Consider the following 56336-nt stretch of genomic DNA (forward strand, 5'->3'; position numbering starts at 1 on the left):
CGCGCAGTTTTGCGAAGCACGTCCCTGTGCTTCGCCCTGCGGGTCAGCTAAAGCTGACCAAAAGCGCTCCCGGCGCTTTTGTGCGACCGGCCAAGGATGGCCGGGCCGGCCTGCGCCCCATGGAAGGCTGCTTGCGAGTACCGCGCGTGTGACCACAGCTCGCCGCGCAGTTTTGCGAAGCACGTCCCTGTGCTTCGCCCTGCGGGTCAGCTAAAGCTGACCAAAAGCGCTCCCGGCGCTTTTGTGCGACCGGCCAAGGCAGATTTTTGCTCCTGCAAAATCTGCATTCCCGTTGGGCGGCACCCCGCCGTCCCTGGCGGTCAGATAGCCGGACCGGCCTGCGCCCCGGGGAAGGCTGCTTGCGAGTACCTTGCGCGTGGCCACTACTCGCCGCGCGGTTTCGCGAAGCACGTCCCTGTGCTTCGCCCTGCGGGCCGGCCTGCGCCCCAGGGACGGTTGCTTGCGAGTATCTTGCGCGTGGCCACAGCTCGTTACAGCTGGTGCCGAAAGCTGATCAGCGCTGCGGTAACCGCGACGTTGAGGCTTTCGACACCGTTGCGCATGGGGATGCGCAGACTGTGGGTGCAGGTTTTGGCGGCGGCGTCGCTGACACCGCGGGTTTCGTTGCCGAGTACGAAAATCGTGGCTTCGCCGCCGTTCAGTTCCCCCAGGGTATCTTTGGCATGGGAACTGAGGGCGCAGATGCGGGCGCCGGTGTTGGCGAACTCCGCCAGGGTGGGAGCGAGATCGTCACAGCGCAGCAGGCGCATTTTGAACAGAGTGCCGACGCTGGCTTTGATGACCAGTGGATCTATCTGCGCGCAGCCCTTGCTCGGCAGGATGATGCCGTCGATGCCGCCGGCACAGGCGGAGCGGATAATCATGCCGAGATTTTGCGGGTTGGTAATGCCGTCCAGGGCGAGCAGTTCATAGGGTTTATCGGCGGTGCGCAAAAATTCCTCTGCCTTGCCGTAGTGCGGCAGGGCCAGGTCCAGGGCCACGCCCTGGTCCTGACGCGCGTTCTTGGAAATCCGGGAGAGCCCCTTGCGGTCCCAGTAGGCGATTTCGATGCGCCGCTCATGCGCCAGTTGTTCGATACGAGTGATCAACTGGTCGCGGCGGTTGCTTTCCGCCAGGTGCAGCTTGTGTGCAGCCAGGGTTGGGTCTTCCAGAGCCTCCAGCACTGGCTTGCGTCCGTAGATGGTGAGCAGGCTGTCGTAGAAAGCGCGCTTTTTGAGGTACTGTCTTCTTCGCTCTTGGGGAGAATCTTTCACCGGGGTGGCTCACTCAGTAAATCGATCAATTGTTCGGCCAGGGGCCCGGGCAGTTGATTGTGCCGGGCCAATTCCACACAGGTGAGGCCCAGTTGGCGGTAGCACTGGGCCAGTTGTGTATCGGTTTGCGCCAGCGCAGCCAGCTGTCTGCGCACCGTATCCACGTCGCCTCGCGCAATGGGGCCGGTGAGGGATTGCTCCGGGCCCATTGCCATATTGTTCCCGGCGGTCTGCAGTACTATGGGCTTGAGCAGTTCCAGTGCCCGTTCCCGCTCGATACCGGCGGCGGAGAATGTGCGCAGACTCAGATCCATCAGCGCAGTGAGGTAATTGCAGGCGAATACCGAGCCGGCGTGATAAAGAGCTTTTTTGCTGCTGTCGATGGTGAGCAGTTCGCAGTCGAGGGCGGTGAAGGCGCGCTGCAACAATTCGATTGCGGACCGGTCCCCCTCCAACGCCACGGTACTGCCGGCGAGGTTGCACAGGGATTTTTCCGGATCGGCAAAGCTGTGCACCGGATGGGCGCTGGCGGTTGCCGCTGGCCGGCAGGGGGACAGGATTTCCGAGCCGAGGGCGCCGCTGCAGTGAAAAACCACGGCGTTGTCCCTGTCGTTCAATCGGGGACCCAGCTGCTCGGCAATCCCGGCGATCTGCCGGTCGCCGGTGGCGATCAGCCAGCAGTCTGCATTTTCCATCGTTCCGATGGAATCGCAAACGCTGCCGGCGCCGATAAAATTCCGCGCCGTTTCGGCGCTCTGTGGCGAGTGATTGCAGATGGACTGAATCCGGAAAAATCCCCGCTGCTGCCACAGGCGGCCGAGAGTCCGGCCCAGTCTGCCGGCGCCGATAATATTGAGAGTCAAGGACATCAGCTAACGCGCACCTGAAAAATGGTTTGATATTGGCAATGGGTCGTTGTGGGATGGGCAAGGAGCGAAACGACGCGCTCACCACAAAGTGCCGTAAAAAACGATGGGCACACTCGCTTTGCCCATGCTACAGCCACGCTTATAAAAATTAATTAATTGCCGCTCAGGCAATTGAGATAGGCGGTTACCGCATTGTCCAGCCCCATACTGATGGCGTCCACGGTCAGCGCATGACCGATGGAAACTTCCTGCAGGCCGGGCAGGGTGCGGTAACGCGGCAGGTTGATCAGGTTGAGGTCGTGGCCGGCGTTGACTCCCAGCCCCAGCTGGCGTGCGTGTTCCGCGGCGGCACTGTGGGCGGTGAAAATAGCGTCGATATCGCCGGACTGGCGGGCCACTGCTTCAGCGTAGGGGCCGGTATAGAGTTCGATCCGGTCGGCGCCCACGTCCCCTGCCAGTGTTATCTGCTCCAGATCCGAGTCCATAAACAGACTTACGCGGACCTTGGCCGCCTTCAGTTCGGCGATTATCGGCTTCAGGCGGGCGCCGTCGCGTTTGAGGTCGAAACCGTGGTCCGACGTGAGTTGATCGTTGCTGTCCGGCACCAGGGTGCACTGGTCCGGCCGGGTTTCCAGCACCAGCGGGATCAGCCCCGGGTAGTCTTTCAAGGGCTCGGCAAAGGGGTTGCCCTCGACATTGAATTCGATTCCCTCGCGGCTCCGGCACAGTTCGGCCAGCTCGCGCACGTCGCCGGGGCGGATATGGCGCTGGTCCGGGCGCGGGTGCACGGTCAGGCCCTGGGCACCGGCGTCGAGGCACAGCCGGCCGTGGGCGACCACATCTGGGTAGCTACCCTCGCGGGAATTGCGGATCAGCGCGATTTTATTGAGATTGACACTGAGGGCTATCACCGTTATTCCCCTTTGTTGCCGTCCGCTTCCGGGCTTTGTTTCAGGCGTTTTGCCTTCAGTATGCGCACGGGGGTGTTGGGCGCGGCGGGGAAGGCCCGGTAGAGGCCGCGGGGTTCGGCGGCTATCTTGTCCACCACATCCATCCCCTTGACGACTTTGCCGAACACGGTGTAGCCGGGTTTGTCCTTTTGCGCATCCAGGTGGCCGTTGTTCACCAGGTTGATAAAGAACTGTGCGGTGGCGCTGTCCGGGTCGTTCAGGCGGGCCATGGCGACAGTGCCGCGCAGGTTCTGGAGGCCGTTGGCGGACTCGTTGGCCACCGGCTCGCGGGTTTCCTTTTTCTGGAAATCGAAAGTCAGTCCGCCGGTCTGGACCATAAAGCCCGGGATCACCCGGTGGAAAATCACTCCGTTGTAGAAGCCGCTGTCCACATAAGTGAGGAAGTTTTCCACGGTGGCCGGCGCCTTGTCTTTATAGAGTTCCAGCTGAATGCCGCCGAGGTCGGTTTGCAGTTCCACCTGAGGGTTTTCGGCAAGCACCGGCAGGGCGAGAAAGCCGGTTAAAAGTGCCGCGAAGAATACACGCATCGTCCATGCTCCCTGTTTTACGCTATTAACGGATGGCGGGTTTGAAGCCCGCTTGCGGAGCTGGAACTCCGCGGTGCCGGGATCAATTGGCCCATTCGGAGCGCCGCCGGCGCGGGCGCAGGTGCGGTGCTATCATGGCCAGGATAGCACCCAGGCCGACGGACAGGGCGCCGTACATATACCACTTCTGGGTATCGCTGCCGGAGAGGCGCTGGATTTCCGCCTCTGCCATCATCTGTTCCTGCTTCAGCAGTTCGTGTTGATGCAACAGTTTCTGGTGACGCTGGTTGAGCGCCACTGCGTCTGCAGAGAGGGCTTTCAGCTCCTTCAATTCTTTTTCCAGTTGCTGGGACTTTTCCTGCGCGGTCTGTAGCGCGCTGCCCAGCTTGTGGTTTTCCCCTTCCAGGCGGCGGACTTCCCCGCCCAGGTTGCCTTCCATTTTCTCGAAGCGCGCCAGGTTGGCCTCCGCTCGCTGCAGCTTGATTTCTGCCACCGGTTCCGCCACCAGGTACTGGCGGGGCACCCAGCCCTCTTCGCCGCCGGGGATGCGCACCCGCGACCAGCCGTCGTCCGGGGCGTCTTCCAGCAGGGTCAATTTGGTACCGCTGGGCAGGCCGCGGTGCAGGATACGAAATTCGTTGCCTTTGCCCGAGCGCATGGGAACGTGCAGTTCGTCGGTGATATAGCGAGTGCTGCCAGTCTGTGCGACGGTGAAAGTGCTGGCGGCGAGCAGTGCAGCCGCGGCCATGCCGGTCAGTTTGTTCATCATTTCTGATACAGCTTTTTTATCGGTTAAAAGTGTTTTCGGTTTATGGGAGTACGGCTTTGAATGGCTTGACCACCACGGAGGCGTAGACACCGGCGCTGACATAGGGGTCTGCATCGGCCCAGGCCCTGGCGTCTTCCAGCGAGGGAAATTCCGCTACCACCAGGCTGCCGCTAAAGCCGGCTTCGCCGGGGTCTTCGCTGTCCACCGCAGGGTGGGGGCCGGCGAGGAGCAGGCGCCCCTCGTCTTTCAGGCGGTTGAGGCGGGCCAGGTGGTCGGGCCGCGCGCCTTTGCGCAGCGGCAGACTGTTGTCGACGTCTTCACTGATAATGGCGTACCACATATTTATATCTTTCGCTTTTATTTTGTCGGTTTTTCGGTTTATTGCTGGGCCATGATCTCTTCGAGCTTCAGGCCGGTCAGCTTGACGATGCGATAAAGCAGGAAGAACAGTGCCAGGAGCAGGATGATCGCCGTGGGCACGAAGATCACTCCATAGCTCACCATGGTCATTTTGCCCAGCTCAATATTAAAGGCCTCTGTGCCGGGCGGGCTCTGCAGCATCAGTTTGGCCAGGATGTAGTTCAGCGTCGAGGACAGGAAGAAGGAGCCGGCGATCATCCAGGAGGCGTGCTGCAGGGTGCGCTCGAAGGCGCCCTGGTTGCCGTTGCCGGCCAGCACTCTGGCGATCTTGGCGGTATCCAGAACCATGTCGTTGTAGAGGAAGGTCTTCACCAGAGGCCAGCGGGTATAAAGGGATGCCACAGTGGCTATGCCCAGTAGGCCGGGAATGGCCGCCTCCTTGATAGCTATGTATTCAGCATCCAGTTTCAGCAGGCTGATGCCGCCGGTGAGCAGGACACTGATAGTGCCCAGGGCGGAAAAGAAGTTGACCTTGCCGGACCGGTACAGGTCGTGCAGGCCGTAGAGCAGCGGAAACGCCAGCGCCACCACGATGGCCCACTTGGTGCCCAGCCAGTTGTCGCCGGACAGTTTGGTGAGAATCAGCGTGGGGATGACGATATTGATCAGCAGATTGGCCAGAAGGCTCTCTTTTTTTGGCTGAGAACTCTCTTTCTTCGGCTGAAGGCTCTCTTTCTTCGGCTTCTGCTCAGTCGCTGCGGTGGTCGGGTTGGTTTCGGTCATGCTCTGTTCCGGTGATAATGCCCCGCTATCCCTTACGATAGACTTCGGCTGACGATACCGCTGCCAGCGGTGAATGGGTCTCCCCGGTCGCTGTTCGACAGCGCTGCCGGGTAAACGTTCAAAGCGGGTGTAACCACCCGGAGGTAGTTATCCTGACTGTGACCACGTATTCAGGTCTGGTGGACCTGCACTGCCACAGCACGGCATCCGACGGTATTTTAAGTCCTGCACAGCTGGTGTCGAGGGCGAAATCCTGCGGTGTGACACTGTTGGCGCTCACCGACCACGATACGGTCGCGGGAGTGGCCGAGGCCCGCGAAGCCGGTGACCGGCTGGGTGTATTGGTTTTGCCGGGCATCGAGTTTTCCTCCCGTTGGGGGCGGCGCCAGGTACACATTATCGGGCTCGATATCGATCCGGCGTCCACTGCGCTGCGGGACGCTATTGAGCTGCGCGACCGGCTGCGGGACGAGCGTGCGCGGAATATCGCCGCCAAGCTGGAAAAGCGGGGCTTCCCAGACGCTTTGGAAGGCGCCCGGGCACTGGCCAGCGGAGTGCTGGGCAGGCCCCACTTCGCCCGCTGGCTGGTGGCGGAGGGCCATGTGGCGGATATGGCGCAAGCCTTCAAACGCTATCTGGGGGCGGGAAAAGTGGGGGACGTGGCGGTGGACTGGCCAGAGCTCGCGGACACCATTGCCACTATCAAGGCAGCCGGTGGTGTCGCGGTGTTGGCCCATCCGCTCAAATACGGCCTGACGCGCACCCAGTTGCGGCGACTCCTTTCGGAGTTTCGGGACGCGGGGGGCGGCGCCGTGGAGCTGCTCTGTGGCCGCCAGAATCCGGTGCAGACCCGCGAACTCCGCCAGTTACTGGATTCGGTGGCAGGGGAGGGCGGTGAACCCCTGCGCTGCTCCCTCGGCAGCGACTTCCACCAGCCGGACCAGCCCTGGCGCGAACTGGGCTGTGTGAGACTGCCGGAGGGCGTCGAGCCGGTATGGGCCATGCTGCGCGTTTAACGAGCGCCGCTCGTTGCGCAGCATGGCGCCCGGCCAAGGACGGCCGGGCTGGTGGATTCTCCATGGATGGCTGCTTGGCACGGTGCATTTGTGGCAGACTAGCGCCTAGTTTCTTGAACAATATATTGGGGGCAATAGTGGCGCAGTTTTTCCAGATTCATCCGGACAATCCCCAGGGGCGGCTGATCAGTCAGGCGGCGGATATTGTCGCCAGTGGTGGGGTGATCGTCTTCCCCACGGACTCTGCCTACGCCATCGGCTGCCGGTTGGGGGAGAAGTTGGCTGTGGAGCGCATTCGCGCCATCCGCCAGTTGGACAAGCAGCATAATTTCACCCTGATGTGCCGCGATCTCTCGGAACTGGCCAGCTACGCCAAGGTGGACAACCAGATGTTCCGCCTGCTCAAGAACCACACCCCCGGCCCCTACACCTTTATCATGCCCGCCACGGCCGAGGTGCCGCGCCGGCTGTTGAACCCCAAGCGCAGGACCATCGGCCTGCGGGTGCCGGGCAACGCCATCGTGCAGGCGCTGATCGAAGCCCTGGGCGAGCCGCTGATGAGCTGCAGCCTGATCATGCCCGGCGACAGCCAGCCGCTCACCGATCCCTACGATATCCGCGACACCCTGGAGCACCAGGTGGAGCTGGTAATCGACGGCGGTTTCTGCGGCCTGGAGGCCACCACCGTAGTGGACCTCACCGGTGACGAACCGGAACTGGTGCGCGAGGGCTGCGGTGCCATCGATGAAATTATCGGTTGAAGCAGCGCACCTATGTATAATCGCGCGTTTGCATTTTTGAAGGTGGGGCAGCGTGTCCAGTGAAGAGTTACTAGCCGAGGCGGAAGCGCAGGTGCTCGCGGAAGTGGCCGCCGCCGGGGACGCCGGGCCGGAGACCGCCGAAAAGAGTGCGTCCGCCGAGCCTCCGCGCCAGGGGGAGATGCCCTTCGCTGTGGTGCAGGGCCAGGCGTTTACCGAACTGCCCGCCGATCTCTACATTCCGCCGGATGCGCTGGAGGTGATCCTGGAGGCCTTCGAGGGGCCGCTGGACCTGCTGCTCTACTTGATCCGCCGGCAGAACCTGGACATCCTCGAAATCAACGTGGCTGACATCACCCGCCAGTACATGGTCTATGTGGAGATGATGACCGCCATGCGCTTCGAACTGGCGGCGGAATACCTGGTGATGGCCGCCATGCTGGCGGAGATCAAGTCGCGTATGCTGCTGCCACGCCCGCCCCAGGAAGAGGAAGAGGAGGGTGAGGACCCGCGCGCCGCGTTGATTCGCCGCCTGCAGGAGTACGAGCGTTTCAAGACCGCGGCGGAGGACCTGGACGAGATACCGCGCATGGGTCGGGATATCCACCAGGCCGCAGCCCAGGGTCCGGACCGCAAATTCACCCGTCCCGACCCGGACGTCGACTTGAAAGAGGTGCTGGTGGCGTTGGCGGACGTGCTCCGCCGCGCGGACATGTTCGAGAGCCACCAGGTGGAGCGGGAAAAGCTCTCCACCCGCGAGCGTATGACCCAGGTACTGGACAGAATCCGCCACCGCCAGTTTGTACCCTTTGTGAGCCTGTTTACTGTGCAGGAGGGGCGTCTGGGTGTGGTGGTCACCTTCCTCGCGGTGATGGAACTGGTGAAAGAATCCCTGGTGGAGCTGGTACAGAACGAGGCCTTTGGCCCCATCCACGTGCGCGCCGCGGGCCAGGAGCCCGAAGCCGTGGAAGCGGAAGAAGAAACAGACGCCGAAATGGTTCCCTTGTAGGAGCGGCGGGGCGGCCATCCGCCGTTGGCCGCGATCGATCTCGCTTCGTAGCACCTATCGATCGCGGCCAACGGCCGCTCCTACAGAGACAATTGAGCCGAAAGAATTCCAAGGTTAGAAGTTAGAAGATGACAATCGCTCCGGAACTACTGCGCCGCATAGTGGAAGGCGCACTGCTGGCCGCAGGGCAACCGCTCTCCGAGGAGAAGCTGCTGTCCCTGATCGACGAGGGCGAGCGCCCGGAAAAGACGGTACTCCGCCAAGTGCTGGAGGAAATCGCCGGCAGTTGCGCCGAGCGGGGCTTCGAGCTGCGCCAGGTGGCCAGCGGCTGGCGTTATCAGGTGCCGGAAGACCTGGCCCCCTGGGTCAACCGCCTGTGGGAGGAGAAGCCGCAGAAATATTCCCGCGCGATTCTCGAGACCCTGGCGATCATCGCCTATCGCCAGCCCATTACCCGCGGTGATATCGAGGAGATCCGCGGCGTTGCGGTGAGTTCTCACATCGTCAGAAGTCTGTCCGAACGCGGCTGGATCAAGGTGGTGGGGCAGCGGGATGTGCCCGGCAAGCCGTCGCTCTACGCCACCACCCGGGAGTTTCTCGACTACTTCAATCTGAGCACCCTGGACGACCTGCCCACGCTGGCGGAGATCCGCGATATCGACAGCCTGAACCAGGTGCTGGATCTGGGCCAGTTGGACGGTGGCGAAGCGCAGCAGGCCAACAGTGACGCGGATTCCGAAGAGCCGGCGGCGGAATCGATAGAAGCCGAATCCGCCGGGTCGGGCGAAGACACAGGCGAAGATGCTCCCGTCGAAGTGGGCTCTCCGGAAGAAGTCGAAGGAGAACAGCTTGAGAGTGAGCTTTTGCAGGGCTCTGGTAGCGATTTGGAAACAGCCGCCGAGGCCGGGTTCACCGACAGCGAAAGCGAGGAGGTCGTCGAAGACGAATTCCCCGAAGCCGCCGACAGCAGTCAAGTGAGCGAAGGCTCTCTAACCGCGGAGCTCCCGCCGAGCAGCCTGTTTGTCGAAAGTGCCGAATCTGAAGAGCCCGCCGAAGCCGAAGACGAAGCCGGGAAAGAACCGCAATCGGAAAATGCCACCCTATGAGTGATAGCACTTCGCCTGCGGGCGAAAAACTGCAGAAAGTACTGGCCCGAACCGGCCTGGGCTCGCGGCGCGAGATGGAGCGCGCGATTGAGGCGGGCCGGGTGACCGTGAACGGTGTGGTGGCGGAGTTGGGCGAGCGGGTGACCGGTACAGATCATATCGAGTTCGACGGCCGCCGCCTGCCGGTGCAGGAGGAGAACCGCTGCCGGGTGATCCTGTACAACAAGCCGGTGGGGGAGATCTGTTCCCGCCACGATCCGGAGGGGCGGCCCACGGTCTACGACAGCCTGCCGCGCCTGCGCTCCGGGCGCTGGATTTCCGTGGGCCGGTTGGATTTCAACACCAGCGGCTTGCTGCTGTTTACCAACAGTGGCGAGTTGGCCAACAAGCTGATGCACCCCTCGTCGGTGATCGACCGCGAGTACCTGGTGCGCATCCAGGGCCAGGTGGACGACGAAATGAAAAAACGCCTGCTCACCGGTGTGTTGCTGGAAGATGGCGTGGCGCGGTTTACCGATATTGTCCCGAGCGGTGGCGAGGGAAACAACCGCTGGTTCTACTGCGTGGTGATGGAGGGGCGCAACCGCGAAGTCCGGCGCCTGTGGGAGTCCCAGGGAGTGCGTGTCAGCCGCCTGAAACGGGTGCGCTACGGCAGTGTATTTATTCCCTCCCATGTGCGCGTGGGTCAGTGGATTGAGATGGAGCCCAAGGAGATCGACGATCTGTGCATCACCGCCGGCCTGCCGAAACTGGGCCAGCGTCCGCTGACCCAGGCGGAACAACAGAACTTGCAGCGCCAGCGGCGCAAGCTGCGCAAATCACCGGGATCGGCACTGCGCCGCGGTAAGTCGCAGAAATGATAGGGGAGTAGATCGGGGGCGACGAGTAGGATGGGCACGCTGCGCTTTGCTCATCCTACCTACTGAAGTCCCGAGTCCGACTGATTTTCCTCGATCGGCTCCTCACCTTCCTCCTCAAGGGTTTCGCCCTCCATCCCGTCGCTATCCATATCGTCCGGGTCCGCGCCCATTACATCGTCGTCTGAGGGAAGTTCGGAATCGCTGCCGTTGTCCATCTGCGGTTCCGCCGGCGGCGCTTCGGCGGATTCCACCACCTCCTTGAGTTTGTTCAGTCCCCTCTCGTAGGACTTGCCCACCATCTGTTTCACGGCCAGCCCCGTCCAGCGGGCTATGGGACCCGCGCCCATGTCGGTATTGAACCACCAGGTGACGTTGCTACCACTGCCTTGGGGCCGCAGGCGAAATTCGGCGCTGGCTTTGCCCTGATCGCCGAAATCCAGCTCGGTGTGCACCAGTGAGTAAGGCTCGCTGGCGGTAATGGTCTGGCTGCCGCTACCTACACTGGGATTTTCACTGCGCCAGGACATCATTGCGCCCACCCCTTCCTCGGGGCCGCTGTAGCTGTATTTGGTGTCCGGGTCGATCTGGTACCAGGGTGACCAGCTGTTGAAGTTGCGGAAGTTGTTGACGTAGGGAAAGACTGCCTCGGGCGATTTGGATATGTACACACTGCGCTCGAGTGTGACCTCGCGGGGAAACAGGAAGCCGGCGAGTACCAGTAGTACCAGGAAAATCAGAATATAGAGTATCCAGCGCATAGCGGGGCCCTTTCATTATCCATTGTGGGCGGCTTAACCGCAGCCGGAGCTCGATTATCAATGATCAATTACCAATGAACAATTACCAATGAACGATGACCGGCCATCGATCACCGGCAATTGATCATTGTTCGTTGATCACCACCAGTGGCAAATTTATTTCCACACAGAGGCCGGCGCCGGGAACATTGCGGGCGGAGATGGTACCGCCATGGTGCAATACGGTGCGCTGGGCGATGGCCAGGCCCAGACCGAAACCTCCGCTCTCCCGGGTGCGTGCAGTGTCGGTGCGGTAGAAGGGGCGAAAGATGGCTTTGAGTTCGTCTTCTGAGACACCGTTGCCGGAGTCGATCACACGGATATGGCATCGCTCGTCGCGGCTCACTATTCCGACCGTTACCGTGCATCCGCTGGGGCTGTAGTTGATGGCGTTGTGCAGGATATTTTCCAGCGCGGCGGTCAGTGAACTGCCGCGGGTGGCCACCAGGGCTTCTTCACGGTCACTTTCGAGATTGAATTGCAGTTGTTTTTCATCCGCCTCGGCTTTCAGGTCTTCGGTCAGGGCGCCGACCAGGCTGTTGATTTCCACAACGTCGTCCAGCGGTCGCTGGTCGGTACCCGCCACCGGTAGGGAGAGCACGTCGGCGATAATATCCTCCAGGTAGTCCGCGGCCTTGCCGATCTTGTCCAGCTCCGCGTCCAGTCCGACGGTATCCTTTTGCCGCGCTATGCCGAGGGCCACCTGCAGGCGCGCGAGGGGCGAGCGCAGTTCGTGGGAGACATCCTTGATCAGCCGCCGCTGTTCGGCCATGGATTCCTGCAGTTGGGCGGTCATGGAGTCGAAATCCCGCGCCAGGTCGGCCAACTCGTCATTGCGGCTGGGCATCCCGGGGGAGACCCGATAGTCCAGTTCGCCCGCGGCCACGCGCCGGGTGGCGGTGCGCAGTTGGTCCAGGGGGCGGCTGAGGTAGCGGGCCAGCCAGTAGCAGGCGGCGCCGGAGGCGAGCATGGACAGCAGCAATATCGGCCAGAAATTGCGCCACAGGAAGCGCAACAGCAGCGTTTCCTTGCTCTGCCCGGCGATCAGCACCACGCGCAGGCTGTCCGGGCCGCGCAGGGCCACAAAAAAACCCACCGCAGGTTTTTTTTGCACCAGCATATGAGTTTCGCGGTTGCGGAAATTGAGGCGTTCGAACATGGGAGCCATGTCTTCGGGCAGCGGCCGGCCCAGCAGCTCGCGACCGTGTTGGTCGACGGCGAACACTTGGCGCTGCACTTTGGGTGGCTGGCGTTGCAGCCAGTGGCGAAAACTTTCCGGGCCGTGGCGTCGCGCCATGCGCATATTGCGTACCGTCTCGTGAAACAGCGCCGGCCCCTCCCAGCGTTCTTCCTGCCTGGGATCGCCGAATTCGCGGAAATGGGTGATGTAAACGGTCGCCACCACCATCCCCACCGCGGTGATCCAGGCGCCGAAAAACATCTTCCAGAAAAGGCTATGCATAGGACCTGGTCAGCATATAGCCGGCGCCGCGGATATTGATGATCAGCTCGCGGCTGGCGCCCTGCTCGACGAGTTTCTTGCGGATATTGCTCACGTGCACGTCGATGGAGCGGTCGTAGGGCATCAGTTTGCGGCCCAGTGCGGTCTCGGTCAGCATCTCCTTGCTCACCACGTCGCCCGCGTGCTGTACCAGTACCTTGAGCACGGCGAACTCCGCGCCGGTGAGGGAGAGCAACCGGCCGTTCCAGTAGCCCTGGTGCTCCGCCGGCAGCAGGCGCAGCGGTCCGCTCGCCACGGTGCCGGGCTCATCGGATTCGATGCGGCCGCGGCGCAGCACGGCGCGCAGGCGCGCGGCCAGTTCACGGGGATTACAGGGTTTGGGCAGGTAGTCGTCCGCGCCCATCTCCAGGCCGACGATGCGGTCGACGGTGTCTCCCTTGGCGGTCAGCATCAGTACCGGCAGCGAGCGGCTCGCCGGCGAAGTCTCTTCCCGCAGCTTGCGCAGCAGGTCGAAGCCATTGTGCACCGGCAGCATTACATCCAGTACCAGGGCATCGAAGGTGTGGCTTTTGGCCAGCTCCAGGCCGCGGCCGCCATCGTTGGCCACGGTGACCTCGAAGCCCTCGCCAATAAGAAATTCCTGTAACAGATCGGTCAGTTCGCTGTCGTCGTCGACCAGCAGAATACGGCTCATGGTGTTCTCTCTGTGTGTTCAGGCTCCATTATATGCAAAGCTCCGGCGCCGGATACGACACCGGGCGAGGCCTTTTACCGTTCTTAACAAATGTTTACCGGCGTTTGCCCCTATTTACATAGCGCTCTCCTAGTATGCGTATACACCTACTGAGACCAAACTAGAGGATGCGTCAATGAATAAATGGAAAGCGATGATGGGCAGCCTGGCGCTGGCGGGTGCCCTGGTGGTACCGGCAGTCACTCTGGCCCAGGACGATTTTGTCCATACTTCCATGTCCCGTCACCACGGTTCTCATTTCCTTGAGCACATGGAGGAAGAGCTGGGTCTGACCGAGGGCCAGGTGGCGCAACTGAAGGCCAACCGCGAAGCCAATCGCGACGTCCGTAAGGCGCAGCGCGATCAGATGCGTGAGTTGCGCAAGCAGCTGCACGAGGCCATCGACTCCGGCGCAGACCAGGGCACGCTGGACGAACTGGGTGCGCAGTTGGGCAAGCTGCACGTGGCCAAGATGCAGGAGATGCAGCAGATGCGCCAGCAGTTTGAAGTAATCCTGACCGAAGAACAGAAGGCCAGGCTCAAGCAGTTGAAAGAGGAGCGCGGAGGGCGCCGTCATTTCCGACGCTGGAAGGAGCGCGACGAAGAATAGTCTGAACATCTCCTGTGCGATCGATTGGGCAGTTTCTACCCCGGCCCGATAGACTCGTAACCCCCTTGCCCCCACGCGGGGGCTTTTTTATGCGCGGAAGCTGAGCTGAGTGTTTTTATGTTCAGAATTCCTGCTCTCATCTTTGTCGAGACGACCCGTAAGATAAGGTCGACATCAGCATGCGATGGGCCGGATGCCCGTGCTTGCTGTTGCCCACCATAGCTGGGAAAATAGCGCGCCGCCAAGCAGGTGGTGGCAGAGAAGGGGAGTGAATGTGAGCAGAATCGGCTTGTTTTACGGCAGCGACGAGGGCAACACCGAGGCGGTTGCCTTCCGGATCCGCGCCCGCCTGGGTGAGGAGCGGGTGGATATCCACGATATCGCCGACGTCACCCAGATGGAAATTGCCGATTACGATCAACTGATCTTCGGTATCCCCACCTGGGACTTCGGCCAGATCCAGTCGGACTGGGAGGATTTCTGGGAGGATGTGGAGCAGATCGACTTCACCGGCAAGACCGTGGCCCTGTTCGGCCTCGGCGACCAGTTCGGCTATGGCGACTATTTCCTGGATGCGATGGGCATGCTGCACGACGTGATCGTCGCCGGCGGCGGGTCCATTGTCGGTCACTGGCCCACCGAGGGCTACGAGTTCGAGGCCTCCAAGGCGGAGATCGAGGGGGAGGACTGTTTCGTCGGTCTCGCTATCGATGAGGATCAGCAGGAGGAGCTCACCGCCGAGCGACTCAATCGCTGGTGCCGCCAGATCGCGGAGGAGTTCGGCCTCGAGGGTGGCGCCGACGGCGTCTCGCAACTGGACGATTGAGTGCACCAATGAAAACTACCCTCGAATTCAGGCAGTTCTGGCCCTGGCTGGCGGAACATCCCAATTGTATCCTGCGCGCCGGCACCGCCGATTCGGTGTTCTACGATGACGACGACTACTACTGGCGCTTCGCCGAAGAGGATGCCCGTACCCTGCTGGTGCAGGTGCTGCGGGGCAAGCGGCCGGTGGCAGAGCTGTTTATCGAGCCGGAGTACGTGAGCTATGTGGAGATCAGCCCCGGGGAGAAGGGCGAATATAATTTCGACCTGATCTCGGAATTCGAAGGCCAGCGTCAGGTGCTCTATTACTTTGTACTGGCGCATCCGTTCGAAGAGGCAGAAGAGACAAACGAAGCGGAGAAAACCGGGCGTGGGCGGAGATTGCACTGACTTGCGTGTAGGAGCCTGCCCCGCAGACGAACAGGAACGGAACGCCGTAGTTGGTTTGCATGCAGGAACGGCCGCTGGCCGCGATCCGACGCCGATCGCGGCCAGCGGCCGCTTCTACAGGGTGCTACGCCAGTAACTGTGCCAGAATCTCCCGGTACATATCCTTGAGCTTGTCCAGGTCTTCCGCTTTCACGCATTCGTCCACCTTGTGAATGGTCGCATTGACCGGCCCCAATTCCACTACCTGTGCGCCGGTCGGAGCGATAAAGCGACCGTCTGAAGTGCCTCCGGCGGTGGAGAGCTGAGTGGCTTCGCCGGTTACCGACAGGATCGCGGACTGTGCGGCTTCCACCAGCGGGCCTTCGGCGGTGAGAAACGGCTGGCCGGAGAGATTGAAGTTTGCTTCGTATTTCAGCCCGTGCTTGTCGAGGGTGGCCCGCGCGCGCTGCTCCAGTTTCTCTGCAGTGGTCTCGGTGGAGAAGCGCCAGTTGCACACGAGTTTCACTTCGCCGGGAATAACGTTGGTGGCGCCGGTGCCGCCATTGATATTGGAAACCTGGAAGCTGGTTGCCGGGAAAAAGTCGTTGCCCTTGTCCCACTCTTCAGCGGCGAGTTCCGCCAGCGCCGGGGCGAGGGTGTGAATGGGATTTTCCGCCAGATGTGGATAAGCCACATGGCCCTGCACGCCGAGTACCCTGAGTTCCAGGCCCAGTGAGCCGCGGCGGCCGTTCTTGATTACGTCGCCGACCCGCTCGGTGCTGGAGGGCTCACCCACCAGGCACCAGTCGATTTTTTCCCGCCGCTCTTCCAGCCACTGGACCACTTTTACCGTGCCGTCGGTGGCCGGGCCTTCTTCGTCGCTGGTGATCAGGAAGGCGATACGGCCACTGTGATCCGGATGCGCGGCGACAAACTCCTCGCAGGCCACCACCATCGCCGCCAGTGAGCCCTTCATATCTGCCGCGCCGCGGCCGTAGAGATAACCGTTGTCGACAGTGGGTTCAAAAGGCGGGCGCTGCCAGTTTTCCTCCGGCCCCGTGGGTACCACATCGGTATGGCCGGCAAAGGTGAACAGCGGGCCGGCTTCGCCGCGCACCGCCCAGAAGTTGTCGGTATCGCCCCAGCGCAGGCGGGTGGTTTTGAAGCCGATTTTTTCCAGGCGCTGGATCATCAGGTCCATACAGCCGGCGTCTTCGGGGGTGACGGATCTGAGGCGGATCAGGTCGCTGGCGAGTTTTACTGTGGGGGTCATTTATTTTTCCGTAGTCGGTTCACATTTTGCTCCAGAGTTCTTCCAACCTTTCAGTCGGAGGCGGTAGGAGCACGAACGCCTGATGCGAAGGCCCTGCTACCGGGAGCTTGTTACGAGGTTCCTGTTTCGGATCGATGAGCGGGCCTGCGGCCCGCAAGCGGAGCTGGAGCTCCGCGGTCCCGGGTCTCGGAATCAATTGCTGTGCAACGCCGCGTTCAATTCAATAGCACTCTTGTTGGTCAGGCACTCCACCGCGCCGTTGGTGGAATTGCGCCGGAACAGCAGGTCGGATTTGCCGGCCAGGTCGCGGGCTTTCACGTGTTCCACCAGCTTGCCGCTGTCGTCCAGCAACGCCACTTTGGTTCCGGAGGTGATATACAGGCCGGCCTCCACGGTGCAGCGGTCGCCCAGGGGGATGCCGATACCGGAGTTGGCGCCGAGCAGGCAGTTTTCGCCGACTGAAATGACCATGTTGCCACCGCCGGAGAGGGTGCCCATGGTGGAGCTACCCCCGCCCAGGTCGGAGCCTGCGCCAACGAAGACGCCGGCGGAGATGCGCCCCTCGATCATACCCGGCCCCTCTGTACCGGCGTTAAAGTTGACGAAGCCCTCGTGCATGATGGTGGTGCCTTCACCCAGGTAGGCGCCCAGGCGCACCCGTGCGGTGTGGGCAATGCGCACGCCCTTGGGTACCACGTAGTTAGTCATTTTGGGAAATTTGTCGACGCAGGACACTTCCAGCAGTTCGCCTTTCAGGCGGGCTTCGAGCTGGCGCTGGGGCAGTTCTTCCAGGTCGATGGCACCGCGGTTGGTCCAGGCCACGTTGACCAGCTTGCCGAAGATGCCGTCCAGGCTGGTCTGGTGGGGCTTGACCAGGCGGTGGGATAACAGATGCAGTTTCAGGTAGGCTTCCGGCACCGTTTGTGGGGGCTCGTCGCTGTACAGGACCACTGCCACCAGAGGGCTCTGGCTGCCGGCAAACTGCTCCAGAATCTCCGCCTGTTCTGTGGCGCCGGCAGCGTTCAGTTTTTCCGCCAGTGGCTGCAGCTGCGACGGGTCCAGGGCGATGGTGTGGTTGCCATCGTCCACCTTCAGTACTTCCGCCACCGCCGCTGCGGTTTCCGCCTCCGGTTTGAACAGCGGCTGCGGGTAGTAGACTTCCAGCCAGTCACCTTTGCTGTTGCAGGTGCCGACACCGAATCCGATGCTGTAACTTTCACTCATCAGGCCATCTCCTTCCCGCTCAGGGCTGTTACTTTTTCAATCATTGCTGCTAATGTCTCCTCTTTGAAGCCGAACAGGATTTCGCTGCCGGCGACGGTGACCGGGCGCTTTATCAGGGTGGGGATTTCCAGGGTGATGGCCAGGGCCGAGTCGTTGTCCATCGCGCTTTTTTGCTCTTCGCCGAGCGCGCGCCAGCTGGTGGAGCGGCGGTTGAGCACTTCCTGCCAGCCGAATTCCTTCAACCACTCCCGCAGCGGTACGCTCTGCATACCGTCTTCCCGGAAGTCGTGGAAGCGGTATTCCACATCGTTCTTTTCCAGCCACTTGCGGGCCTTTTTTACCGTGTCGCAGTTCTTGATGCCGTATAGAGTAATCATGCCTTCTTCGTCTTCTTGGGGTTTTTGCGCGCGGGGTAGCAGGTGGTGCATATCTCGCACACGGTGCCGTCGCAGCCGCGGGCGGAGCAGTATTCACGCCCGTAAAAAATAATCTGCAAGTGCAGTTTGTTCCAGTTTTCACGGGGAAACAGGCGTTTCAAATCTTTTTCTGTCTGCACCACGTTCTTGCCGCTGGTGAGACCCCAGCGCTGGGCAAGGCGGTGGATATGGGTGTCCACCGGAAAGGCCGGGTGGCCGAAGGCCTGGGACATCACCACGCTGGCGGTCTTGTGGCCCACGCCGGGGAGGGTTTCCAGCGCGGCCATGTTCTCGGGCACTTTGCCGTGGTACTCGTTGACCAGTATCTTCGAGAGTTTGCTGATCGCCTTGGATTTCTGCGGCGACAGGCCGCAGGGGCGGATCACTTCCTGGATCTTTTCCACCGGGACCTGTGCCATATCCTCCGGGTTGTCCGCCAGTTTCCACAGGGCCGGTGTGACCTGGTTGACGCGCTCATCGGTGCACTGGGCGGAAAGCAGTACCGCCACCAGCAGGGTGTAAGGGTCGCGGTGGTGCAGGGGAACCGGGGTCTCCGGGTAGAGTTCGTCCAGGCGCTTCTGGATAAATTCCACCCGTTCCTTTTTTAACAAGTTTTTTACTGCCATTTACTGTGTGTGTAGTAGCGGCCGTTGGCCGCGATAGCCTTTTCTATTGGCAAAATGCTTTGATGCGTTTCGCCGCCTCGATGCACTCCTCAAGGGTGGCCACCAGGGCCATGCGTACATACTCGGCGCCCGGGTTGATTCCTTCTGCCTTCCGGGCGAGGAACCCCCCGGGCAGCACGGTGATGTTCTGTTGCCGGAAGAGTTCGCGGGCGAAGTTTTCGCCATCTCCCACCCGTGGCCAGAGATAAAAGCCCGCCTGCGGTGGTGCCACTTCCAGGCAGCCGTCGAGTATGTCCAGCACCGCGGAAAATTTTTCCCGATAGAGCGCGCGATTATGCCGCACATGTTGTTCGTCCTGCCAGGCGGCGATGGAGGCGAACTGGGTGTACAGCGGCATGGCGCATCCGTGATATGTGCGGTAGAGCAGGAATTTTTCCAGTATCCGCGCATCGCCGGCGACGAAGCCGGAGCGCAGCCCCGGCAGGTTGGAGCGTTTGGAAAGGCTGTGGAATACCAGGCAGCGGTGAAAGTCCGAGCGGCCGATTTCCTCGCAGACCTGCAGCAGGCCGAGCGGCGGCTGTGCTTCGTCGAAGTAGAGTTCGGAGTAGCACTCGTCGGAGGCGATGATGAAATCGTAGCGATCGGCGAGGTCGATCAGTTGTTTCAGGTCTTCCGCATCCAGCAGGGCGCCGGTGGGGTTGCCGGGGGTGCAGATGTACAGCAGTTCGCACGCTTTCCAGGCACTCTCCGGCACCGAGGCGAAGTCCGGCTTGAAGTCGGTTGAAGCCGTACAGTTGATAAAGTGCGGACTGGCGCCGGCGAGCAGGGCGGCCCCTTCGTAGATCTGGTAGAAGGGGTTGGGCATCAGTACTTTCGAGCCGGGGGACACCGCGGCCTGGGCGAAGGCGAACAGTGCCTCGCGGGTGCCGTTGACGGGCAATACCTGGGTGTCTGCACAGACCTCATTTAATTGAAAGCGCTGGCACAGCCAACTGGCGATGGCCTGGCGCAGTGGGTCTATACCCTTGGTGGCGGGGTAGGCGGCCAGTTTGTCCAGGTTGTCGATCAGTTCGTCGCGCACGAACTCCGGCGGTTCATGTTTGGGCTCGCCAATGGAGAGCGCAATATGGGGCAGGTGCGCCGGTGTCTGCAGGTCTTTTTTCAGCGCCGCCAGCTTTGTGAAAGGGTAGGGCTGTAGTTTTTCGATATTTGAATTCATTTTGTGTTTCCAGTCCCCAGTTCTTAACTGGCGCCGTGGCGGCCCTGCTGCCGGTGGCCTTTTGCGGGACAGGGGCTGGGCGCCCCCCTTAATACTTCCATGTAGGCTCTAATCGGCATCCCTGCCTCATACAAAACGGCAGGATTGCCGTTTTGAACGCCGAAGGTGCCCGAAGGGCGAGGGCCATGGACGGCCCGAGTTAACGTCCCGCAAAAGGCCACCGGTATCAGGGCCTTCGCGGTGAAGGCCGTTGTTCTTTCGCAGCCTATTTATAGGATGGCGCTGTGCTCAATCTGTTTTCTGATCTCTGTTCCCCGACTTCTGAATCGCATCCAGTTCCCGGCAGATATCCTCTTCCAGTTTCCGGGTGGCGGCCTCGTCCAGCAGTGGGTGGCCGGCGGCATCGGTGAAATGGAAGGTGTCCTCCACCCGCTCCCCCAGGGTGGAAATCCTGGCGTTGTGCAGGCGCAGATCGTGGGTGATAAAGATTCGCGCGATGCGCGCCAGAAGCCCGGGCCGGTCGGCGCTGGTGATTTCCAGGGTGCTGTACTGGTCACCGGGCTCGGTGGTAATACTGGCGCGGGTGGCCAGTTCGAACATCTTCAGGCGCCGGGGTGTGCGCCGCTGGATCACTTTGGAGTAGTCCTCCACCAGGGCCAGCTCTTCCTGCAGGGTTTTGCGGATCTGTTCCAGTTGGTGGGGCTCGTCCAGCAGCGGCTGGCCGGATTCGTCGAGCACGTAGAAGGTGTCGACGGTGTAGCCGGAAGCGGAGCTGTACAGGCGCGCGTCGTGGATGTCCAGGTTGAGCATGTCCAGGCCGGTAACCACCGCGGCGAAGACGTTGGCTCGGTCCGGGGTGTAGACAAATACCTCCGTCGCACCGTCGTGTTCGCCGGGACCGGAATTGCGCGTGAGCACCAGGGTGTCCCTGCGCTCGCCTTTCTTGCTGGCGCTGTGCAGTTGATGGATGGCGGCGGTGTGCCAGGCAATATTATCGGCACTTTCGCGCACGAAATAGTCTTCGCCCATCTGTGCCCAGATATTTTCCACCGAGGTCATGGGCAGCCCCATGGCGCGCAGCATGCTGCGCGCCTGGCCCCGGGTTTCCTCGATGATTTCCTCCCGGTCGATGGGATTCTCCAGGCCGCGGCGCAGAGCGCGCCGGGTGGCCTGGTAGAGCTGGCGCATCAGGCTGGCGCGCCAACTGTTCCAGAGTTCCGGGTTGGTGGCATTGATGTCCGCCACGGTGAGGGCGTAGAGGTAGTCGAGGTGTTCGCGGTCGCCCACGGTGCGGGCGAAATCGTGCACCACTTCCGGGTCGGTGATGTCCTGCTTCTGGGATACGGCGCTCATCAGCAGGTGTTTTTCCACCAGCCAGCACACCAGGCGGCTATCGCGGCCGGACAGCTGGTGGCGGCGGCAGAAGGCGTCGGCGTCCGCCACACCCAGTTTGGAGTGGTCGCCGCCGCGGCCCTTGGCGATATCGTGGTAGAGGCCGGCGATGTACAGCAGTTCGGGCTTGCGCATACGCGCGAGAATTTCCGCGGCGATGGGGAATTTCTGCCAGGCCTCGGGGCTGCGGAAGCTGCGCATATTGCGCACCACCTGCAGGGTGTGGGCATCCACCGTATAAATATGGAAGAGGTCGTGCTGCATCTGCCCGGTGACGCGGCCGAATTCCGGCAGGTAGCGGCCCAGCACGCCGTAGCGGGTCATGCGTGAGAGTTGGGTGGACAGACCGCGGGGGGAACGCAGCAGCTGCATGAACAGCTCGGCGTTGGCCGAATCCGAACGGAATTTTTCGTCGATCAGGTGGCGGTGTTCGCGGATCAGGCGGATGGTGGAGGCGCGCACGCCCTGGATATCGGGGTTTTCCGCCATCAGCACGAATATTTCCAGCAGCGCCGAGGGCTGTTCCTCGAATACCCGGGTCTGGGTCACTTCGATGGTGCTGTCGCGCAGTTGGAAGCGCTCATTGATCGGGGTCACGCTCTGCCGCTGGCCGCGCTGCAGTATGGCCTCGTCGAGAAACTGCAGCAGCACGTCGTTCAGTTCGCGCAGCGCCATTACGACGCGGTAGTAGTTGTGCATGAACTGCTCCACCGCCAACTGGGTACCGCTGTCCACATAGCCGAACTGTTTCGCCAGCTCCCGTTGGTAGTCGAACAGCAGCCGCTCCTCGGCGCGCCCGGCGAGCAGGTGCAGGCCATAGCGCACCCGCCAGAGAAAGTCCTCGCCGGATTGGAGGATGGCGAACTCTTCCTCGGTAAAGAAGCCTTTGCCCTGTAGTTGCTTGAGGGTGCGCACGCGGAAGTAGCGCTTGGCCACCCAGCCGATGGTCTGGATGTCCCGCAGGCCGCCGGGGGCGTTTTTGATATTGGGCTCCAGGTTGTACTCGGAGGCCTGCTGCCGATTGTGGCGCTCGCGCTGTTCCGTGTATTTGGCGCTGAAGAATTTCTCCGCCGGCCAGAGCTTGTCCGGGGTCATGTGATTCGCCAGGCGTTCGCGCATGGCGTCGTTGCCGACCACGGTGCGGCACTCCATCAGGTTGGTGGCCACGGTGATGTCTTCCGCGGCCAGTTCCAGGCAGTGCTCCACGGAGCGCACCGAGTGGCCGATATCCAGGCCCAGGTCCCAGAGGAAGGCAACCAGCCGCTCGATATTGTCCACGGTGACGCGATCCGGCTTACCATGGGTGAGGATCAGCAGGTCGATGTCCGAGTGGGGGTGCAGGTCGCCGCGGCCGTAGCCGCCCACCGCCAGCAGGCTGATGTTGTCCGGCCACTGGTACTGGTGCCAGGCGTAGTGCAGCAGGCAATCCACGAACAGCGCTCGCTCGTGCACCAGAGTGCGCACGTCCTCGCCCTCGCGGAAGCGCTCGGCCATCTGGGTGTCGGCGGCGCCGGCGGCGTCCTTGAAGATTTCCAGCGCCGGCTTGGCGCCCTCAGCCAGGGCCTTGCGGAAGCGGGCCTGGTCGAAGAAGAACAGGGGGCGCTCGAAGTAGGGGGTGTTGGCCAACTGCATTGGGTTTATCCGTCTGGAAGTGCCTAACCGGATGATGCTAAATCAGGTGTGGTGGCGACCCTGCAGCCGGGGGCCTTTTGCGGGACACGCTGTGAATACTTCCCTGTACGCTCGTAATCGGCATCCATGCCTCATACGGTCCCGCAAAAGGCCCCCGGCTGCAGGGTCTTCGCATCGCGGTCATTGCCCTGTTCAATTCTAATAGTCCCGAGTCCTAAAAACTCTCTTCTCCGCGAGCTGTCAGCACTTCCACCCCGTCGGCGGTCACCACCATGGTGTGCTCCCACTGGGCGGACAGGCGGCGGTCCACGGTGATCGCAGTCCAGCCGTCGCGCAGCACGCGGGTGCCGGGCTTGCCGGCGTTGATCATCGGCTCGATGGTAAAGGTCATGCCTTCCTCCAGCGCCAGGCCGGTGCCGGGCTTACCGTAGTGCAGTATCTGCGGGTCCTCGTGAAACACGTCGCCGATGCCGTGGCCGCAGAAGTCGCGCACCACCGAGTAGTAGTTCTTCTCCGCGTGTTGCTGGATCACGTGGCCGATATCGCCGAGAGTAGTGCCCGGGCGGACTATCTCGATGGCCCTGTACAGGCATTCCTGCGTCACCTTAACCAGCCGCTCCGCGTGGGGCGCCGGTTTACCCACGAAATACATCTTGCTGGTGTCGCCGTACCAGCCGTCCTTGATCACGGTGACATCGATATTGATGATGTCGCCTTTCTTCAGCACCTTGTTGTCCGAGGGGATGCCGTGGCAGACCACTTCGTTCACAGAGGTGCAGATGGATTTGGGGAAGCCGCGGTATCCCAGGCAGGCGGGGATGGCATCCTGTGCATTAACTATATGGTTGTGACAGCGCTGGTCCAGTTCTTCGGTAGTGACGCCGGGGACCACGTACTCGCCGATCATCTCCAGCACTTCGGCGGCCAGTCGGCCCGCGGTGCGCATTTTGGCGATCTGTTCCGGTGTCTTGGCGCTTGAGGTCATGAGAATCCCAGGTTGCTGTTCAGCGAGGCGCGGTATTGTAGCGGATTGGTTGCCGCGGCGCACAGCCCGGTATCCCTGCTCCCGGGGGTCCCGGGCCCCCGATTGTTGTGGGCGCGCCGGCACTACCCACTACCCCCGCTTCCGGGAATATGGTATAAAGCGCGCCGCTCCGGGGTCGTCCCGGGGCTAAATCAACGCCGCACACGCACCGGCACATGTGTCTGGGTGCCTCGCTTGGCTACGCCGGGTGGGGTTGATACATGGGGCGCGTGGAGGACTAACCCGTAAAACTGAGGTTTACTATTATGCCGCAAGTCAGCATGCGCGATATGCTGCAGGCTGGTGTGCACTTTGGCCACCAGACCCGCTATTGGAACCCGAAGATGGGCGAATTCATCTTTGGAGCCCGCAACAAGATTCACATCATCAACCTGGAGCACACTGTTCCGGCTTTCAACGAAGCCCTGCAGGTGATCAAGGGGATGGCCGCGCAGAAGAAGAAAATTCTGTTTGTCGGCACCAAGCGCGCCGCGCAGAAATCCATCAAAGAGCAGGCCGAGCGTTCCGGGCAGCCTTATGTCAGCAACCGCTGGCTCGGCGGCATGCTCACCAACTACAAGACCATCCGTGCCTCCATCAAGCGCTACCGCGAGCTGGAAACCCAGTCCCAGGACGGTACCTTCGATAAACTGACCAAGAAAGAGGCGCTGATGCGCGCCCGTATGATGGAGAAGCTGGAGCGCTCCATCGGTGGTATCAAGGATATGGCCGGTCTGCCCGACGCCCTGTTCGTGATCGACGTGGAGCACGAGCGCATTGCCATCCAGGAAGCCAACAAGCTGGGCATCCCGGTGATCGGTGTTGTGGACACCAACAGCAGCCCGGAAGGTGTGGACTACGTGATCCCGGGCAACGACGACGCCATCCGCGCGATCAAGCTGTACACCACTGCGGTGGCGGATGCGGTACTGGCAGGCGCGGGCGAAGCCGGCGGCAGTGTCGCGAAGGACGAGTACATCGAGGCGAGCGACGACGAGGCCGCGGCAGGGTAATAATCGCCCTGGCGAACTCACTTAAAAAAGGGGCCGTGAAACGGCCCCTTTTTCCAACTATCGAATTAGTGAATGAACCCCGAGGAATAGAATCATGGCGATTACCGCGTCTATGGTAAAAGAACTGCGCGAGCGCACCGGACTGCCGATGATGGAGTGCAAAAAGGCACTGACCGAGGCGGACGGCGATATCGAAAAGGCGATTGAAGACCTGCGCAAAGCCTCCGGCCTGAAGGCTGCCAAGAAAGCCGGCCGCACCGCCGCCGACGGCGTGGTCGCGGCGAAAGTGGCCGAAGACGGCAGCTTCGGTGTACTGGTGGAAGTCAACTCCGAAACCGATTTCGTGGCCCGCGACGACAATTTCAAGGCATTCGTGGAGAAGGTGGTGGACAAGGCATTTGCCGACCGCCAGCAGGACGTCGCCGCACTGATGGAAGGCGAGCTGGAACAGGCCCGCGAAGCGCTGGTACAGAAGATCGGTGAGAACATCGGTGTGCGCCGCATCCAGGTGGTGGAAGGAGCCCGGGTGGGCGCCTATGTGCACTCCAACAGCCGTATCGCGGCGATTGTCGCCCTGAGCGGCGGCGATGAAGAGACCGCTCGCGATGTGGCCATGCACGTGACTGCGGTCAATCCGCAGGTTGTCAAACCGGAGGATATGCCGGAGGACGTGCTGGAGAAGGAAAAGGAAATCATCAAGGCTCAGCCGGATATGGCAGGCAAGCCCGCTGAGATCGTCGAGAAGATGATGGGCGGCCGTATCAAGAAATTCCTCAAGGAGAACAGCCTGGTGGAGCAGCCTTTCGTCAAGAACCCGGATGTGACCATCGGCAAGCTGGTCAAGGACCAGGGCGCGGAAGTGGTTTCCTTCGTCCGCTTTGAAGTGGGTGAGGGAATCGAGAAGGAAGAGGTGGACTTCGCTGCGGAAGTTGCCGCGCAAGTTAAATCCTCTTCTTAATCGTCTACATCACCGGGTGCCTGAGGGTGCCCGGTCGCAGTGGGGGTGCTTTCGATGGGCTCTTCGGGGCTACATCGGGGCACCCCTCTGTGTAAATGACCAAAATTGTTGTAATGTTCCGCAGCAATAACTGCCTGTGCCAGTAGAGGACCAACGGATGCCCGGTGTCAAAGATCGCAAGTACAAGCGAATCCTGTTAAAGCTCAGCGGCGAGGAGCTGATGGGCGAGCAGGGGTTTGGAATCAGCCCAAAGGTACTGGATAAGATGGCCCTAGAGATAGGCCAACTGGTGGGTATCGGCGTCCAGGTGGGGCTGGTGGTCGGCGGCGGTAACCTGTTTCGCGGCGCCGCGCTGCACGCCGCGGGTCTCGACCGGGTGACCGGCGACCATATGGGAATGCTGGCCACTGTGATGAATGCCCTGGCCCTGCGAGACGCCCTGGAGCGCTCCAATATTTCTTCCCGTGTTATGTCCGCGATCCAGATGAGCGGTATCGTCGACCACTACGACCGCCGCGCTGCCATCCGCAACCTGGAGCGGGGCGAAGTGCTGATCTTCGCCGCCGGCACCGGCAACCCCTTCTTCACCACGGATTCCGCCGCCTGCCTGCGGGGCATCGAAATTGATGCGGAGCTGGTGCTGAAGGCCACCAAGGTGGACGGCGTCTACTCCGCCGACCCGGTACTGGAACCCACCGCGACCCGTTACGACCAGCTGACTTACGACGAGGTGCTGGACAAAAAGCTCGGGGTGATGGACTTAACCGCAATCTGCCTGTGCCGCGAACACAACATGCCCGTGCGGGTGTTCCGCATGGATAAGGCCGGCGCGCTGCTCAATATCGTTGTGGGTGGCGAAGAGGGCACCTTAATCGAAGAGGAAGTGAAACCGTGATTGAAGATATCAAGAAAGACGCGAAGGCGCGCATGAGCAAAGCGCTCGACGCCTTGGCCGGCAACTTCAACAAAATTCGCACCGGCCGCGCGCACCCGAGCATTCTCGATGGCATCCAGGTCTCCTACTACGGCTCCGACACCCCCCTTTCCCAGGTGGCCAATGTCGTGGTGGAAGATGCCCGGACCCTTTCCGTGACGCCCTGGGAAAAGAACCTGGTGCCGGAAATCGAAAAGGCCATCATGAAATCCGACCTGGGCCTGAACCCCAGTTCCGCCGGTACCGTGATCCGCATTCCCATGCCGATGCTCACCGAGGAAACCCGCAAGAACTTTATCCGCCAGGCCAGGGGAGAAGCGGAGAACGCACGGGTGTCCATTCGCAATATCCGCCGCGATGCGCTGGCGGAGGTGAAGGCGCTGGTCAAGGAGAAGGAGATCTCCGAGGATGACGAGCGCCGCGCCGGTGATGAGATCCAGAAAATCACCGACCAGTTTGTGGCGGAAGTCGACAAGGCTCTGGCGGCTAAAGAAAAAGACCTGATGGAAATTTGATGGATTCCGCCGAAGTGCTGCCGCCGGGCGAGGGCCCGCGCCATATCGCCATTATCATGGATGGCAACGGCCGCTGGGCCGCACGCCGCGGCCTGCTGCCGTCGGCGGGTCACAAGGCGGGAGTTGAGCGTATCCGCGACTTGGTTTCCGCCTGCGGGGACCGCGGAGTGGAGGCGCTGACCCTGTTCGCCTTCTCCAGTGAAAACTGGCAGCGCCCGCCCAAGGAAGTGGAGCTGTTGATGAGCCTGTTTCACTCCTACCTGCGCAAAGAGGCTGCGCGCATGTGTGAGGAGGGCATCCGCCTGCGGGTGGTCGGCCGGCGCGATCGCTTTTCGGCGCGGCTGCAGCGGGCCATCGCGGAGGCGGAAGGGATCACCCGCGAGTGCTCCCGCGGCAACCTGGTGATCGCAGCCGATTACGGCGGCCGCTGGGATATCGCCAACGCCGCGCGCGCTCTGGCGGAGGAGGTGGCCGCCGGGGTGAGGGCGCCGGACTCGATTACCGAAGGGGTGCTGACGGACTACCTGCAGCTGGCGGACCTGCCCCCGGTGGATCTGCTGATCCGATCCAGCGGCGAGCAGCGCATCAGCAACTTTATCCTGTGGCAGGCGGCCTACAGCGAGTTCTATTTCACAGACGCGCTGTGGCCGGATTTTGACGAGCGCGAACTGGACGCCGCTATCACCGCTTACCGCCGGCGGGATCGCCGCTACGGCGGCCGCAGCAGCGATGGTTTGGCCGCACAGGCCTGAGTTCCAAGCGATGAAAATCGGACTGAGAGCTTATTCATGAATAATACGTCGCTGCGACAGCGGCCATTTTCGCCCAGTGCAGGGAACGGGGAGCGCGGTGTGCTTATTGCATATAGCCGACGAGTGACGTCGAGATGGGCGGAAATGGCTCCGTCCCTTCGGGTTGCGCCCCAAAACGCAGTGATGTTTTATTCATGGACAAGCTTCTAAGGGTGTAACGGTGCTAAAACAAAGAATAATGACCGCGCTGGTGTTGGTGGCTCTGTTTCTCGGGGTGTTGTTCTTCCTTCCCATCCAGTGGTTCTCTCTGGCAACGGTGGCAGTGATTCTGCTCGGCGGCTGGGAGTGGGCCAACCTTTCCAATCTCAATCGCGCGCTGCGCTTTGTCTTTCTCGCCGCCTTGGGCTTCTGCTTGGTGGGCACTGCCCAGTACGTCTTCGCCATGGACTTCGCCCGTCCGGATACCGGGCGGGCGCGCCAGATACTGGCGGTGGCCTGCGGTTGGTGGGCGCTGGCATTCCTGTGGGTGCAGAGCTATCCCGCTAGCGCCATGCTGTGGGGTAACCGCTGGGCGCGCGGCCTGATCGGCCTGGTGGTGCTGGCACCGGCCTGGTTGTCGATGGTGATCCTGCGGGGTCAGGAGCACGGCGCCTGGCTGGTGCTGTTCGTGGTGGCAGTGGTGGTGGCCGCCGACGTGGGGGCCTACTTCGTGGGTCGCCGCTACGGCAAGCACAAGCTGGCCCGCGAAGTGAGCCCGGGCAAATCCTGGGAGGGCTTCTTCGGCGGCCTGGTCGCTTGCCTGATCCTGGCAGTCGGCGTCTCCCTGCTGCTGGAGTTGCCGCTGAAAAACAGTGTACTGTTTTCCTTTGGAGTGCTGGTCACCGCGCTGGCCTCGGTGATCGGGGATCTGGTGGAGAGCATGTTCAAACGCCATCGGGGTATCAAGGACAGCAGCCGTATACTGCCCGGTCACGGCGGCATCCTGGATCGCCTGGACAGTCTCTCCGCGGCGCTGCCGGTGTTCACCATGGCCGCGCTCGCCAGTGAACTGCCGAAATATTTGTAAGATGGGTGCATTGCGCCTGTCTGTTACCGTGGGGGCGTCCGCTCCAGCGGATACAATCCCCGGTTCTGCCCGACTCGCAGTGAGGTAGGTAATTCTCGATGCAATCCGTTACGGTCCTCGGCTCAACCGGCTCCATCGGCGTCAGCACCCTGGATGTGCTGGCGCGCCATCCGCAGCGCTATTCGGTGTTTGCGCTAACCGCCCGCGAGCGTGTGACCGAGCTGGCACAACAGTGTCGCCGCTTCGCCCCGCGTTATGCCGTGGTGGCGGACGAGAAAGGTGCCCGGGCACTCCGCGAGCAACTGGCCGGAGAGGCGCCGGGTACCGAGATACTCTGGGGAGTGGAAGGGCTCTGCCGGGTGGCATCGGACCCGCAGGTGGATGCTGTGATGGCGGCGATTGTCGGCGCCGCCGGCCTGCGCCCGACGCTGGCGGCGGTAGAGGCGGGCAAAAAGGTCCTGCTGGCGAACAAGGAATCCCTGGTGATGGCGGGGCCGGTGTTTATGCAGGCCCTGGAGAAAAGTGGCGCCCAGTTGCTGCCCATCGACAGCGAGCACAACGCCATCTTCCAGTGCCTGCCTCAGCCCTGCGCCGACCTCGATCAGGCGGGGGTTGAAAAAATCCTTCTCACCGGCTCCGGCGGTCCCTTCCGCACCCGCCCTGAGAATGAACTGCACCGGGTCACCCCGGATGAGGCCTGCGCCCACCCCAACTGGTCCATGGGGCGCAAGATATCCGTGGATTCCGCCACCATGATGAACAAGGGCCTGGAGTTCATCGAGGCGTGCCTGCTGTTCGGCGCGCGGCCCGATCAGGTGGAGGTGGTGGTGCACCCGCAAAGCATCGTCCACTCCATGGTGCAGTACCGCGACGGCTCGCTGCTGGCGCAGATGGGCGAGCCGGATATGCGCACGCCCATCGCCCATGCGCTGGCTTTTCCCGAGCGTATCGGCAGCGGCGTGGCGGCGTTGGATCTGATTGCCCGGGGCCGCCTGGACTTCGAGGCGCCGGATGCGCGTCGCTTCCCCTGCCTGCGGCTGGCCCGCGAGGCCATGGATGCCGGCGGGAGCGCTCCCACGGTGCTGAACGCCGCCAACGAGGTGGCGGTGGAGGCCTTCCTGCAGGGCGGGCTGGCATTTACTAGTATTCCGGCTGTGATCGAGCGGGTGATGAAATCCGCGGAACCGGTTGAACTGACTGGCCTGGACGCAGTCGAAACAGCGGATCGCAGTGCGCGGGCACTGGCGCAGCGGGCGCTGGAAGAATTGAGCTGAAAGAATTGAATAGCCGCGCAACGAGTTAGACAGGTTTTATGGATTTTATTCAAACAGTCATCTGGGCCCTGATCGCTTTGGGCGTACTGGTCACCTTCCACGAAATGGGCCATTTCTGGGTGGCGCGCCTGTGTGGGGTCAAGGTACTGCGCTTTTCCGTGGGGTTCGGCCGCCGCTTGGTGTCCCGTTACGACCGCCACGGCACTGAATTCACCCTGTCGGCGATTCCGCTGGGCGGCTATGTAAAGATGCTCGACGAGCGCGAGGGCACCGTGCCCCGGGACCAACTGGACCAGGCGTTCAACCGCAAGAGCGTATGGGCGCGCATCGCCATCGCCGCGGCCGGGCCGGCGGCCAACTTTGTGCTGGCCGTGGTGCTCTTCTGGGCGGTGTTTATGGGCGGTACCGCGGGTCCTGTGCCCATCGTCGAATCCGTGCAGCCCGGCAGTATTGCCGCGCGCGCCGGCCTCGAGCGGGGGCAGGAGATCATCGCCGTCGACGGCGAGCCGACTCCCACCTGGCAGGCGCTCAACTGGCGCCTGGCGAATCGCCTTGGGGACACCGGAAGCATCGAATTCTCCGTGCGCTACCCGGACTCCGATCTGGAATACCACACACTGGCGGACATAGACCGCTGGCTGGCGGGGCAGGAAGTACCGGACCCGCTGGGGGAAGCGGGGCTGGAGCTCTGGACACCTCCGGCCAGTATGAATCTGGCCCAGGTGACTCCTGACAGCCCTGCGGAGCGGGCCGGCCTGCGAGCCGGGGACAAAATTCTCTCCACCGACGGCAAGGCCTTCGGTGATTGGGACAGCTGGAGCCAGTACCTGCGGAGCCATGGCGGTGAGACGGTGCGCGTGGAAGTGGAACGGGATGGCGAGCGCCGGTTACTGGAAGTTACTCCGGAAATGGTGACCCTGGACAGCGGTGAGCGAGTCGGCCGCATCGGTGTGCTGCCGGTGGTGGAATCCTGGCCGAAGGAGCGGGTGCGCACCTACCACTATGGTTTGGGCGGGGCCCTGGCCAAGGGGTTGCAGGAGACCTGGGAAAAAACCCTGTTCACCCTCAACAGCCTCAAAAAACTGATTGTGGGCCAGCTTTCGACCCGGAACTTGAGCGGCCCTATCACCATTGCTAAAGTGGCCGGCACTTCGGCGGACGCCGGCTGGCAGTCATTTCTGTCGCTGCTGGCGCTGCTTAGTATCAGCCTCGGCGTGCTCAACCTGCTGCCTATCCCGGTGCTCGACGGCGGTCATCTTCTCTACTACGGTATTGAAGCCATCAAGGGTTCGCCGGTGTCCGAGCGGGTGCAGATGATCGGCCTGCAGGTGGGTATGGCACTGGTGCTGTGTATTATGGGCTTGGCGCTGTACAACGATATTTTGCGCTTATAAGGCGGCCGAAGGCCGCCATCAAACTCCTCTCTCCGTTTGTGGGGTAAATCGGCAGGATAGCCGATTGAACACCCCGGGAGGGGCGCCCGTAAAGCGGGCGAGCGCCAGGGATGATGTGAATTAATGGATGGTCCGGAGGGCCGGTAGAGGGCAGCCGCAAGGTACCCTTCTCATTGGTTGGAATTGCGAATAAAGAACTCGGAAATTAGTAGATGAATCACTTTCTGAAAGCGGCCTCGCTGGGCCTGGCCCTGCCATTGACTGCCATTGCCCAGTCGTTCGTGGTCAACGATATTCGCGTCGAAGGTTTGCAGCGGGTTTCCGCCGGTACCGTGTTCGCGTCGCTGCCGGTTCGGGTCGGCGACCAGATCGAGAGCCTGGATATCCAGACGGCCACCCGCGCGCTCTTCCGCACCGGCTACTTTCAGGACATCCAGATAGGCCGGGAAAACGGCGTGCTGGTGGTAACCGTGCGCGAGCGGCCGGCAATTTCCAAGATTGAAATCACCGGCAACAAGGCCATCAAGACCGAAGACCTGCTCAAGGGTATGGAGGAGAATGGTCTCGCGGAAGGTCAGATTTTCAAGCGCGCCACCCTCGAGGGCCTGGCGCAGGAGCTGGAGCGCCAGTATGTGGCCCAGGGCCGCTACGGTGCCAGCGTAGAAACCGAGGTCAAGGAGCTGCCGCGCAACCAAGTGGAGTTGAAAGTCGTGGTGGACGAGGGCTCGGTGGCTGCCATCAAGCACATCAATATTGTCGGCAATCAGGCTTTTTCCGACGAGGAGCTGGCGGAAATCTTCGAACTGCAGACCACCGGCTGGCTTTCCTGGCTGCGCAGCGACGACAAATACTCCCGCGAAAAACTCACAGGCGACCTGGAGCGCCTGGAGTCCTATTACCTGGACCGGGGTTACCTGGAATTCCGCATTGATTCCACCCAGGTGTCCCTGAGCCCGGACAAAAGCAGTGTCTTTATCACCATCAATATCTCCGAGGGCGATGTCTACAAGGTCAGCGAGGTGGAGCTGGCCGGCGATCCGGTGGTGCCGGAAGAGGAGATCCGTCGCCTCCTGCTGGTGCGTGAGGGTCAGACCTTTTCCCAGGTGCTGATGACTACCACCTCCGACTATATTACCAAGCGCCTGGGTAACGAGGGTTATACCTTTGCCGAGGTGAACGGCATCCCGGAACCCAATGAGGAAGATAAAACGGTAAAAATCACCTTCTTTATCGACCCTGGCAAGCGCGCCTATGTGCGTCGCATCGAATTTCGTGGCAACACCCGCACCGCCGACGAAGTGCTGCGCCGGGAAATGCGCCAGATGGAATCCGCCTCAGCATCCTCCGCACGCATCGAGCAGTCCAAGGTGCGGCTGGAGCGGCTGGGTTACTTCAAAGAGGTGCAGGTGGAAACCACGGAGGTGCCGGGTACTTCCGACCAGATCGATGTGGAGTACACGGTGGAGGAGCAGCCCTCCGGCACCATAGGTGGCACGGTCGGCTACGCCCAGGGCAGCGGCGTAGTGCTCGGTGCTAATGTGCAGGAAAACAACTGGCTGGGTACCGGCAAGTCGGTGGGTTTTGCGGTGAACACCTCCCGCTATCAGACGGTGCTTAATTTCTCCTACACCGATCCCTATTTCACTCCGGACGGCGTCAGTCGCGGCTTCAATATATTTTATCAAGAGCGCGATTATTCCGAGATCAACCTGTCGAGTTATAACACCACAACCTATGGTGCAGGTCTGAGTTTTGGTTATCCGATATCCGAGATTTCCCGGGTCGGCCTGAATTTGGGTGTCAGCCACATGGAACTCGGTGTCGGCAGCAGCCCCGTCAAGGAAATCAAGGACAGCCCAGTCCCCATTGAGGGGGTGGAGGACGCTACCATCCCGCTATCGGATCTCGAGCGAAATAGCACTGGTCAGTTATTCTCCCCTGAAGTTATTGAGGCGCGTGACGCTGGAGAAGCATTGGATCTCAGTGAGCCCCTTGATCCGGCACTCCTTAATACGGACCTTGACGGTTTTGTCGACCAGAACGGCGATGAGTTTGACTCTTTTACCGTTACTACCTCCTATGCGCGCTCTACCTTGAACCGGGGCATCCTCGCCACCCGGGGCACGTCGCAGCGGGCCTCTCTGGAAGTGGCGCTGCCCGGGGGCGACCTGGAGTACTACAAGCTGCTCTACACCGCTCAGTATTTCCGCCCCTTGACCAGGGACCTTACCCTGCGCCTGCGCACCAGGCTCGGGTATGCCGACAGTTATGGCGATACCAGCAAACTGCCATTCTTCGAGAATTTCTATGCAGGTGGTTTTGGCTCGGTGCGCGGTTTCGAGCGCAATACACTGGGTCCTCGCTCCACCCCACCGGAGGCCTATAGGGCGGCCGCCTGCGCAACAGCTGATGGCGAGATTACGAAGTCCTGTTATGTGTTCATTCCGGAAACCGGGCAGCTGCTGACGCAGCCGCTGACTTCCGGCGATCCGGACCCGTTCGGTGGCAACATCCTGATCGAAGGCAGTGCGGAAATTATCTTCCCGCTCCCCTTCGTCAAGGATCAGCGATCCATGCAGTCGGCCTTTTTCATCGATGCGGGCAACGTTTTTGATTCCAGCTGTGGTATTTCCCAGATCAACTGCTACGATGTGGACCTCGACCATATCAATGTCTCCGCCGGTGTTGGCCTGACCTGGATTACCGGCTTCGGCCCGCTGACCTTCAGCGTGGCCAAGGCATTGCAGGAGAACGAAGACGACGAGACAGAAGTCTTCCAGTTCTCACTTGGCAACAGTTTCTAAGGGTAGTGTTGTCAGTCACTATAAATAAGCAATACGGAGAATGTTCGACGTGCATAAAACAGTAAAAATGATCGCAGTCCTGATCGCTGGTATCGCAATTTCCGGTGCCGCTCTGGCGCAGAGCAAGGTGGCGGTGTTCAATCTGCAGGCGGCCATCATGAGCACTGACATCGCCAAGTCCAAAGTCAATGCGTTGAAGACCAGCTCCGAGTACTCCAAGTTGCAAAGCAGCGCGGAATCCATCCGTGCGGAAGTGCAGAAGCTGGCTGAAGATGCGCAGAAAAACGGCATGACCTGGTCTGAGGAGCAGAAAGCTGAACAGCAGCGCAAGATGAACTTCAAGCGCTCCGACTTCGAAACCACGGTGAAAAAGATGCGCGCCATGGAGGCCCAGGTGGGCCAGGAAATTCAGAAGATCATGGCGCCCAAGGCCAAGAACGCGCTGGAAGCGATTATCAAAGATCAGAAGCTGGATCTGGTTCTGGACGCCAGTTCCGCCTACTACGCCGGCCCGAATATCGACCTCACTGAGGCCGTGGTCAAGCGTATGAACGCCGATAAGTGATTTCCGGCAGTTCCGTTTGATGACAGACAAGCCAACGCTGGCCCAGTTGGCGGAACAGCTGGGCGCCCGCTTGCGCCTGGCTCCTGGAGCAGATGCCGGACTGGTACCCTCCGGCCTCAATACCCTGCAGGACGCCAGCGATTCCCAGGTCAGTTTCCTCGCCAGTGCCAATTACCGACGCTTCCTCGCCGGTACCCGCGCCTGCGCGGTGTTGTTGACTGAGGAACTGGCAGCGGAGTGCCCGGTCAGCGCACTGGTTGTCGACGATCCTTACTACGCCTTCGCCCGCGCCACTAGCTTCTATGACACAGCCCCCCATGCGCCCGGTATCCACCCGTCCGCCGCTATACACGCGGATGCCGAGGTGGACGCCTCTGCTTGTGTGGGAGCGGGAGCGGTAATCGAGGCCCGCGCCCGGGTGGGTGCCGGCGCGATTGTCGGCGCCAATTGTGTGGTGGGCGGGGGCAGTGAAATCGGCGCGGGTACCCGACTCCATGCCGGAGTGATCATCTATCACGGCTGCTCCATCGGCCGGGACTGTATTGTCCACAGCCATACGGTTATCGGCGCCGATGGTTTTGGCTTCGCACCCCACGGAGGGCAGTGGACCAAGATACATCAGCTGGGCGGAGTGGAAATTGGCGATGAGGTGGAGATAGGAGCCTGTACCTGCATAGATCGCGGTGCCCTGGGCAATACAGTGATCGGTCGCGGGGTCAAGATCGACAATCAGGTGCAAATCGCGCACAATGTTCGGATTGGTGACTACTCGGCCATCGCCGCTTGCTCCGCGATAGCGGGCAGCGCCACCATCGGTAACCGCTGCACCCTCGCCGGCGGCGCCGGCGTGGTGGGGCATGTAACGGTGGCGGACGGCAGTCATATTACCGCCAGGACCCTGGTGACCAAGTCCATCGACAGTGCCGGTTCCTATTCCAGCGGCACTCCCTTTTCCGACAGCCGCAACTGGCGCCGCAACGCAGTGCGCTTTGGGCAGCTGGATGAGATGGCCCGGCGGTTGAAGGATTTGGAAAGGAGGCTGGAAATACTCGTCGCCGAGGGAGGCCAGTCCAGGGAAAAAGAATGATTTGACCGGTACTCGCCGGTTACAATTTTGTTTGTTGTTTTCGGGGCAGGTGCACTGCTCGTGCTTAAGGCATGGGGAAGGGCACTTAGGCCCCGAAGTGGTTTCTGGGGATAATATACATGATGGACGTACGCGAAATTCGCGAATACCTGCCGCACCGCTATCCCTTCCTGCTGGTGGACCGGGTTCTGGAGCTGGAGGAAGGCAAATATATCAAGGGCTACAAGAACATCTCTATCAACGAGGAGGTATTCAATGGCCACTTTCCCGATGTACCGATTTTTCCGGGTGTGATGATTGTTGAGGCGCTCGCGCAGGTATCGGGAATCCTCGGTTTCAAAACCCTGGGGCAAAAGCCCGAGGATGGTTATCTCTACCTGTTTGGCGGCATTGATAATGTGCGCTTCAAGCGGCAGGTGGTGCCGGGCGATCGGCTGCAACTGGAATCCGAAGTGGTTTCCGAGCGCCGCGGTATCTGGAAATTCGCCTGCAAGGCGAGTGTAGAAGGCGAACTGGCGGCCTCTGCCAATGTATTGTGCGCGGTCAAGAAAGTTTGATTGTGACCGGTTCGATTCCATTACTTTCCCGCAGGGTTTAAATTGGCGGGACTTTCCAGCTTGCGAGGAGTAGGGCGCAGAATGCAGACGACTATCCACCCCACTGCGATTGTCGACGAGTCGGCAACTCTGGGTTCCGGGGTGAGCATCGGTCCCTACACAATTGTAGGTCCTCAAGTGGAAATCGGAGACGGCTGCGAGATCGCCTCCCATGTGGTATTGAGTGGCCCCACCACGCTCGGCAGCAATAATCGCATTTACCAGTTCGCCACCGTGGGCCAGGATACCCCGGACAAGAAATATAAGGGCGAGGACACCACCCTGGTCATCGGCGACAACAACGTGATTCGGGAGGGGGTCACCATCCACCGGGGCACGGTGCAGGACCGCGGAGAAACCACCATCGGCAACGATAACCTGATTATGGCTTACGCCCACGTGGGTCACGACAGTGTTATCGGCAACCACACCATCCTGGTCAACAATGTCGCTCTGGCCGGACATGTGCAGGTGCGGGACTGGGCGATCCTCGGCGGCTTCACCATGGTGCATCAGTACTGTTCGATCGGTGAACACGCCTTTACCGGCATGGGCGCGGCCATCGGCAAGGATGTGCCGGCCTATGTGATGGTGGCCGGCCACCCGGCGGAGGCGAAGACCATCAACGCCGAGGGGCTGCGTCGCCGCGGTTTTACCCGGGAGGAAATCTCCCTGATCAGCAGGGCCTACAAAATGGTCTACCGTCGCGGTCTCACCCTGCAGGAAGCGCTGGAAGCGCTAATCGAATTGCGTGAGGAGTCGCCGGTAATCCAGCCGTGGATCGATTCTCTCAAATCCTCCAGCCGCGGTATCGTCCGCTGATCGGAAGACTTTAGAACAGACAGCCTGTAGGAGCGGCCGCTGGCCGCGATCGGTCTCACTTCGTAGCGCCATAGGTCGCGGCCAGCGGCGGATGGCCGCCCCGCCACTCCTACAAGACAGGATTGCGTCGAGTGACAACCAACAACAACCCCCTGCGCATTGGTATCGTGGCCGGCGAGGCCTCCGGCGATATTCTCGGAGCCGGCCTGATTGCCGCTTTGCAGAAACGCTTTTTATCATTGGAAGTGGAGGGCGTCGCCGGCCCGCGCATGCAGGCAGCGGGTGCAAAGTCTCTGTTTCCCATGGAGCGGTTGTCGGTAATGGGTTTAGTGGAGCCCCTGAAACGCCTGCCAGAACTGCTCAAAATCCGCCGCACCCTGCGCCGGCACTTCGTCGATAATCCCCCGGATCTTTTTATCGGCATCGATTCCCCGGATTTCAATCTGTCACTGGAGGAGTCGCTGAAGTCCGCCGGCATTCCTACCGTGCATTATGTCAGCCCTTCGGTATGGGCCTGGCGCCAGGGGCGCATCAAAAAAATTGCCCGCGCCGTTGACCATATGCTCACCCTGCTGCCCTTTGAGGCGAGCTTTTATCGGGAGCATCAGGTGCCGGTCACTTTTGTCGGCCATCCCCTGGCGGATGAGATTCCCCTGCAGGTGGATACCGTGGCGGCGCGCCGGGAACTGGGCTTCGATGAGGGGGGGCAGGTTATTGCGTTGCTTCCGGGTAGTCGCGGTGGCGAGGTGCGACTGCTGGGGCCGCTGTTCTTACAGGCCGCGCGCTGGTGCCATCGGCGCCGGTCCGATTTGAAATTTGTCCTGCCGGCGGCCAACGAGCAGCGGCTGACAGAACTGAAGTCGCTGCTGGCGGACTATAGCGATTTACCCGTGATTCTGTTGGAGGGGAATTCGCAGCGGGCAATGGCGGCGGCGGATGCCGTGTTGATCGCCTCCGGCACCGCCACCCTGGAAACACTGCTGCTGAAAAAACCCATGGTGGTGGCCTATAAAATGGGGGGCGTGTCCTACGCGATTTTTTCCCGTATGCTGCACACCCCCTGGGTCTCCCTGCCGAATTTGCTCGCCCAGCGCGATCTGGTGCCGGAGATTTTGCAGGACGAAGCCACTCCGGAGAGCCTGGGCGCGGCATTGCTGCAGTTTTTCGATGATCCGGTATTGACGGATCAACTGGTGCGGGAATTTGACGATATGCACCAGCAACTGCGGCGCCATGCTTCAGAGCGGGCAGCGGATGCGGTGTGCAAACTGCTCGATTCCAGAACCGAAAACCAGAACAATACCACTTTGTAGGAACGGCCCATGGTCGCGATCGATCTATCTTCATAGTGCAAATCGATCGCGGCCAACGGCCGCTCCTACAGAGGGCGAAAGAAAAGCCATGGAACAAAAAGAACCACTACCACCCTATGTCTGTGCCTATAGTGGCGATCTGCTTGCCGGAGTCGACGAAGTGGGTCGCGGTCCACTGGCGGGCGATGTGGTGGCCGCGGCGGTGATCCTCGATCCCCAAAGGCCCATCGAAGGCCTTGCGGATTCGAAAGCACTGAGTGAGAAAAAGCGCGAAGAACTGTTCGGACAGATTCGCGAACGGGCGCTATGCTTTGCCGTCGCCCGCGCGACGGTGGGAGAGATCGACAGACTGAATATCCTGCACGCCAGCCTGCTGGCCATGCGCCGCGCGGTGGAACAGTTGCAGCCACAACCGGAATTTGTACTGGTGGACGGGAATAGAAAACCGGACTGGCGCTATGACTGCGATACTGTAGTAAAGGGAGACAGCCGGATAGAGGTCATCGCTGCCGCCTCGATCCTGGCCAAGGTCACCCGTGACCGGGAGATGGTGGCGCTGGATCGGAAATACCCGGGTTACGGCCTTGCTCAACACAAGGGCTACCCGACCAAGACACACCTGCAGGCACTGAAGCGTTTGGGCTCCAGCCCGATACACCGACAGAGTTTTGCCCCGGTGCGCCAGTTGGTGATGGAGCTCGGTTGAGGCCGAGCTATTTTTTCATTTTCCTCACCCGCGCTCGCGCAATCATCTTCTCCGACATCTCCACAATCTCCACCCGGTAATTTCCCAGGTAAAAGCTGATATTGCCGTCGGGAATGCTCTCCAGATGTTCCAAGGCCAAACCGTTGAAGGTCTTGGGGCCGTCGGTGGGCAGCTCCCAGTGCAGGGTGCGGTTGATATCGCGAATGGAGGTGCCGCCCTCGATCAGGTACCAGCCGTCGCTTTGGGCGACGATTTCCTCGTCTTCGCTGGGCACCGGGCTGGCAGTGAAGTCGCCGACGATTTCCTCCAGTAGGTCCTCCAGGGTGACAATGCCCATCACTTCGCCGTACTCGTCCACCACCAGGCCCATGCGGCGCTTCTGCTTCTGGAAGTTCATCAGCAGGGTGGGCAAGGGAGTGGCCTCGGGAACGAAATAGGGTTCATCCGTGTAGGACTTGAGCTGGTCTGCACTGAATGTTTCGGGCCCGTCGCGCAGTATTTGCGCAGCGCGGCGCAGGTGCAGTATGCCCACCACGCGGTTGATGTCGCCCTCGTACACCGGCAGGCGGGTGTAGCTGCTCTCCGTCAGCTGTTGCAGTATTTCCTCTGTGGAGTTTTCTATATCCAGCCCCACCACTTCATTGCGCGGAATCATGATGTCCTCCACCGTGGCCTGGTCCAGGTCCAGCACGTTGAGCAGCATGCCCTTGTGCTTGCTGGGCAGCAGGGCGCCGGACTCGAACACCACGGTGCGCAGTTCCTCCGGCGCCAGGTGTTCGGCCTCGGTGCCTGCGGTGGCCTCTACACCGACCAGACGCGCCAGACTGTTGGAGATGCTGCCCACGAGCCAGACGAACGGCGTCAGCAGCCACAGCAGCGGGCGTAGTACCAGGGATGCGGGAAAGGCGATTTTCTCCGGGCGCAGGGCGGCGATGGTCTTTGGGGTGACCTCGGCGAAAATCAGGATCACGAAGGTCAGCACGGCGGTGGCGTAGATGACACCGGCATCGCCGTACAGCTGGGTGAACACCGCGCCGGCGATCACCGAGGCGAGAATATTGACCAGATTGTTGCCGATCAGGATGACGCCGATCAGTTTGTCCGGGCGCGACAGCAGCTCCATCGCGCGCCTGGCGCCGCGGTGGCCACTCTTGGCCTGGTGGCGCAGGCGATAGCGGTTCAGCGACATCATGCTGGTTTCGGAGCTGGAGAAGAAAGCGGAAATGACAATCAGCAGAGCCAGCAGGCCGAACATCAGGCCGAGGGGTATCTCGTTCAAGGGTGAACTCTTGTTATTCGTGAACGGAAATATTGGAACAGAATTCCACTTGGCTCAAGCCCTTTGCAAAATGACCTCCAGCACCAGCTTGCTGCCAAAGTAGGCCAGCATCAGCGCGGCGAAGGCGGCGAGGGTCCAGCGCACCGCGGTATTGCCGCGCCAGCCCAGCTTCCAGTGCCCCCAGAGCAGGATGCTGTAGAGCACCCAGGCCAGGATCGACAGCGCGGTTTTATGCACCAGATGCTGGGCGAAGAAGTCGTCCACAAACAGGAAGCCGGTGATCAGCGATGCGGTGAGCAGCAGCTGGCCGAAGGCGATCAGCCCGAACAGCAGGGATTCCATGGTCTGTAGCGGCGGCAGGAAGCGGCTGATGCCGCCGGGTTTGTGGTTGTGCAATTGCTGGTTCAGGTAGTAGAGGTAGATCGCCTGCAGGGTGGCCAGGGCGAGCAGGGAATAGGCGGCGATGGATAGCAATGCGTGCACTGCGATGCCGGCAGACAGCTGCTGGCGCGGCGCCACGCCGCCCCAGGAGTGGACCGCCGCCAGTTCCGCCAGGGCTCCCAGTGGGGCCATGATCAGGATCAGCAGGTTGAGCGGGCGGCGGATCGCCAAGGTCAGAAGCAGCAAGTTTACCGCCCAGGCCACCAGCGAGAGCATGGCCAGCAGGTCGAAGCGGTAGCCCCCGGGCGCCCGCAGGGTGTACGCCAGCGAGATGCCGTGGGCCAACAATGCGGCGGCGAGCAGGCCGAGCAACAGGGCGTTTGCGGGTTGGCGCCGCCGCGCAAAGGCGAGGGCGGCCACTGCGGTGGTGGCCAGATAAAGTGCGATTGCCGTCCAGTGGGCGAATGTCGCCATCGATAAATCCGTGTCTCCGATTCGATAGGCGGGCAGTGTGTCACAGCGCGCCTGTGCTGGAAAGGCCGCCTGCGCTATACTCCCGCGTTTTCGGTTTTCACCTTTTTCTGTAGGAGCGGCCGCTCCTACAGACAAGGGCAGAGTGAGGCACTGGACGTTTATATGTTCGACAACCTGAGCGACCGCCTGTCGGGGGCGTTGAAGAAAGTCACAGGCAAAGCGCGCCTGACGGATGACAATATCCGCGACACCCTGCGCGAGGTGCGCAAGGCGCTGCTGGAGGCGGATGTTGCGCTGCCGGTGGTGAAGGCTTTTGTGCAGCAAGTGCGCACTGCGGCGGTGGGACAGAAGGTGAGCAAGGCGCTCAACCCGGGTCAGCAGTTCGTGAAGATAGTGCAGGACGAACTGGTCCAGGTAATGGGCGAGGCTGCCGCGCCGCTGAACCTGGCGGTGCAGCCGCCGGCGGTGATCCTGATGGCGGGCCTGCAGGGCGCCGGCAAGACCACCAGCGTGGCCAAGCTGGCCAAGTACCTGCAGGCGCGGGAGAAGAAAAAGGTGATGGTGGTGAGTGCGGACGTCTACCGTCCCGCGGCCATCAAGCAGTTGGAGACCTTGGCTGGCGAAGTGGACGCGCTCTTCTATCCCTCGAGCGCGGACCAGAAGCCGCTGGATATTGCCAAGGGCGCGGTGGATGCGGCGCGCAAGCAGTTTGCCGACGTGCTGATCGTGGACACCGCCGGCCGCCTGCATATCGACGAGCAGCTGATGGGCGAGATCCGCGAGCTGCAAACCGAACTGAATCCGGCCGAGACCCTGTTCGTGATTGACGCCATGATCGGCCAGGATGCGGTGAACACCGCGAGTGCTTTCAATGACGCCCTGCCGCTCACTGGTGTGATTCTCACCAAGGCGGACGGCGACGCCCGCGGCGGTGCCGCGCTGTCGGTGCGCCAGGTGACCGGCAAGCCGATCAAGTTTATCGGTGTTGGCGAGAAGACCGACGCCCTGGAGACCTTCCACCCGGACCGCATCGCCTCGCGTATCCTCGGTATGGGCGACATCCTGTCGCTGATCGAGGAGGCGGAGCAGAAGATCGACAAGGCCAAGGCCGAAAAGCTGGTCAAGAAGGTGCAGAAAGGCCGGGGTTTTGACCTGGAAGACCTGCGCGATCAGCTGCAGCAGATGCAGAATATGGGCGGTTTCGGTTCCCTGCTGGAGAAAATGCCGGGCATGGGCGGCATGGCCCAGATGGCGCAGCAGGCGGATATGGGTGGGGAATTCAAGCGCATGGATGCCATTATCGGCTCCATGACCCCTGCGGAACGCCGCAATCCGGATATCCTCAACGGCTCCCGCAAGCGCCGTGTCACCGCCGGTTCCGGCACCCAAATCCAGGACCTGAATCGCCTGCTCAAGCAGCACAAGCAGATGGGCAAGATGATGAAAAAGCTCAAAGGCAACGGCATGAGCAAGCTGATGCGCGGTATGGGCGGAATGCCGGGAATGGGCGGTGGTGGCATGGGCGGGATGCCCGGTGGTCTTCCCCCTGGCTTTCGCAAGAAGTAGCTGGGAGCGCGGAGCTGTCACCTTGAGCGCTGAAGGCTACCTTGAGTGCTGAAGGCTCCAGCTCCGCAAGGGGCTGCAGGCTCGCCGTTACGCCCGGTTCTTGACAGGCGCTGTGGCGGCTCTGCTGCCGGTGGCCGTTCGCTTCACAACCTGATCGGTAAATGTTCCGCGAACGGCCCCCGGCATCAGAGCCTTCGCTTCGAAGTCCGATATTCTTATCCGAGTCCCGAGTCCCGAGTCCCGAGTCCCGAGTCCCGAGTCCCGTCCTGGCGCTATACAAACCCGAAGCGGTACATTAGAATACGCCGCCTTTCAGCCGGCCCGACTGCTGGCATCGGATTTTCTTTCGGCCGCCCCTGGCGACCGAAGTGTGTTGAAACTACAGGAAAGCTACATGGTAACCATTCGTTTGGCTCGCGGCGGCGCGAAGAAGCGTCCGTTCTATCACCTGGCAGTCACCGACAGCCGCAAATCCCGCGACGGCCGCTTTATTGAGCGCGTCGGCTTCTTCAACCCGGTTGCCCGCGGTCAGGAAGAGCGTCTGCGCATCGACCGCGAGCGCGTCGAGTACTGGGTTGGCCAGGGCGCTCAGGTTTCCGACCGGGTCAGCAAGCTGCTGAAAGAATCCGCCTGATCAAGCGTTTGCGCCCGTGACGCCTATTAACCTTGACAGCAGCGGATCCAAATCCGCTGACTTGGTCACTGCAGGGCGCATCACCGCGGTTTACGGTGTTCGTGGCTGGGTCAAGGTGCATTCCTATACCGAGCCGATGGACAACATCCTGCAGTTTCCCGAGTGGTGGCTGCAGGGAGACGACGGTTGGGAGCCCCTGCAGATTGACGGGGGCAGGCGCCACGGCAAGGGCCTGATTGCCCATATCAAAGACGTGGACGACCGGGACCGGGCTGCCCACTACTGCCAGCGGGACATCGCCATTCGCAGCGACGCCATGCCGCCTCTGGCGGAGGGTGAGTACTATTGGCACCAACTCGAAGGCCTGCGGGTAGTCAGTGAGTTCGAGGGCCGCAGCTACGATTTCGGCCGTGTCGAACGACTGATGGAAACCGGGGCCAACGATGTGCTGGTAGTGCGCGGTAAGGAGGGCGAGAGTGAGCGCCTGATTCCCTACCTCCCCGGTGAGTACATTACCGATATCGACCTGGACTCCGGTGTGATCACCGTAGTCTGGGACCCGGAATTTTAGCGATGCGCGCCAAGCGCATCGCTCTGGTAAGCATCTTTCCGGAGATGTTTGCCGCTTTGACCGATTACGGGATCACCGGTCGCGCGGTCAAAGAGGGATTGCTGGAGGTGCGTTGCTGGAATCCGCGGGATTTCACCAGCGACAGGCATCGCACCGTGGACGACCGCCCCTACGGTGGCGGGCCGGGCATGGTGATGCTGCCGGAGCCACTTTATCAGGCGCTGGGCGAAGCACGAGCCTGGGCCGGGGAAATGGGGCTGGCGCGCACCATCTACCTGTCGCCCCAGGGGCGGCCGCTGGACCAGGCCGGCGTGGAGCAACTGAGCGAAGCGGGCAATCTGGTGCTGTTGGCAGGGCGTTACGAAGGTGTCGACGAGCGCATTGTCGATATGCTCGTCGACGAAGAGTGGTCCATCGGCGACTATGTCTTGAGCGGCGGCGAACTGGCCGCGATGGTGGTGGTGGATGCCATCACCCGGCTCATCCCCGGTGCGCTGGGGCACGACCAGTCGGCGGTGGAGGATTCCTTCGCCCGGGGGCTGCTGGACTGCCCCCACTACACCCGCCCGGAAGAGTACCGGGGCAGGGCGGTGCCGGATGTTTTACTCTCCGGCAACCACGAGAGAATACGCCGCTGGCGCCTCAAGCAGGCACTGACGCGCACGCAACAGCGACGGCCCGACCTGCTGGAACGGCTGGAGCTGGACAGGGAGCAGAAGCAACTGTTGGAGGAAATCCAGCAGGAGTGGAAATCCAAAGAAACTTGATGTCGGATTCGCCGTGAGGCGGGAGTAATCCGGTGAACTAGCTGAGAAGCTACACAAATCTGTATTTGGGAGTATTCCAAATGACTAACAAAATTATTCAGCAACTGGAACAGGAACAGCTGAAAAGCGAAGTTCCCGCCTTTGCTCCGGGCGACACCGTGGTCGTTCAGGTAAAGGTAAAAGAAGGTAACCGCGAGCGTCTGCAGGCGTTCGAGGGTGTGGTGATTGGCAAGCGCAACCGCGGCTTGAACTCCTCCTTCACCGTGCGCAAGATCTCCCACGGCGTGGGCGTGGAGCGCACCTTCCAGACCCACAGCCCGCTGGTGGACAGCGTCCAGGTCAAGCGCCGGGGCGACGTGCGCCAGGCCAAGCTGTACTACCTGCGCAACCTCACAGGCAAGGCTGCTCGTATCAAGGAAAAGCTCAACTGAGTCTTTCCCGCGACATGCGCAAAAGCCGGAGCAGCGATGCTCCGGCTTTTTTTTATGATGCACGAATCACCCGGCTCCCCTCTCCCGCTTACGGGAGAGGGGTTGGAGAGGGTTCAAGGGTGCAGGCGTTGCGGAGCATTTCATGGTGCCGAGAGGTGGGATATGTTAAAACACGCCAAGCGAGGCATTTGTTGCCAACCGGTGCCATACTGGCGGGAACCGGCAGCTGCCGCACAAGTCGAAGCCTACAAGCAGACCAAGGAGCTATCGAGAATGATCCTTTTCAATAAGCCGCTGATGATGATCGGCGCGCTGCTCGCCCTGTTGGGACAGGGGGCCTACGGAGCAGTGGACGCGGAAGTGGCCAAAAACATCAAGGCGCGCCTTCACGCTGCCAATCCCAAGGCCAGTTACGGCGAGGTGCGTGAGAGCCCGATCAGTGGCCTGTATGAAGTGGAAGTGGACGGGAGCAGCACACTCTTCGTCTCCAAAGATGGCGGCCACTTCGTATTCGGCGACCTGTACCAGGTTGGAAGCGGTTCCCTGGTCAATCTCTCCGAAGAACGCCGCACCAAGCAGCGAGTCGAGGTGATGGAAGAGCAGGATCTGGGCGAAATGATCGTCTTCTCCCCGAAGGGCGAGACAAAGGCCCATATCTACGTGTTTACCGATGTGGACTGCGGCTATTGCCGCAAGCTGCACCAGGACGTGCCGGAGCTGAACAGGCGCGGTATCGAAGTGCGCTACCTGGCCTTCCCCCGGGCCGGCCTGAACTCCCTGGGGTATCGCAAGATCGCCACTGCCTGGTGTGCCGAAGACCGCAACAAAACCCTGACCGCGCTGAAAAACCGCGAGAACGTGTCGCTGGATGTCTGTAAGAACAACCCCGTGGCTAAACAGTACAAGCTGGGCAATGAAGTGTTCGATGTGCGCGGCACCCCCACCATCGTAATGCAGGACGGCACCGTTGTGCCCGGCTACCTGCCTCCGGACACCATGGTGAAAGCGCTCGGTATCTGAGTGAAGGGTTGGTCAGCGGCTGCTTTCCTGTCCGCTGGCCACCTGCCGCCAAGCACTATCGCTGTGCAATTTTATTGACATTTCTCCCCATCCCTCAGTATGGTTGTCGTCCTTTTATCGTCTTTCACACCATTTATTGCGCTGTAACCCGCGCGGAGGGAAGTTGTGAGCGCACCCGTCCAAGAGACCACCGAACAGGCAGCCCAGCGGCAGAAACCCCAGTCCCCCCGGCGCGCGGTGCGCATCGGTATTTGTGGCCTGGGCACCGTCGGCAGCGGCACCGTTAATGTCCTGGCGCGCAACGCCGAACAGATTGCCGCGCGCTGCGGCCGCGCGGTGGAAATAGTGCAGATCGGCGCCCGCCGTGACAACCCGGCCTGTGACACCAGCGCACTGAACGTCACCAGGGAAATTTTCGATGTCGCCGCCAATCCCGAAGTGGATATCCTGGTGGAACTGGTCGGTGGCACCACCGTGGCCCGGGAGCTGGTGCTCGCGGCGATCGCCAACGGCAAGCACATCGTCACCGCCAACAAGGCGCTGATCGCCGAGCACGGCAACGAACTGTTTGCCGCCGCCACAGAGATGGGCGTGACCATTGCCTATGAAGCCGCGGTGGCCGGCGGTATCCCAATTATCAAATCCCTGCGCGAGGGCCTGGTGGGCAACCGTATCCAGTGGCTGGCGGGGATTATCAACGGTACAGGCAACTACATCCTCACCGAGATGCGCGACAAGGGCCGCAGCTTTGCCGAGGCCTTGGCCCAGGCGCAGCAACTGGGCTACGCAGAGGCGGACCCCACCTTCGATGTGGAGGGCATAGACGCGGCCCACAAGCTGGTGATCATGGCCTCCCTAGCCTTCGGCATACCGCTGGCCTTCGACAAGGTCTATACGGAAGGCATCAGCGGCATCTCCAGCGAGGATATCCGCTACGCGGACGAACTGGGTTACCGGATCAAGCACCTGGGTATCGCCCGGCGCACCGAGCAGGGGGTGGAGCTGCGCGTGCACCCCACACTGATCCCCCAGCGGCGCCTGATCGCCAATGTAAACGGGGTGATGAATGCGGTGCTGGTCAACGGCGACGCCGTGGGCCCGACCCTCTATTACGGCGCCGGCGCCGGCGCCGAGGCCACCGCCTCCGCGGTGATCGCCGATATCGTGGATGTGGCGCGCACCCTGGAGGCCTTCCCGGACCAGCGGGTGCCCGCGGCGGGAGTGGCTCCGGGCAATCAGAATGGTGCCAGTGTCCTGCCCATGGACGAAGTGGTCACCAGCTACTACCTGCGCATCTCCGCCCAGGACAAGCCTGGGGTCATGTCCCAGGTGGCGAAAATCTGCAGCGATCAGGGCATCAGCATCGAGGCCCTGATCCAGCACGAGCCTGCCGAGGGCAAGGCCCTGGTGCCGGTGGTGATTCTCACCAGCCGCGCCAAGGAAGCCCGTTTGCGCGAGGCGGTGGCACAGATAGAGACCCTGGATACCGTCGAGGGCGAGGTGGTGCGCATTCGTGTGGAGCCGCTGGGTTAGCCCGGAAGCGCCGAGCTCCAGCTCGGCTTGCGGGCCCCAGGCCCGCTTGGTGACCCCTGCGGATTAAGAAATCTTTCCTGTAGGAGCGGCTGTTAGCCGCGATCGAGCTCGCAGAATTCCAACAGCCCGATCGCGGCCAGCGGCCGCTCCTACAAATAAATTTTCAGCTTTTTCAGAATCAAAATACCGTGAAATACATCAGTACCCGCGGCCGCGCGCCGTCCCTTTCCTTTGCCGATACCGTACTCACCGGCCTCGCCAGCGACGGCGGCCTCTATGTGCCGGAATCCCTGCCGAAATTTTCCGTAGAGGAAATCCGCGGGATGGCGGGGCTCGACTACCGCGAGCTGGCCTTTCGGATTATTCAGCCGTTTGTCGGCGAAGACCTCAGTGACGAAGAGCTGCGTGAAATCATCCAGCGTTCCTATAAAAATTTCCGCCACAGCGCCGTGGCGCCGCTGGTACAGACGGATACCAACGAGTGGATCCTGGAGCTGTTCCACGGCCCCACTCTGGCGTTCAAGGACTTCGCACTGCAGTTTCTCGGCCAGCTGTTCGACCACCTGTTGAAAAAACGCGGCGAGCGGGTGGTGGTGATGGGGGCCACCTCCGGCGATACCGGCTCTGCGGCCATCGAGGGCTGTCGCCACTGCGACAACATCGATATTTTTATCCTGCACCCGCACAACCGGGTATCGGAGGTTCAGCGCCGGCAGATGACCACGGTACTGTCGGACAATGTGTTCAATATCGCCCTGGAAGGCAACTTCGACGACTGCCAGAACATGGTTAAAGCCAGCTTCGCCGACCAGTCCTTCCTGCCGGACGGACGGCGCCTGGTGGCGGTCAACTCCATCAACTGGGCGCGCATCATGGCGCAGATCGTCTATTATTTCTACGCCGCGGTGAACCTGGGCGCGCCGGAAAAGACGGTGAACTTCTCCGTGCCCACCGGAAACTTCGGCGATATTTTTGCCGGCTACCTGGCGCGGCAGATGGGCCTTCCCATCGACCAACTGGTGATCGCCACCAACGCCAACGATATTCTGCATCGCTGCATCAGCGACAACGACCACTCTCCAAAACCGCTGGTGCACAGCCTGTCACCGAGCATGGATATTATGGTGTCGAGCAATTTCGAGCGCCTGCTGTTCGATCTCTACGACCGCGACGGCGAAGCGGTGGCGGCATTGCTTGCCGATCGCAGTGCGCCCATGCACCTGAAAGAGGGGGCGCTGAAAAAGGCGCGGGAGGTCTTTTCCTCCCACCGGCAGGACGACCTGCGCACCGTGGAGGTGATTCGCGAGATGTTCGAGTCCAGTGAATACCTGCTGGACCCGCACACCGCCATCGGTGTGGAGGCCGCACGGCGGCAGCGCAAGTCGAGCCAGCAGCCCATGGTTTGCCTCTCCACCGCCCATCCGGCAAAATTCCCGGAAGCAGTGGCCCGCGCACTGCCAACGCAAAAGATCCCCCTGCCGACGCACATGCAGGGCCTGTTCGAACGCGAGGAACGGATGCGGGTACTGCCCAACGACTTGGCGAAGGTCCACGAATTTATCGCGACCGCGCTGGCGTAACCGGACCGCGGAGCTATTTACCTGAGGGCCGCAGGCCCGCCATTTGCGGGACGAGCCGGTGCGGAGCCCATCGCGACAAGCATTTGCTGTTGCTTCCGAACCAATAACAAGCTCTAAAACATGAATAAAAAAATTCAGCGACGGCCAGTGGACTTCTCCACTGGCCGTTTTGCTTCTGATACCCCGAAAATTCTCCAGCGGGTCCTACTCGGTCGCGGTGTTGCCAGTGAGGCACAGTTGGACCACCGTCTGGCGAAGCTGTACCCGCCCGAGTCCATGCGGGGCGTGGAAAGGGCGGTGGCGCTGCTGGTGGAGGCGGTGCGCGCGCAGAGGAAAATCCTGATCGTCGGCGATTTCGATGCCGACGGCGCCACCAGCAGCACCCTGGCGGTGCTGGCGCTCGGCGCCATGGGCGCGCAGTCGGTGGAATTCCTGGTGCCCAACCGCTTCGATTACGGCTACGGCCTGACACCGGAAATCGTCGAAGTGGCAGTGGACTACCGGCCCGATCTGCTGATTACGGTGGACAACGGCATCAGCAGCATTGAAGGCGTGGCCGCGGCCAGGGCCGCGGGCATGACGGTGATCGTCACCGACCACCATTTGCCCGGGTCGCAATTGCCGGACGCGGATGCCATCGTCAATCCGAACCAGCCCGGCTGTGATTTTCCGAGCAAGAACCTGGCCGGCGTCGGGGTGATTTTCTACCTGTTGAGCCGTTTGCGCAGTGCGCTGGACAAGTGCGGCTGGTTTGCTGAAAGTGGCATTGCCGCGCCGAATATGGCCGAGTACCTGGACCTGGTGGCCCTGGGTACGGTGGCGGACCTGGTGCCCCTGGATCACAACAACCGCATCCTGGTGCACCAGGGTATAGCGCGCATCCGCGCCGGTCGCTGCCGCCCGGGTATCAGTGCCCTTCTGGAAGTGGCCGGTCGCGACCAGCGCAAACTGTCCACCACCGATATCGGCTTTATCCTCGGTCCGCGCATCAATGCCGCCGGGCGCCTGGACGATATAGGCACCGGCATTCGCTGCCTGCTGAGCCGGGACCCGGTTGAGGCCCGCGATCTGGCGGCGGAACTGGACGGATTGAACCGGGACCGCAAGGCGATAGAGCAGGGCATGCAGCGGGAGGCCATGGCGGCGCTGGAAAAGTTGCAGCTCGAGGGCGAAATCCCCTGGAGCCTGTGTCTCTACGACGAGAACTGGCACCAGGGCGTGGTGGGGATTCTCGCCAGCCGGATCAAGGAAAAATTCCACCGCCCTGTCATCGCCTTTGCCGAAGGGGACAATGGTTTGATCAAGGGTTCGGCGCGCTCCATTCCCGGTCTGCACATTCGCGACGCGCTGAGTGATGTGGCGGCCGCGGATCCGGACCTGATCGACAAGTTCGGCGGCCACGCCATGGCCGCGGGTTTGAGCCTGCCCGCAGAAAACTTAGCGGCCTTTACCGACGCCTTCGAAATGGCGGTGCGCAACCGCCTGAGCGAATCGCAACTGGAAGCGGTGATCGATACCGACGGCGAACTGGAAGCGGTGGAATTCAGTCTGCACACCGCCGCGCTGCTGCGCAACTGCGCACCCTGGGGGCAGGCGTTTCCGGAGCCGGTGTTCGACGGTGAATTCCTGCTGCTGCAACAGCGCATCGTCGGCGATCGCCACCTGAAAATGGTGGTGGCCCCGGTCGCCGAGCCCCAGCGGGCCCTGGACGCCATCGCCTTCAATGTGGACACGGACCAGTGGCCGCAGCCGGCGGAAAAAATTCTCCTGGCCTACAAGCTGGATATCAACGAATATCGCGGGCGCGAATCACTTCAGTTGCTGGTAAGCCATCTGCAGCCCGCTTGATACACGTTTCGTCGTTCCGGCGCCCACGCTGATCATGAGTTTGGAGTCTGTATTTGCCCTGTTCGCGGGCTGGCTGTTCCTGAACGAATTGCTGAGTGTGGAAAAACTGATAGGCTGCGAGCTGATGCTCGCCGGTATGCCGGCGAGCCACTACGGTAACCACACGGGGAGCCACCATTGATTGACTTGTCCGCCCTGGCGTTGTTTGTGCCCACGTTCTTTTTTGTCTCCGTCACCCCGGGGATGTGCATGACCCTGGCGCTGACCATGGGCATGACCTTCGGCGTGCGCCGCACCCTGTGGATGATGGTCGGCGAGCTGGCGGGCGTGGCGCTGGTGGCGGTTTCCGCGGTGGCGGGCATCGCCGCGGTGATGCTGCAGTATCCGGCGGCCTTCCAACTGTTCAAATACCTCGGCGGCGCCTATCTGGCCTGGCTGGGAATCCAGATGTGGCGCGCGCGAGGCGGTATGGCGATGGTTCCGGCGGAAGAGAGTGAAACGCCCGCTCCGCCGCGCCGCGCGCTGGCGGCCCAGGGATTCGTGACCGCGGTGGCCAACCCCAAGGGGTGGGCGTTCTTTATCGCACTGTTGCCCCCCTTTCTCAACGACAGTTCCCCGCTGGCACCGCAGTTGGCAGTACTGGTTGCTATTATTCTGCTGTTGGAGACACTGTGCCTGCTGATTTACGCCAGTGGCGGGAGCACCCTCAGCCGCCTGTTACACCGCGGTGAAAATGTGCGCCTGGTAAACCGTATCGTCGGCACCCTGATGCTGGTGGTCGGAGGCTGGCTGGCTTTTGGCTAAACGGAGGAAGCCCGATCGATGAAAAAATACCTTTTACCGCTGCTGTTGATCCTGGCGATAACCGCCTGCGACCAGGGAGAACGCAAGAAAACCGCAGCCGGCGCCACCGCCGGACAGCCAACCGTCGATGACGAGAAACCGGCGGTGCGGCCGGAGGAGTTGATCTGGGTATTCGAGGCGCGCGGCAGCCGTCAGTGCGAGGGCGGCGGTACCACCCTCGACGAAAGCAGCGGAAAACTGACCGGCAACGGTGTGGAGGTGCAGGAATCCCACTGCGCCGCCCGCACCGACCGCATGTATCCCAGTGTGTGCGGGGGGGCCACCGGGGACATCCTCCTGCACCTGGTCAGCAAGAAATCCCTGGACGCGGCCCTGGAGCTGGGTTTCGACCCGGCAGACCAGATCCAGTACGAGCGCGGGAGCTGTCCGGACAACAGGGCCTGACTTCTCAAGCCGATTGTGCCGGAGTCTCTATCGGGGCTTGGCGGCGGAGATTCACCGGAAAATTGCCGCCCGATGCCCGCCGGCGAGCAGCGGATCCCGATTGCTTCCGGGACGCTTGACCTTCCTCTTGCGGTAATCTTTATCCTCCTGCATCGTAAGTGACACTGATGTGGGAGGTTTTATGAATATTTCCCAGGCGGCGCGGAAGTCAGGGCTGACCGCCAAGGCCCTGCGCTACTACGAGTCCATCGATCTCCTGGCCCCCGGGCGCTCGGAAAACGGCTACCGCGACTACAGCGAGCGGGACCTGGAGACGCTACGCTTTATCCAGCGCGCCCGCGCGGTGGGATTTGCTATCGGCGAGGTACGCGATTTGCTGGAGCTGCACCGCAACCCGGCACGCCGCAGCCACGACGCCAAGCTGCTGGTGCGGGAGAAACTGCAGCACGTCGAGGAGCAGCTGCGCAACCTGCGCGAAATGCGCGCGACGCTTCGGGTCCTGGCGGACAGCTGCGCCGGCGACGAATCCCCGGAGTGCGCCATCCTGGACAACCTGGCCGGAGGTGATCATGGCTGATCCGTGTTGTTCCTCCAAAAAGGAGGCGGCCGAACCACAGATGGTGGAGCCGCACGCTTCCGCCTGCTGTGCCGACGAGCCCCACGGCCGTATCGACTGGTTGCTGTGGATCAGCCTGTCCCTGGTGACATTGCTCTATGCTAGCTACTGGGTGCTGGATTTCGCCGGGCTGCCGGAATGGCTTCACCATATGAGCGGGGGTGTGGTGGAGTTGGTGCACACCATGTGGTGGGGCGTGGCGGCGGGGGCGCTGTTTGTGGGCCTGCTGGCGCGGATTCCCCAGGGGTTGGTGATTTCGGTATTGGGGCGCGGCGGCAGCAAGCGGGGCCTGGTGCGCGCCACTCTGGCGGGTCTCTTTTTCGACCTCTGCTCCCACGGCATATTGATGGTGGGGATGCAGCTGTACAAACGGGGCGCCAGCCTGGGGCAGGTGATGGCTTTCCTGATTGCCAGCCCGTGGAATTCCCTGTCTCTCACAGTGATCCTGATTGCGCTGATCGGCCTGCACTGGACTCTGCTGTTTATCCTCTGCTCAGCGCTGATCGCGCTGCTGGCGGGCTACCTGGCAGACCGACTGGTGGCGGGGGGCAGGCTGCCGGCCAATCCCAATGAGGTGCACCTGCCGGACGACTACGACTGGCGCGGGGAGGTGGCGGAACTCTGGGAACGGAGTGAATTGACCCCCAACAGTGTCGTGGGCCTGCTCTGGGAGGGCATCCGCGGTTCGCAGATGGTGGTGCGCTGGCTGCTGGTGGGCATCGTGCTGGCAGTGTTGGTGCGCGCCTTTGTGGACCCGGCGCTGTTCCAGCAGTGGTTCGGGCCCTCGCTGCTGGGGCTGGGGGCCACCCTGGTCGCCGCCACGGTGCTGGAGGTCTGCTCCGAGGGGGCCACGCCGCTGGCGGCGGATATCTTCAGCCGCGCGGCGGCGCCGGGCAACGCCTTCGCCTTCCTGATGGCCGGCGTATCCACCGACTACACGGAGCTGATGTCGATCAAGGACACCAGCGGCTCCTGGCGTATCGCCCTGGCGCTGCCCCTGCTGACCCTGCCGCAGATTATCGTTGCGGGGCTGTTGATGAACCACTTTGGCTGATGGTTTGCGCCCCTCTCCCCTTCGGGGAGAGGGGCGGCCCGGAGCTGGCCCAGTGGCGGCCCTGGTGCCGGTGGCCGTTCGCTCAACAGCCTCATCGGCAAACCTTTCCCGAACGGCCCCCGGCACCCGGGCCTTCGCATCGGGCTGCGGCATACTTTCCAGAGTTCGGAGGGCGGATAATCGCCGCACATCCGCCAACACGGCTGGAAGCACCCCATCGCGCTGCGGTAGAATGCGCGCCGCTTTAAACACAGTCCGGAATCCGAGAGTTCATGGAAATCAATCCCCTCCTCAACCAACTGAAAGACCTCGAAGAGCGCACCGACGTTCTTAGGGGGTATCTTTGACTACGCCAGCAAGAAGGAGCGCCTGACCGAGGTCGAACTGGAGCTGGCCGAGCCCAGTGTCTGGGACAATCCCGACCGCGCCCAGGAGCTCGGCCGCGAGCGCTCCTCCCTGGAGACTGTGGTAAAGACCATTGAGAACCTCGATTCGGGCATTTCCGATTGCCGCGAATTGCTGGAAATGGCGGTGGAGGAGGGGGACGAGGACTCGGTGGTCGAGGTCTCCTCGGAGATCGAGGGCCTGCAGCAGCAGTTGGGCATTCTCGAATTCCGCCGCATGTTTTCCGGCGAGACGGACGCCAATAACGCCTACCTGGATATCCAGGCCGGCTCCGGCGGCACCGAGGCCCAGGACTGGGCGGAGATGCTGTTGCGCATGTACCTGCGCTGGGGCGAGGCCCACGGCTTCAAGACCACCCTGGAAGAAGTTTCCGCGGGGGAGGTGGCGGGTATCAAGAGTGCCACCGTTCATTTCGTGGGCGACCACGCCTTCGGCTGGTTGCGCACCGAGACCGGTGTGCACCGCCTGGTGCGCAAATCGCCGTTCGATTCCGGCAACCGCCGCCACACATCCTTCTCCTCCGTATTCGTATCGCCGGAGATCGACGACAATATTGAGATCGAGGTGGACAAGTCCCAGGTGCGTGAGGATACCTACCGCGCTTCCGGCGCCGGCGGCCAGCACGTGAACAAGACCGACTCCGCGGTGCGCCTGACCCATATTGAATCCGGCATCGTGGTTGCCTGCCAGAGCGAGCGCTCCCAGCACCAGAACCGCGACAAGGCCTGGAAAATGCTACGGGCCAAACTGTACGAGCAGGAAATGCTCAAGCGCAACGCGGAAAAGCAGGCGATGGAGGAGAGCAAGGCGGATATCGGCTGGGGCAGCCAGATACGCTCCTACGTGCTGGACGACCAGCGTATCAAGGATCTGCGTACCGGAGTGCAGACCAGTAACTGCCAGACAGTGCTGGACGGCGACCTGGATCAGTTTATCGAGGCGAGTTTAAAAGCGGGCCTTTAGTCTCGGGAGCCTCCCTGTAGGAGCGGCCGTTGGCCGCGATCGCTGTTTCACGTTTGTCGATAGTCCGATCGCGGCCAACGGCCGCTCCTACAGAGCAAAAACCTATTTTCGCATCAAATATACAGTCGACGGATCACCATGACAGATACCCAGCAAGACGAAAACAAACTGATCGCCGAACGCCGCGCCAAGCTGTCCTCGCTGCGCGAAAAGGGCAATGCTTTTCCGAACGCTTTTCGCCGCGAAAACCTGGCGGCGGATCT

General features: G+C 61.5%; 58 protein-coding genes (1 of these 58 running past the window's edge). 39 read left to right on the forward strand and 19 right to left on the reverse strand.

Translation table 11 applies throughout. The features are described from left to right. Positions 1 to 491: 491 nt before the first annotated feature. From FHS09_RS04990 to FHS09_RS05020, 7 genes are all read right to left on the reverse strand, one after another. Entirely contained in the window at positions 492 to 1274 is a 783-nt protein-coding gene (locus FHS09_RS04990) for a TrmH family RNA methyltransferase (RefSeq protein WP_183457376.1), read from the reverse strand. Then, positions 1271 to 2143 carry a Rossmann-like and DUF2520 domain-containing protein gene (locus tag FHS09_RS04995; RefSeq protein ID WP_183457378.1) on the reverse strand — a complete coding sequence of 291 codons (873 nt, stop codon included), beginning with the start codon at positions 2141 to 2143 and terminating at the stop codon, positions 1271 to 1273. Before FHS09_RS04995 ends, FHS09_RS04990 begins: the two co-directional genes overlap by 4 nt. A gap of 152 nt (positions 2144 to 2295) precedes the next feature. Beyond that, positions 2296 to 3060, reverse strand: coding sequence for a pyridoxine 5'-phosphate synthase (locus tag FHS09_RS05000; protein WP_183457802.1), 765 nt, complete (start codon positions 3058 to 3060; stop codon positions 2296 to 2298). Further along, positions 3057 to 3641, reverse strand: coding sequence for a peptidylprolyl isomerase (locus FHS09_RS05005; RefSeq protein ID WP_183457380.1), 585 nt, complete (start codon positions 3639 to 3641; stop codon positions 3057 to 3059). The genes FHS09_RS05000 and FHS09_RS05005 overlap by 4 nt, the downstream gene beginning before the upstream one ends. An 82-nt stretch (positions 3642 to 3723) precedes the next feature. Next, positions 3724 to 4410 (reverse strand): TIGR04211 family SH3 domain-containing protein, encoded by a 687-nt coding sequence (locus FHS09_RS05010; RefSeq protein WP_183457382.1) that lies wholly within the window; start codon positions 4408 to 4410, stop codon positions 3724 to 3726. A 40-nt stretch (positions 4411 to 4450) separates the two neighbouring features. Continuing rightward, positions 4451 to 4750 carry a YciI family protein gene (locus tag FHS09_RS05015; RefSeq protein WP_183457384.1) on the reverse strand — a complete coding sequence of 100 codons (300 nt, stop codon included), beginning with the start codon at positions 4748 to 4750 and terminating at the stop codon, positions 4451 to 4453. Positions 4751 to 4788: 38 nt separating this feature from the next. Further along, positions 4789 to 5553 carry a VC0807 family protein gene (locus FHS09_RS05020; RefSeq protein WP_183457386.1) on the reverse strand — a complete coding sequence of 255 codons (765 nt, stop codon included), beginning with the start codon at positions 5551 to 5553 and terminating at the stop codon, positions 4789 to 4791. Between the two features lie 158 nt (positions 5554 to 5711). On the opposite strand from FHS09_RS05020, the gene FHS09_RS05025 reads away from it, so the two are divergent. From FHS09_RS05025 to rluB, 5 genes are all read left to right on the forward strand, one after another. Next, positions 5712 to 6569 (forward strand): PHP domain-containing protein, encoded by an 858-nt coding sequence (locus FHS09_RS05025; RefSeq protein WP_343057406.1) that lies wholly within the window; start codon positions 5712 to 5714, stop codon positions 6567 to 6569. Positions 6570 to 6706: 137 nt separating this feature from the next. Next, entirely contained in the window at positions 6707 to 7330 is a 624-nt protein-coding gene (locus FHS09_RS05030; protein ID WP_183457388.1) for an L-threonylcarbamoyladenylate synthase, read from the forward strand. A 103-nt stretch (positions 7331 to 7433) separates the two neighbouring features. Beyond that, positions 7434 to 8336: a segregation and condensation protein A gene (locus FHS09_RS05035; protein WP_425487763.1), complete on the forward strand. Its 903-nt coding sequence runs from the start codon at positions 7434 to 7436 to the stop codon at positions 8334 to 8336. 128 nt (positions 8337 to 8464) lie between these two features. Next, positions 8465 to 9442: an SMC-Scp complex subunit ScpB gene (gene scpB, locus FHS09_RS05040; protein ID WP_183457390.1), complete on the forward strand. Its 978-nt coding sequence runs from the start codon at positions 8465 to 8467 to the stop codon at positions 9440 to 9442. Beyond that, a complete protein-coding gene (gene rluB / locus FHS09_RS05045) occupies positions 9439 to 10302 on the forward strand; it encodes a 23S rRNA pseudouridine(2605) synthase RluB (RefSeq protein ID WP_183457392.1) in 864 nt (287 codons plus the stop codon). The genes scpB and rluB overlap by 4 nt, the downstream gene beginning before the upstream one ends. A 59-nt stretch (positions 10303 to 10361) precedes the next feature. On the opposite strand, the gene FHS09_RS05050 is transcribed toward rluB, so the two are convergent. The 3 genes from FHS09_RS05050 to FHS09_RS05060 all read right to left on the reverse strand — a co-directional run bounded on the left by FHS09_RS05050 (position 10362) and on the right by FHS09_RS05060 (position 13255). Beyond that, positions 10362 to 11060 carry an SRPBCC family protein gene (locus FHS09_RS05050; RefSeq protein WP_183457393.1) on the reverse strand — a complete coding sequence of 233 codons (699 nt, stop codon included), beginning with the start codon at positions 11058 to 11060 and terminating at the stop codon, positions 10362 to 10364. Positions 11061 to 11184: 124 nt separating this feature from the next. Continuing rightward, positions 11185 to 12561, reverse strand: a complete 1377-nt coding sequence (locus FHS09_RS05055) for an ATP-binding protein (protein ID WP_183457395.1) — start codon at positions 12559 to 12561, stop codon at positions 11185 to 11187. Next, positions 12554 to 13255, reverse strand: coding sequence for a response regulator transcription factor (locus FHS09_RS05060; protein ID WP_183457397.1), 702 nt, complete (start codon positions 13253 to 13255; stop codon positions 12554 to 12556). Before FHS09_RS05060 ends, FHS09_RS05055 begins: the two co-directional genes overlap by 8 nt. A 175-nt stretch (positions 13256 to 13430) precedes the next feature. Between FHS09_RS05060 and FHS09_RS05065 the strand changes: the two genes are divergently transcribed. From FHS09_RS05065 to FHS09_RS05075, 3 genes are all read left to right on the forward strand, one after another. Beyond that, positions 13431 to 13904: a Spy/CpxP family protein refolding chaperone gene (locus FHS09_RS05065; protein WP_183457399.1), complete on the forward strand. Its 474-nt coding sequence runs from the start codon at positions 13431 to 13433 to the stop codon at positions 13902 to 13904. A gap of 274 nt (positions 13905 to 14178) precedes the next feature. After that, on the forward strand, positions 14179 to 14730 hold the full coding sequence (locus tag FHS09_RS05070; RefSeq protein ID WP_183457401.1) for a flavodoxin: 552 nt from the start codon (positions 14179 to 14181) through the stop codon (positions 14728 to 14730). Between the two features lie 8 nt (positions 14731 to 14738). Then, positions 14739 to 15119 carry a hypothetical protein gene (locus FHS09_RS05075; RefSeq protein ID WP_183457403.1) on the forward strand — a complete coding sequence of 127 codons (381 nt, stop codon included), beginning with the start codon at positions 14739 to 14741 and terminating at the stop codon, positions 15117 to 15119. Positions 15120 to 15243: 124 nt separating this feature from the next. Here FHS09_RS05075 and dapE read toward each other — a convergent pair whose 3' ends face one another. The 7 genes from dapE to map all read right to left on the reverse strand — a co-directional run bounded on the left by dapE (position 15244) and on the right by map (position 23865). Continuing rightward, positions 15244 to 16371: a succinyl-diaminopimelate desuccinylase gene (gene dapE / locus FHS09_RS05080; RefSeq protein WP_183457405.1), complete on the reverse strand. Its 1128-nt coding sequence runs from the start codon at positions 16369 to 16371 to the stop codon at positions 15244 to 15246. 192 nt (positions 16372 to 16563) lie between these two features. Further along, positions 16564 to 17595, reverse strand: a complete 1032-nt coding sequence (gene dapD / locus FHS09_RS05085) for a 2,3,4,5-tetrahydropyridine-2,6-dicarboxylate N-succinyltransferase (RefSeq protein WP_183457407.1) — start codon at positions 17593 to 17595, stop codon at positions 16564 to 16566. Beyond that, positions 17595 to 17972 (reverse strand): ArsC family reductase, encoded by a 378-nt coding sequence (locus FHS09_RS05090; RefSeq protein ID WP_183457409.1) that lies wholly within the window; start codon positions 17970 to 17972, stop codon positions 17595 to 17597. Before FHS09_RS05090 ends, dapD begins: the two co-directional genes overlap by 1 nt. Next, the gene (gene nth, locus FHS09_RS05095) at positions 17969 to 18637 is read right to left on the reverse strand and encodes an endonuclease III (protein WP_246394554.1); all 669 of its coding nucleotides are present in this window, start codon (positions 18635 to 18637) and stop codon (positions 17969 to 17971) included. The genes FHS09_RS05090 and nth overlap by 4 nt, the downstream gene beginning before the upstream one ends. A gap of 43 nt (positions 18638 to 18680) precedes the next feature. After that, positions 18681 to 19856: a succinyldiaminopimelate transaminase gene (gene dapC, locus FHS09_RS05100; RefSeq protein ID WP_183457411.1), complete on the reverse strand. Its 1176-nt coding sequence runs from the start codon at positions 19854 to 19856 to the stop codon at positions 18681 to 18683. A 288-nt stretch (positions 19857 to 20144) separates the two neighbouring features. After that, the gene (locus FHS09_RS05105) at positions 20145 to 22880 is read right to left on the reverse strand and encodes a [protein-PII] uridylyltransferase (RefSeq protein WP_183457413.1); all 2736 of its coding nucleotides are present in this window, start codon (positions 22878 to 22880) and stop codon (positions 20145 to 20147) included. 214 nt (positions 22881 to 23094) lie between these two features. Beyond that, positions 23095 to 23865 (reverse strand): type I methionyl aminopeptidase, encoded by a 771-nt coding sequence (gene map / locus FHS09_RS05110; RefSeq protein ID WP_183457415.1) that lies wholly within the window; start codon positions 23863 to 23865, stop codon positions 23095 to 23097. A 305-nt stretch (positions 23866 to 24170) separates the two neighbouring features. Here map and rpsB point away from each other — a divergent pair, with 305 nt between their 5' ends. The 15 genes from rpsB (at position 24171) to rnhB (ending at position 39703) form a co-directional block, all read left to right on the forward strand. Further along, complete coding sequence (gene rpsB / locus FHS09_RS05115) at positions 24171 to 24917, forward strand: 30S ribosomal protein S2 (RefSeq protein ID WP_183457417.1); 747 nt, start codon at positions 24171 to 24173, stop codon at positions 24915 to 24917. A gap of 94 nt (positions 24918 to 25011) precedes the next feature. Further along, on the forward strand, positions 25012 to 25875 hold the full coding sequence (gene tsf, locus FHS09_RS05120) for a translation elongation factor Ts (RefSeq protein ID WP_183457419.1): 864 nt from the start codon (positions 25012 to 25014) through the stop codon (positions 25873 to 25875). Positions 25876 to 26032: 157 nt separating this feature from the next. Continuing rightward, a complete protein-coding gene (gene pyrH, locus FHS09_RS05125) occupies positions 26033 to 26770 on the forward strand; it encodes a UMP kinase (RefSeq protein ID WP_183457420.1) in 738 nt (245 codons plus the stop codon). Continuing rightward, a complete protein-coding gene (gene frr / locus FHS09_RS05130) occupies positions 26767 to 27324 on the forward strand; it encodes a ribosome recycling factor (protein ID WP_183457422.1) in 558 nt (185 codons plus the stop codon). The genes pyrH and frr overlap by 4 nt, the downstream gene beginning before the upstream one ends. Further along, positions 27324 to 28076, forward strand: coding sequence for a polyprenyl diphosphate synthase (uppS, locus tag FHS09_RS05135; RefSeq protein WP_183457424.1), 753 nt, complete (start codon positions 27324 to 27326; stop codon positions 28074 to 28076). Before frr ends, uppS begins: the two co-directional genes overlap by 1 nt. Positions 28077 to 28296: 220 nt before the next feature. Further along, complete coding sequence (locus FHS09_RS05140; protein ID WP_343057407.1) at positions 28297 to 29142, forward strand: phosphatidate cytidylyltransferase; 846 nt, start codon at positions 28297 to 28299, stop codon at positions 29140 to 29142. Between the two features lie 98 nt (positions 29143 to 29240). Beyond that, entirely contained in the window at positions 29241 to 30416 is a 1176-nt protein-coding gene (gene ispC, locus FHS09_RS05145) for a 1-deoxy-D-xylulose-5-phosphate reductoisomerase (RefSeq protein ID WP_183457425.1), read from the forward strand. A 38-nt stretch (positions 30417 to 30454) separates the two neighbouring features. Next, on the forward strand, positions 30455 to 31810 hold the full coding sequence (rseP, locus tag FHS09_RS05150; protein WP_183457427.1) for an RIP metalloprotease RseP: 1356 nt from the start codon (positions 30455 to 30457) through the stop codon (positions 31808 to 31810). A 212-nt stretch (positions 31811 to 32022) separates the two neighbouring features. After that, positions 32023 to 34614 (forward strand): outer membrane protein assembly factor BamA, encoded by a 2592-nt coding sequence (gene bamA / locus FHS09_RS05155; protein WP_183457429.1) that lies wholly within the window; start codon positions 32023 to 32025, stop codon positions 34612 to 34614. Between the two features lie 67 nt (positions 34615 to 34681). Next, positions 34682 to 35179, forward strand: coding sequence for an OmpH/Skp family outer membrane protein (locus FHS09_RS05160; protein WP_246394556.1), 498 nt, complete (start codon positions 34682 to 34684; stop codon positions 35177 to 35179). A gap of 19 nt (positions 35180 to 35198) precedes the next feature. After that, entirely contained in the window at positions 35199 to 36266 is a 1068-nt protein-coding gene (lpxD, locus tag FHS09_RS05165; protein ID WP_183457431.1) for a UDP-3-O-(3-hydroxymyristoyl)glucosamine N-acyltransferase, read from the forward strand. Positions 36267 to 36385: 119 nt separating this feature from the next. Further along, a complete protein-coding gene (gene fabZ / locus FHS09_RS05170; protein ID WP_183457433.1) occupies positions 36386 to 36823 on the forward strand; it encodes a 3-hydroxyacyl-ACP dehydratase FabZ in 438 nt (145 codons plus the stop codon). An 81-nt stretch (positions 36824 to 36904) separates the two neighbouring features. Continuing rightward, positions 36905 to 37684 carry an acyl-ACP--UDP-N-acetylglucosamine O-acyltransferase gene (gene lpxA / locus FHS09_RS05175; protein ID WP_183457435.1) on the forward strand — a complete coding sequence of 260 codons (780 nt, stop codon included), beginning with the start codon at positions 36905 to 36907 and terminating at the stop codon, positions 37682 to 37684. A 131-nt stretch (positions 37685 to 37815) separates the two neighbouring features. Beyond that, positions 37816 to 38997, forward strand: coding sequence for a lipid-A-disaccharide synthase (gene lpxB, locus FHS09_RS05180; RefSeq protein WP_183457437.1), 1182 nt, complete (start codon positions 37816 to 37818; stop codon positions 38995 to 38997). Positions 38998 to 39085: 88 nt separating this feature from the next. Further along, complete coding sequence (gene rnhB, locus FHS09_RS05185) at positions 39086 to 39703, forward strand: ribonuclease HII (protein WP_183457439.1); 618 nt, start codon at positions 39086 to 39088, stop codon at positions 39701 to 39703. Between the two features lie 7 nt (positions 39704 to 39710). Here the strand turns inward: rnhB and FHS09_RS05190 are convergent, their stop codons facing one another. Beyond that, positions 39711 to 40982, reverse strand: a complete 1272-nt coding sequence (locus tag FHS09_RS05190) for an HlyC/CorC family transporter (protein WP_221191807.1) — start codon at positions 40980 to 40982, stop codon at positions 39711 to 39713. Between the two features lie 54 nt (positions 40983 to 41036). Then, positions 41037 to 41837 (reverse strand): cytochrome C assembly family protein, encoded by an 801-nt coding sequence (locus FHS09_RS05195; protein ID WP_183457446.1) that lies wholly within the window; start codon positions 41835 to 41837, stop codon positions 41037 to 41039. Between the two features lie 162 nt (positions 41838 to 41999). Between FHS09_RS05195 and ffh the strand changes: the two genes are divergently transcribed. The 16 genes from ffh to lysS form a co-directional block, all read left to right on the forward strand. Further along, positions 42000 to 43403, forward strand: coding sequence for a signal recognition particle protein (gene ffh / locus FHS09_RS05200; protein WP_183457448.1), 1404 nt, complete (start codon positions 42000 to 42002; stop codon positions 43401 to 43403). A gap of 394 nt (positions 43404 to 43797) precedes the next feature. Next, a complete protein-coding gene (gene rpsP / locus FHS09_RS05205) occupies positions 43798 to 44037 on the forward strand; it encodes a 30S ribosomal protein S16 (protein ID WP_183457450.1) in 240 nt (79 codons plus the stop codon). 16 nt (positions 44038 to 44053) lie between these two features. Continuing rightward, a complete protein-coding gene (gene rimM / locus FHS09_RS05210; RefSeq protein WP_343057408.1) occupies positions 44054 to 44608 on the forward strand; it encodes a ribosome maturation factor RimM in 555 nt (184 codons plus the stop codon). Positions 44609 to 44610: 2 nt separating this feature from the next. Further along, the gene (gene trmD, locus FHS09_RS05215; RefSeq protein ID WP_221191808.1) at positions 44611 to 45375 is read left to right on the forward strand and encodes a tRNA (guanosine(37)-N1)-methyltransferase TrmD; all 765 of its coding nucleotides are present in this window, start codon (positions 44611 to 44613) and stop codon (positions 45373 to 45375) included. Positions 45376 to 45455: 80 nt separating this feature from the next. After that, on the forward strand, positions 45456 to 45806 hold the full coding sequence (gene rplS / locus FHS09_RS05220; protein ID WP_183457452.1) for a 50S ribosomal protein L19: 351 nt from the start codon (positions 45456 to 45458) through the stop codon (positions 45804 to 45806). Positions 45807 to 46079: 273 nt separating this feature from the next. Then, positions 46080 to 46826 (forward strand): thioredoxin fold domain-containing protein, encoded by a 747-nt coding sequence (locus FHS09_RS05225; RefSeq protein WP_183457454.1) that lies wholly within the window; start codon positions 46080 to 46082, stop codon positions 46824 to 46826. A gap of 237 nt (positions 46827 to 47063) precedes the next feature. Next, on the forward strand, positions 47064 to 48359 hold the full coding sequence (locus tag FHS09_RS05230) for a homoserine dehydrogenase (protein WP_343057415.1): 1296 nt from the start codon (positions 47064 to 47066) through the stop codon (positions 48357 to 48359). A 188-nt stretch (positions 48360 to 48547) separates the two neighbouring features. After that, complete coding sequence (thrC, locus tag FHS09_RS05235) at positions 48548 to 49939, forward strand: threonine synthase (RefSeq protein ID WP_183457458.1); 1392 nt, start codon at positions 48548 to 48550, stop codon at positions 49937 to 49939. A 120-nt stretch (positions 49940 to 50059) separates the two neighbouring features. Next, a complete protein-coding gene (gene recJ, locus FHS09_RS05240) occupies positions 50060 to 51787 on the forward strand; it encodes a single-stranded-DNA-specific exonuclease RecJ (RefSeq protein WP_183457460.1) in 1728 nt (575 codons plus the stop codon). A 34-nt stretch (positions 51788 to 51821) separates the two neighbouring features. Then, on the forward strand, positions 51822 to 51968 hold the full coding sequence (locus FHS09_RS05245; protein ID WP_183457462.1) for a hypothetical protein: 147 nt from the start codon (positions 51822 to 51824) through the stop codon (positions 51966 to 51968). Beyond that, positions 51965 to 52591, forward strand: coding sequence for a LysE family translocator (locus tag FHS09_RS05250; protein WP_183457464.1), 627 nt, complete (start codon positions 51965 to 51967; stop codon positions 52589 to 52591). The genes FHS09_RS05245 and FHS09_RS05250 overlap by 4 nt, the downstream gene beginning before the upstream one ends. 18 nt (positions 52592 to 52609) lie before the next feature. Then, positions 52610 to 53035 (forward strand): hypothetical protein, encoded by a 426-nt coding sequence (locus tag FHS09_RS05255; protein WP_183457466.1) that lies wholly within the window; start codon positions 52610 to 52612, stop codon positions 53033 to 53035. Positions 53036 to 53216: 181 nt separating this feature from the next. Further along, complete coding sequence (locus FHS09_RS05260; RefSeq protein ID WP_183457468.1) at positions 53217 to 53612, forward strand: MerR family transcriptional regulator; 396 nt, start codon at positions 53217 to 53219, stop codon at positions 53610 to 53612. Next, entirely contained in the window at positions 53605 to 54705 is a 1101-nt protein-coding gene (locus tag FHS09_RS05265; RefSeq protein ID WP_183457470.1) for a permease, read from the forward strand. The genes FHS09_RS05260 and FHS09_RS05265 overlap by 8 nt, the downstream gene beginning before the upstream one ends. 272 nt (positions 54706 to 54977) lie before the next feature. Next, positions 54978 to 56073 (forward strand): peptide chain release factor 2 gene (prfB, locus tag FHS09_RS05270; protein WP_183457472.1). Its coding sequence is split into 2 segments (ribosomal slippage): positions 54978 to 55049 and positions 55051 to 56073, totalling 1095 coding nucleotides; the frame shifts between segments, so codons are not numbered across the junction. Between the two features lie 138 nt (positions 56074 to 56211). Then, positions 56212 to 56336: the start of a lysine--tRNA ligase gene (gene lysS, locus FHS09_RS05275; protein WP_183457474.1), read on the forward strand. It continues 1363 nt past the right edge of the window; only the first 125 of its 1488 coding nucleotides appear in the window; it begins with the start codon at positions 56212 to 56214; its stop codon lies off the right edge, out of view.

The sequence above is a fragment of the Microbulbifer rhizosphaerae genome (genome assembly GCF_014191725.1).
GTDB lineage: Bacteria > Pseudomonadota > Gammaproteobacteria > Pseudomonadales > Cellvibrionaceae > Microbulbifer > Microbulbifer rhizosphaerae.

What these genes read in the sequence shown, in the direction of transcription:
- ispC (WP_183457425.1), top strand. Translation starts at nt 29,241, where the DNA reads ATGCAATCCGTTACGGTCCTCGGCTCAACCGGCTCCATCGGCGTCAGC.
- FHS09_RS05060 (WP_183457397.1), bottom strand. Translation starts at nt 13,255, where the DNA reads ATGAGCCGTATTCTGCTGGTCGACGACGACAGCGAACTGACCGATCTG.
- uppS (WP_183457424.1), top strand. Translation starts at nt 27,324, where the DNA reads ATGGATTCCGCCGAAGTGCTGCCGCCGGGCGAGGGCCCGCGCCATATC.
- FHS09_RS05260 (WP_183457468.1), top strand. Translation starts at nt 53,217, where the DNA reads ATGAATATTTCCCAGGCGGCGCGGAAGTCAGGGCTGACCGCCAAGGCC.
- FHS09_RS05065 (WP_183457399.1), top strand. Translation starts at nt 13,431, where the DNA reads ATGAATAAATGGAAAGCGATGATGGGCAGCCTGGCGCTGGCGGGTGCC.
- bamA (WP_183457429.1), top strand. Translation starts at nt 32,023, where the DNA reads ATGAATCACTTTCTGAAAGCGGCCTCGCTGGGCCTGGCCCTGCCATTG.
- map (WP_183457415.1), bottom strand. Translation starts at nt 23,865, where the DNA reads ATGACCTCAAGCGCCAAGACACCGGAACAGATCGCCAAAATGCGCACC.
- rluB (WP_183457392.1), top strand. Translation starts at nt 9,439, where the DNA reads ATGAGTGATAGCACTTCGCCTGCGGGCGAAAAACTGCAGAAAGTACTG.
- FHS09_RS05075 (WP_183457403.1), top strand. Translation starts at nt 14,739, where the DNA reads ATGAAAACTACCCTCGAATTCAGGCAGTTCTGGCCCTGGCTGGCGGAA.
- FHS09_RS05255 (WP_183457466.1), top strand. Translation starts at nt 52,610, where the DNA reads ATGAAAAAATACCTTTTACCGCTGCTGTTGATCCTGGCGATAACCGCC.
- FHS09_RS05160 (WP_246394556.1), top strand. Translation starts at nt 34,682, where the DNA reads ATGATCGCAGTCCTGATCGCTGGTATCGCAATTTCCGGTGCCGCTCTG.
- fabZ (WP_183457433.1), top strand. Translation starts at nt 36,386, where the DNA reads ATGATGGACGTACGCGAAATTCGCGAATACCTGCCGCACCGCTATCCC.
- dapD (WP_183457407.1), bottom strand. Translation starts at nt 17,595, where the DNA reads ATGAGTGAAAGTTACAGCATCGGATTCGGTGTCGGCACCTGCAACAGC.
- FHS09_RS05105 (WP_183457413.1), bottom strand. Translation starts at nt 22,880, where the DNA reads ATGCAGTTGGCCAACACCCCCTACTTCGAGCGCCCCCTGTTCTTCTTC.
- trmD (WP_221191808.1), top strand. Translation starts at nt 44,611, where the DNA reads ATGCGCGCCAAGCGCATCGCTCTGGTAAGCATCTTTCCGGAGATGTTT.
- tsf (WP_183457419.1), top strand. Translation starts at nt 25,012, where the DNA reads ATGGCGATTACCGCGTCTATGGTAAAAGAACTGCGCGAGCGCACCGGA.
- FHS09_RS05015 (WP_183457384.1), bottom strand. Translation starts at nt 4,750, where the DNA reads ATGTGGTACGCCATTATCAGTGAAGACGTCGACAACAGTCTGCCGCTG.
- FHS09_RS05225 (WP_183457454.1), top strand. Translation starts at nt 46,080, where the DNA reads ATGATCCTTTTCAATAAGCCGCTGATGATGATCGGCGCGCTGCTCGCC.
- FHS09_RS05020 (WP_183457386.1), bottom strand. Translation starts at nt 5,553, where the DNA reads ATGACCGAAACCAACCCGACCACCGCAGCGACTGAGCAGAAGCCGAAG.
- FHS09_RS05005 (WP_183457380.1), bottom strand. Translation starts at nt 3,641, where the DNA reads ATGCGTGTATTCTTCGCGGCACTTTTAACCGGCTTTCTCGCCCTGCCG.
- FHS09_RS05195 (WP_183457446.1), bottom strand. Translation starts at nt 41,837, where the DNA reads ATGGCGACATTCGCCCACTGGACGGCAATCGCACTTTATCTGGCCACC.
- rpsB (WP_183457417.1), top strand. Translation starts at nt 24,171, where the DNA reads ATGCCGCAAGTCAGCATGCGCGATATGCTGCAGGCTGGTGTGCACTTT.
- FHS09_RS05050 (WP_183457393.1), bottom strand. Translation starts at nt 11,060, where the DNA reads ATGCGCTGGATACTCTATATTCTGATTTTCCTGGTACTACTGGTACTC.
- dapC (WP_183457411.1), bottom strand. Translation starts at nt 19,856, where the DNA reads ATGAATTCAAATATCGAAAAACTACAGCCCTACCCTTTCACAAAGCTG.
- recJ (WP_183457460.1), top strand. Translation starts at nt 50,060, where the DNA reads ATGAATAAAAAAATTCAGCGACGGCCAGTGGACTTCTCCACTGGCCGT.
- FHS09_RS05055 (WP_183457395.1), bottom strand. Translation starts at nt 12,561, where the DNA reads ATGCATAGCCTTTTCTGGAAGATGTTTTTCGGCGCCTGGATCACCGCG.
- ffh (WP_183457448.1), top strand. Translation starts at nt 42,000, where the DNA reads ATGTTCGACAACCTGAGCGACCGCCTGTCGGGGGCGTTGAAGAAAGTC.
- nth (WP_246394554.1), bottom strand. Translation starts at nt 18,637, where the DNA reads ATGGCAGTAAAAAACTTGTTAAAAAAGGAACGGGTGGAATTTATCCAG.
- rseP (WP_183457427.1), top strand. Translation starts at nt 30,455, where the DNA reads ATGGATTTTATTCAAACAGTCATCTGGGCCCTGATCGCTTTGGGCGTA.
- rplS (WP_183457452.1), top strand. Translation starts at nt 45,456, where the DNA reads ATGACTAACAAAATTATTCAGCAACTGGAACAGGAACAGCTGAAAAGC.
- scpB (WP_183457390.1), top strand. Translation starts at nt 8,465, where the DNA reads ATGACAATCGCTCCGGAACTACTGCGCCGCATAGTGGAAGGCGCACTG.
- dapE (WP_183457405.1), bottom strand. Translation starts at nt 16,371, where the DNA reads ATGACCCCCACAGTAAAACTCGCCAGCGACCTGATCCGCCTCAGATCC.
- rnhB (WP_183457439.1), top strand. Translation starts at nt 39,086, where the DNA reads ATGGAACAAAAAGAACCACTACCACCCTATGTCTGTGCCTATAGTGGC.
- lpxD (WP_183457431.1), top strand. Translation starts at nt 35,199, where the DNA reads ATGACAGACAAGCCAACGCTGGCCCAGTTGGCGGAACAGCTGGGCGCC.
- FHS09_RS04995 (WP_183457378.1), bottom strand. Translation starts at nt 2,143, where the DNA reads ATGTCCTTGACTCTCAATATTATCGGCGCCGGCAGACTGGGCCGGACT.
- lpxA (WP_183457435.1), top strand. Translation starts at nt 36,905, where the DNA reads ATGCAGACGACTATCCACCCCACTGCGATTGTCGACGAGTCGGCAACT.
- FHS09_RS05090 (WP_183457409.1), bottom strand. Translation starts at nt 17,972, where the DNA reads ATGATTACTCTATACGGCATCAAGAACTGCGACACGGTAAAAAAGGCC.
- rpsP (WP_183457450.1), top strand. Translation starts at nt 43,798, where the DNA reads ATGGTAACCATTCGTTTGGCTCGCGGCGGCGCGAAGAAGCGTCCGTTC.
- FHS09_RS05265 (WP_183457470.1), top strand. Translation starts at nt 53,605, where the DNA reads ATGGCTGATCCGTGTTGTTCCTCCAAAAAGGAGGCGGCCGAACCACAG.
- FHS09_RS05010 (WP_183457382.1), bottom strand. Translation starts at nt 4,410, where the DNA reads ATGATGAACAAACTGACCGGCATGGCCGCGGCTGCACTGCTCGCCGCC.
- FHS09_RS05245 (WP_183457462.1), top strand. Translation starts at nt 51,822, where the DNA reads ATGAGTTTGGAGTCTGTATTTGCCCTGTTCGCGGGCTGGCTGTTCCTG.
- pyrH (WP_183457420.1), top strand. Translation starts at nt 26,033, where the DNA reads ATGCCCGGTGTCAAAGATCGCAAGTACAAGCGAATCCTGTTAAAGCTC.